Origin of the sequence: Runella sp. MFBS21 (assembly GCF_029433105.1) — a bacterium.
GTDB lineage: Bacteria > Bacteroidota > Bacteroidia > Cytophagales > Spirosomataceae > Runella.
Window position 1 is genome coordinate 1 of sequence record NZ_JARNTW010000019.1, and the last position, 57,671, is coordinate 57,671.

The 57,671-nt window shown below is 42.2% G+C and carries 48 protein-coding genes and 1 tRNA gene (1 of these 49 running past the window's edge); 18 read left to right on the plus strand and 31 right to left on the minus strand.

Features of this window, described 5'->3' with window-relative positions; genetic code table 11:
- Positions 1–125: 125 nt before the first annotated feature.
- From P1X15_RS25220 to P1X15_RS25230, 3 genes are read right to left on the minus strand one after another with little or no spacing between them, the layout of a single operon-like run.
- Positions 126–605 carry a hypothetical protein gene (locus P1X15_RS25220; protein ID WP_277340913.1) on the minus strand — a complete coding sequence of 160 codons (480 nt, stop codon included), beginning with the start codon at positions 603–605 and terminating at the stop codon, positions 126–128.
- Complete coding sequence (locus tag P1X15_RS25225) at positions 598–1,596, minus strand: hypothetical protein (RefSeq protein ID WP_277340914.1); 999 nt, start codon at positions 1,594–1,596, stop codon at positions 598–600. The genes P1X15_RS25220 and P1X15_RS25225 overlap by 8 nt, the downstream gene beginning before the upstream one ends.
- The gene (locus P1X15_RS25230; protein WP_277340915.1) at positions 1,593–2,666 is read right to left on the minus strand and encodes a DNA cytosine methyltransferase; all 1,074 of its coding nucleotides are present in this window, start codon (positions 2,664–2,666) and stop codon (positions 1,593–1,595) included. Before P1X15_RS25230 ends, P1X15_RS25225 begins: the two co-directional genes overlap by 4 nt.
- A 733-nt stretch (positions 2,667–3,399) precedes the next feature.
- On the opposite strand from P1X15_RS25230, the gene P1X15_RS25235 reads away from it, so the two are divergent.
- Both P1X15_RS25235 and P1X15_RS25240 read left to right on the plus strand, forming a co-directional pair.
- Entirely contained in the window at positions 3,400–3,969 is a 570-nt protein-coding gene (locus P1X15_RS25235) for a serine protease (RefSeq protein WP_277340916.1), read from the plus strand.
- A 34-nt stretch (positions 3,970–4,003) separates the two neighbouring features.
- Positions 4,004–5,527, plus strand: a complete 1,524-nt coding sequence (locus tag P1X15_RS25240; protein ID WP_277340917.1) for a flotillin family protein — start codon at positions 4,004–4,006, stop codon at positions 5,525–5,527.
- 35 nt (positions 5,528–5,562) lie between these two features.
- On the opposite strand, the gene P1X15_RS25245 is transcribed toward P1X15_RS25240, so the two are convergent.
- A complete protein-coding gene (locus P1X15_RS25245; RefSeq protein WP_277340918.1) occupies positions 5,563–6,417 on the minus strand; it encodes an SdiA-regulated domain-containing protein in 855 nt (284 codons plus the stop codon).
- A gap of 77 nt (positions 6,418–6,494) precedes the next feature.
- On the opposite strand from P1X15_RS25245, the gene P1X15_RS25250 reads away from it, so the two are divergent.
- Complete coding sequence (locus P1X15_RS25250; RefSeq protein WP_277340919.1) at positions 6,495–7,586, plus strand: AI-2E family transporter; 1,092 nt, start codon at positions 6,495–6,497, stop codon at positions 7,584–7,586.
- 3 nt (positions 7,587–7,589) lie between these two features.
- Here P1X15_RS25250 and P1X15_RS25255 read toward each other — a convergent pair whose 3' ends face one another.
- The 8 genes from P1X15_RS25255 to P1X15_RS25290 all read right to left on the minus strand — a co-directional run bounded on the left by P1X15_RS25255 (position 7,590) and on the right by P1X15_RS25290 (position 14,740).
- A complete protein-coding gene (locus P1X15_RS25255) occupies positions 7,590–8,480 on the minus strand; it encodes a caspase family protein (protein ID WP_277340920.1) in 891 nt (296 codons plus the stop codon).
- 11 nt (positions 8,481–8,491) lie between these two features.
- Positions 8,492–10,384, minus strand: coding sequence for a serine/threonine-protein kinase (locus P1X15_RS25260; protein ID WP_277340921.1), 1,893 nt, complete (start codon positions 10,382–10,384; stop codon positions 8,492–8,494).
- A gap of 48 nt (positions 10,385–10,432) precedes the next feature.
- A complete protein-coding gene (locus tag P1X15_RS25265) occupies positions 10,433–11,419 on the minus strand; it encodes a PP2C family serine/threonine-protein phosphatase (protein ID WP_277340922.1) in 987 nt (328 codons plus the stop codon).
- Between the two features lie 11 nt (positions 11,420–11,430).
- Positions 11,431–12,006 (minus strand): FHA domain-containing protein, encoded by a 576-nt coding sequence (locus P1X15_RS25270; protein ID WP_277340923.1) that lies wholly within the window; start codon positions 12,004–12,006, stop codon positions 11,431–11,433.
- Positions 12,007–12,028: 22 nt separating this feature from the next.
- The gene (locus P1X15_RS25275; protein WP_277340924.1) at positions 12,029–12,757 is read right to left on the minus strand and encodes a hypothetical protein; all 729 of its coding nucleotides are present in this window, start codon (positions 12,755–12,757) and stop codon (positions 12,029–12,031) included.
- A 102-nt stretch (positions 12,758–12,859) separates the two neighbouring features.
- Positions 12,860–13,426, minus strand: a complete 567-nt coding sequence (locus tag P1X15_RS25280; RefSeq protein WP_277340925.1) for an FHA domain-containing protein — start codon at positions 13,424–13,426, stop codon at positions 12,860–12,862.
- Positions 13,427–13,528: 102 nt separating this feature from the next.
- Positions 13,529–14,176, minus strand: coding sequence for an anti-sigma factor (locus P1X15_RS25285; protein WP_277340926.1), 648 nt, complete (start codon positions 14,174–14,176; stop codon positions 13,529–13,531).
- A gap of 6 nt (positions 14,177–14,182) precedes the next feature.
- Positions 14,183–14,740, minus strand: a complete 558-nt coding sequence (locus tag P1X15_RS25290; RefSeq protein ID WP_277340927.1) for an RNA polymerase sigma factor — start codon at positions 14,738–14,740, stop codon at positions 14,183–14,185.
- A gap of 149 nt (positions 14,741–14,889) precedes the next feature.
- Here P1X15_RS25290 and P1X15_RS25295 point away from each other — a divergent pair, with 149 nt between their 5' ends.
- Positions 14,890–17,337 carry a penicillin acylase family protein gene (locus P1X15_RS25295; protein WP_277340928.1) on the plus strand — a complete coding sequence of 816 codons (2,448 nt, stop codon included), beginning with the start codon at positions 14,890–14,892 and terminating at the stop codon, positions 17,335–17,337.
- Between the two features lie 34 nt (positions 17,338–17,371).
- Positions 17,372–17,704, plus strand: coding sequence for a hypothetical protein (locus P1X15_RS25300; protein ID WP_277340929.1), 333 nt, complete (start codon positions 17,372–17,374; stop codon positions 17,702–17,704).
- 162 nt (positions 17,705–17,866) lie between these two features.
- Here the strand turns inward: P1X15_RS25300 and P1X15_RS25305 are convergent, their stop codons facing one another.
- A complete protein-coding gene (locus tag P1X15_RS25305) occupies positions 17,867–18,694 on the minus strand; it encodes an alpha/beta hydrolase (protein ID WP_277340930.1) in 828 nt (275 codons plus the stop codon).
- A gap of 59 nt (positions 18,695–18,753) precedes the next feature.
- Positions 18,754–19,398 carry a thioredoxin family protein gene (locus P1X15_RS25310; RefSeq protein WP_277340931.1) on the minus strand — a complete coding sequence of 215 codons (645 nt, stop codon included), beginning with the start codon at positions 19,396–19,398 and terminating at the stop codon, positions 18,754–18,756.
- A 151-nt stretch (positions 19,399–19,549) separates the two neighbouring features.
- Here P1X15_RS25310 and P1X15_RS25315 point away from each other — a divergent pair, with 151 nt between their 5' ends.
- The 3 genes from P1X15_RS25315 to P1X15_RS25325 all read left to right on the plus strand — a co-directional run bounded on the left by P1X15_RS25315 (position 19,550) and on the right by P1X15_RS25325 (position 23,981).
- On the plus strand, positions 19,550–22,312 hold the full coding sequence (locus P1X15_RS25315) for a DUF1553 domain-containing protein (protein WP_277340932.1): 2,763 nt from the start codon (positions 19,550–19,552) through the stop codon (positions 22,310–22,312).
- A gap of 132 nt (positions 22,313–22,444) precedes the next feature.
- Positions 22,445–23,842, plus strand: a complete 1,398-nt coding sequence (locus P1X15_RS25320) for an MBL fold metallo-hydrolase RNA specificity domain-containing protein (RefSeq protein WP_277340933.1) — start codon at positions 22,445–22,447, stop codon at positions 23,840–23,842.
- A 55-nt stretch (positions 23,843–23,897) separates the two neighbouring features.
- Positions 23,898–23,981, plus strand: a tRNA-Leu gene (locus P1X15_RS25325).
- Positions 23,982–24,346: 365 nt separating this feature from the next.
- Here the strand turns inward: P1X15_RS25325 and P1X15_RS25330 are convergent.
- The 7 genes from P1X15_RS25330 to P1X15_RS25360 all read right to left on the minus strand — a co-directional run bounded on the left by P1X15_RS25330 (position 24,347) and on the right by P1X15_RS25360 (position 30,516).
- A complete protein-coding gene (locus P1X15_RS25330; RefSeq protein WP_277340934.1) occupies positions 24,347–25,567 on the minus strand; it encodes a nucleotidyltransferase family protein in 1,221 nt (406 codons plus the stop codon).
- 3 nt (positions 25,568–25,570) lie between these two features.
- Positions 25,571–26,455, minus strand: coding sequence for a serine kinase (locus tag P1X15_RS25335; protein ID WP_277340935.1), 885 nt, complete (start codon positions 26,453–26,455; stop codon positions 25,571–25,573).
- Positions 26,456–26,525: 70 nt separating this feature from the next.
- Positions 26,526–26,960, minus strand: a complete 435-nt coding sequence (locus P1X15_RS25340; protein WP_277340936.1) for a lasso peptide biosynthesis B2 protein — start codon at positions 26,958–26,960, stop codon at positions 26,526–26,528.
- Positions 26,935–27,216: a PqqD family protein gene (locus P1X15_RS25345; protein ID WP_277340937.1), complete on the minus strand. Its 282-nt coding sequence runs from the start codon at positions 27,214–27,216 to the stop codon at positions 26,935–26,937. Before P1X15_RS25345 ends, P1X15_RS25340 begins: the two co-directional genes overlap by 26 nt.
- 16 nt (positions 27,217–27,232) lie before the next feature.
- Positions 27,233–28,297 carry a hypothetical protein gene (locus P1X15_RS25350; RefSeq protein ID WP_277340938.1) on the minus strand — a complete coding sequence of 355 codons (1,065 nt, stop codon included), beginning with the start codon at positions 28,295–28,297 and terminating at the stop codon, positions 27,233–27,235.
- Positions 28,298–28,309: 12 nt separating this feature from the next.
- Positions 28,310–28,459 carry a hypothetical protein gene (locus P1X15_RS25355; protein WP_277340939.1) on the minus strand — a complete coding sequence of 50 codons (150 nt, stop codon included), beginning with the start codon at positions 28,457–28,459 and terminating at the stop codon, positions 28,310–28,312.
- Between the two features lie 92 nt (positions 28,460–28,551).
- Positions 28,552–30,516 (minus strand): asparagine synthase-related protein, encoded by a 1,965-nt coding sequence (locus tag P1X15_RS25360; protein WP_277340940.1) that lies wholly within the window; start codon positions 30,514–30,516, stop codon positions 28,552–28,554.
- A 188-nt stretch (positions 30,517–30,704) separates the two neighbouring features.
- On the opposite strand from P1X15_RS25360, the gene P1X15_RS25365 reads away from it, so the two are divergent.
- From P1X15_RS25365 to P1X15_RS25390, 6 genes are all read left to right on the plus strand, one after another.
- Positions 30,705–31,817, plus strand: coding sequence for a lactonase family protein (locus P1X15_RS25365; protein WP_277340941.1), 1,113 nt, complete (start codon positions 30,705–30,707; stop codon positions 31,815–31,817).
- A gap of 3 nt (positions 31,818–31,820) precedes the next feature.
- Positions 31,821–33,080, plus strand: coding sequence for a DUF2264 domain-containing protein (locus tag P1X15_RS25370; RefSeq protein ID WP_277340942.1), 1,260 nt, complete (start codon positions 31,821–31,823; stop codon positions 33,078–33,080).
- A 35-nt stretch (positions 33,081–33,115) separates the two neighbouring features.
- Positions 33,116–33,748, plus strand: coding sequence for a carbohydrate-binding family 9-like protein (locus tag P1X15_RS25375; RefSeq protein ID WP_277340943.1), 633 nt, complete (start codon positions 33,116–33,118; stop codon positions 33,746–33,748).
- 114 nt (positions 33,749–33,862) lie between these two features.
- Positions 33,863–36,205 carry a glycosyl hydrolase family 28 protein gene (locus tag P1X15_RS25380; RefSeq protein WP_277340944.1) on the plus strand — a complete coding sequence of 781 codons (2,343 nt, stop codon included), beginning with the start codon at positions 33,863–33,865 and terminating at the stop codon, positions 36,203–36,205.
- A gap of 709 nt (positions 36,206–36,914) precedes the next feature.
- Entirely contained in the window at positions 36,915–37,796 is an 882-nt protein-coding gene (locus tag P1X15_RS25385; protein ID WP_277340945.1) for a hypothetical protein, read from the plus strand.
- A 31-nt stretch (positions 37,797–37,827) separates the two neighbouring features.
- Positions 37,828–38,535 (plus strand): outer membrane beta-barrel protein, encoded by a 708-nt coding sequence (locus tag P1X15_RS25390; RefSeq protein ID WP_277340946.1) that lies wholly within the window; start codon positions 37,828–37,830, stop codon positions 38,533–38,535.
- 21 nt (positions 38,536–38,556) lie between these two features.
- Here P1X15_RS25390 and P1X15_RS25395 read toward each other — a convergent pair whose 3' ends face one another.
- The 5 genes from P1X15_RS25395 to rnr all read right to left on the minus strand — a co-directional run bounded on the left by P1X15_RS25395 (position 38,557) and on the right by rnr (position 47,478).
- Entirely contained in the window at positions 38,557–39,297 is a 741-nt protein-coding gene (locus P1X15_RS25395) for an SGNH/GDSL hydrolase family protein (RefSeq protein WP_277340947.1), read from the minus strand.
- Between the two features lie 18 nt (positions 39,298–39,315).
- Entirely contained in the window at positions 39,316–41,781 is a 2,466-nt protein-coding gene (locus P1X15_RS25400; RefSeq protein ID WP_277340948.1) for a TonB-dependent receptor domain-containing protein, read from the minus strand.
- Positions 41,782–41,874: 93 nt separating this feature from the next.
- Positions 41,875–44,328 (minus strand): TonB-dependent receptor domain-containing protein, encoded by a 2,454-nt coding sequence (locus P1X15_RS25405; protein WP_277340949.1) that lies wholly within the window; start codon positions 44,326–44,328, stop codon positions 41,875–41,877.
- Between the two features lie 63 nt (positions 44,329–44,391).
- The gene (locus tag P1X15_RS25410; RefSeq protein ID WP_277340950.1) at positions 44,392–44,883 is read right to left on the minus strand and encodes a heme-binding domain-containing protein; all 492 of its coding nucleotides are present in this window, start codon (positions 44,881–44,883) and stop codon (positions 44,392–44,394) included.
- 231 nt (positions 44,884–45,114) lie between these two features.
- Positions 45,115–47,478, minus strand: coding sequence for a ribonuclease R (rnr, locus tag P1X15_RS25415; RefSeq protein ID WP_277340951.1), 2,364 nt, complete (start codon positions 47,476–47,478; stop codon positions 45,115–45,117).
- A 275-nt stretch (positions 47,479–47,753) separates the two neighbouring features.
- On the opposite strand from rnr, the gene P1X15_RS25420 reads away from it, so the two are divergent.
- The 3 genes from P1X15_RS25420 to P1X15_RS25430 all read left to right on the plus strand — a co-directional run bounded on the left by P1X15_RS25420 (position 47,754) and on the right by P1X15_RS25430 (position 50,575).
- Complete coding sequence (locus P1X15_RS25420) at positions 47,754–48,089, plus strand: arsenosugar biosynthesis-associated peroxidase-like protein (RefSeq protein ID WP_277340952.1); 336 nt, start codon at positions 47,754–47,756, stop codon at positions 48,087–48,089.
- A gap of 44 nt (positions 48,090–48,133) precedes the next feature.
- Positions 48,134–49,195 carry an arsenosugar biosynthesis radical SAM (seleno)protein ArsS gene (gene arsS / locus P1X15_RS25425; RefSeq protein ID WP_277340953.1) on the plus strand — a complete coding sequence of 354 codons (1,062 nt, stop codon included), beginning with the start codon at positions 48,134–48,136 and terminating at the stop codon, positions 49,193–49,195.
- 93 nt (positions 49,196–49,288) lie between these two features.
- Positions 49,289–50,575: a sterol desaturase family protein gene (locus P1X15_RS25430; protein ID WP_277340954.1), complete on the plus strand. Its 1,287-nt coding sequence runs from the start codon at positions 49,289–49,291 to the stop codon at positions 50,573–50,575.
- A 4-nt stretch (positions 50,576–50,579) separates the two neighbouring features.
- Here the strand turns inward: P1X15_RS25430 and P1X15_RS25435 are convergent, their stop codons facing one another.
- The gene (locus tag P1X15_RS25435) at positions 50,580–51,533 is read right to left on the minus strand and encodes an aldo/keto reductase (protein ID WP_277340955.1); all 954 of its coding nucleotides are present in this window, start codon (positions 51,531–51,533) and stop codon (positions 50,580–50,582) included.
- A 72-nt stretch (positions 51,534–51,605) separates the two neighbouring features.
- Here P1X15_RS25435 and P1X15_RS25440 point away from each other — a divergent pair, with 72 nt between their 5' ends.
- The gene (locus tag P1X15_RS25440; RefSeq protein WP_277340956.1) at positions 51,606–52,313 is read left to right on the plus strand and encodes an SDR family NAD(P)-dependent oxidoreductase; all 708 of its coding nucleotides are present in this window, start codon (positions 51,606–51,608) and stop codon (positions 52,311–52,313) included.
- A gap of 41 nt (positions 52,314–52,354) precedes the next feature.
- Here P1X15_RS25440 and P1X15_RS25445 read toward each other — a convergent pair whose 3' ends face one another.
- The 4 genes from P1X15_RS25445 to P1X15_RS25460 all read right to left on the minus strand — a co-directional run.
- The gene (locus P1X15_RS25445) at positions 52,355–52,990 is read right to left on the minus strand and encodes an outer membrane lipoprotein carrier protein LolA (RefSeq protein ID WP_277340957.1); all 636 of its coding nucleotides are present in this window, start codon (positions 52,988–52,990) and stop codon (positions 52,355–52,357) included.
- Between the two features lie 175 nt (positions 52,991–53,165).
- Positions 53,166–55,706: a DNA translocase FtsK gene (locus P1X15_RS25450; protein WP_277340958.1), complete on the minus strand. Its 2,541-nt coding sequence runs from the start codon at positions 55,704–55,706 to the stop codon at positions 53,166–53,168.
- Between the two features lie 162 nt (positions 55,707–55,868).
- The gene (locus tag P1X15_RS25455; RefSeq protein ID WP_277340959.1) at positions 55,869–56,912 is read right to left on the minus strand and encodes a quinone-dependent dihydroorotate dehydrogenase; all 1,044 of its coding nucleotides are present in this window, start codon (positions 56,910–56,912) and stop codon (positions 55,869–55,871) included.
- A 29-nt stretch (positions 56,913–56,941) separates the two neighbouring features.
- Positions 56,942–57,671, minus strand: partial view of a hypothetical protein gene (locus P1X15_RS25460; protein WP_277340960.1) — the 3' portion only. It continues 971 nt past the right edge of the window; only the last 730 of its 1,701 coding nucleotides appear in the window; the start codon falls outside the window, past its right edge; the stop codon is at positions 56,942–56,944.

The window sequence follows — 57,671 nt, forward strand, 5'->3', positions numbered from 1 at the left end:
GCTTCTTCCTTGAAGCGCTCGAAATTAAAGGATTCGTCAGTTTTCATTGTGTCTATAAGTTAAAACTAAGTTACTTATTTTCCCCCTTTGATTCAATTTGGGGTGACACAGTTTAGTTTACAATCTCAAATAGACTCTAAAAAAGATTTATTAGGATAAAGGCTTTCTCCTGTTAAATATTCAAAATCACTCTTTAAATGTTCATTATATCCCAAAAAAGCTTCTTCAATTTCTCTTATTTCATGTAAATTTGTAACAAGCTCTTTCACAATATATAATGTCAGGTAGTGCTCGCTCACCAAGTAGGCTTTAAAGTCATTGAGCAACTCATATTCTTGTTTATAAATCAGTGGAGTCTTACAAGGGATATGTATACCAATATTGCGAAAATCAAATTTTTTACTTTCTTTTTGGGCTTTTAAATATTCGATTTTTGCTGAATAATACAATAAAGTCATGGTTTTCCCTGTTCCTCTTTCTCCTGTCAAAAAAATATTCCGAGGAGAAACGATGAAGCGAGAGAAGTTATGATCTTCTATATAATAATCTAATATATCAACACTAGATAGATTATTTGCTGCGTCATATGCGAAAGGGTTACGCATTTTCCAAAGATCGTTGTTCTGAATTTATTTTTGCAATTATTTGGTCAATATCATAATCCCTGAACAGTTCTTGTAATGGTTTATGCGAATCGCCTGGGATTACTAAATCAGTTAAAGTACAATTATCAATTGTTAATTCTCCTTCTCCATGTTCAATATTTATTACCACTTTCGTTTCTTTAAAGACATCACATATAGTGCTATAATGTCTTGCAAATTTTCTTTCCTGATCAAGTTTATGAATACGCTCGTATGTAAACTCTAAAAGTTCTCTCAAGCTATTATTGTCTTTAAAATCAATATTATAAGTTAACTTTATGCTATTGCTTCCTCTATCAATATGCACATGCGTAATACTTGCATATTGATGATATATTTTACTTTCTTCATCATACAATCCGTTATTCAATTTATAAAGGGATGTTCTATGTGGACCCTCTGACAACTCATCAGCAAATCTCAGTAAAACAGCCATTTCTCTCACTTTTACATCATTACCATCTATCCCATCATTTACTGGCAATGGTTGCATAGTGTCTGCATCACGACCTTCTTTTCCACTGCTACTATGTGCAGAGGCTGCGCGCAGAACAAGTCTTCGTTCTTGTTTATATCTTGCTCTGTCTTCAGTTTGCATAGAATCGTAAATATGCTTAATTCTTGATCGAACATGATGTTCTTTACGACCTTTAATAATTCCACTATCATGGAACAGCACAATTAAACCTAAAAAATATAAGTCCATTCCTGTCAAATAACCATATTTATCACCGATCACTCTATGTATACTATTCATAACATCAGCTATATGACTGGGGTCATGCCTCGATAAATTAGGAGCAGCAGCAGCATTCTCAGGATAAATATCTTTAATAAGCTTGTTACGAACTTCCTTATACCTTACGTAATATTCGTCTCCTTTTATTTCATCAAATTGAGTATAAAGCTTCTCTTTGATTTTTTTTTCAAAGTCATTTTCAATCCAACTCATTTTATATATTCTGTAATTTTTGAAAAAACTGCTTTTGCTAAAAGTGGTGGTACAGCATTGCCTACCTGCTGTTGTTGAAATCCGATACTGCCTTTAAACTCGAACCAATCAGGGAAAGATTGTAACCGAGCGGCTTCCCTTACTGATAACCCTCTATCCTGTGTTGGATGAATTAACATATTTTTTCGATAATTACCAATAACAATAGAGGGTGTATCTTCACGCAAACGATGATAAATACCTGTATGACAACGAGTAAAGTCTTTGTAGTTATTCATTAGTTCGGCAGGAATGTTTTGCCAATTACCTCCCTGTGGGATATACTTATACCTTTTTACTACTAATTCTGAATTTCTGGTAACTTGATGATTAGCAGACTTTTCAAGATTACCTCTTAATTGATTAGCATAAGGCGAAGAGGGGTCTTTTCGATAGTTTTGCCAATTTTCACTTGCACCTACTTTCAAAATTGGTAAATCATCTAAGGCATCTTTAACTGTGTTAATGGTTAAATGTGTCGGTGTTGGAAACTCAAATTCGATTCCATCAATGCTTCCTACTATAAAAAAGCGTGTCCGTTTTTGAGGTACTCCAAAATCAACTGCATTTAATTTGGCACATGATACTTTATATCCAAGACTTTCTAAGTCGGCGACTACTTTTTCTAAAAAAAGACCACTCTCCGTTTCGGAAAAGCCTTTAACATTTTCAAAGACCACCCATTTTGGGGCAGGCTTTAAAAGTCTAACAATTCTTATAAACTGCTCAAAGAGCCAGTTATTATCATTTTTTAAGTTTCGAGTCTTTTGATTAGAGGTAGAGAATCCTTGGCAAGGAGGGCCGCCAAATAATACAATGTCTGATTTTGAAGAGATTTTAAGAGGAACCGTATTCAAAGCACGTATATCTTTATCGAATACGATTGTCTGGGATAAATTATGACGATAAGTAGTACAAGCGTGTATATCATTTTCAACTGCTAATTTCACGTCAACACCTGCTTCAAGCGCCCCTAACGACATACCTCCTGCCCCAGAAAACAAGTCAATACCTATAATTTTATTAGCCATCAAAGAAAATTTACAACATCATTTCAATGTGCTAATTTGGCAAAATCTACTAACAACAAGAATATATTGTTTAAATATTTTCCAAAATACTAAAAATCAAGCATTTACCACAAAATATCTTATAATCACCTCTCACAGTTTCCTGCTCCAACCCAACTCATACCTACCATAACCTCCCCTACACGCTACTGGGCAAAACATCTTACCTATCAAAACAAAACCCTGATATACAATCAGTTACAAAAACCAACTAAAAATAGCTATCGCCTCCTCAATCTCCCCTACTTCTTAGCCGCTTGATTAGAGGATTATTTGAAGTGGTTTTTGGAGAAAGAACGTATTTGAATCTAGCCCCAAAGAAGCATTTTATCAAACCTTAGCTAAGATTAAACAACCCACTTAGCTCACAACCATGAAAATTGTAAATTTGACTTTCAATTTTCATGGTTGGATAGGTTAGAACGCCAATTAACGCTTCGGCTCATCGGAGATTTTAGGAAAACCAACTCACCTTATCCTTCTAACCACTTCACAATCTTTTGATAGTTAGCTTGAGGAAGAGATTTTAGGAATCATTACCTCACCACTCATCACACTTCTACAAGGCGCCGTCACGAAATTACAAGGCACTACCTTAAAATCACTACTTTCCTTGGGATTAGCCGTCTTAACTTTGTATTGTTAATTTTGATCTTATCCTCTAACCTTTAACTACTGCATTAGCAGCTTATTCATGGATTTTATAGAAAACGCCGAACCTTTCGTAAAGGGGCTTTGGTACATTACTTTGCCCGCTACGCTCATTTTCTTGATTCAAACCATCATGACATTTGTAGGTAGCGACGCTTCCGATGGCTTGGATGCGGACTTTGACGGCGACTTGTCGCATACAAGCGGACCTTTTCAGCTTTTTACCTTCCGCAATCTCATCCATTTTCTATTGGGATTTGGGTGGACGGGGCTGGGCTTTTATGAACTTATTCCCAATAAACCTCTTTTGGTGGTGGTCTCTTGCGGAGTGGGCATAGGCTTAGTGATACTGTTCTTTTTTATCATCAAACAAATCCGACGTCTCAACCAAGACAATACGATGCGTCTTGATAATGCCATCGGCAAAACAGCACAAGTATATCTTACCATTCCTGCCCAACAAAAGAGTCATGGCAAAGTGCATATTAGCATCCAAAACACCCTTCGCGAACTGGATGCCGTTACATTGCAAGACTTTGCTATCCCTACGGGTGCGTCGGTAAAAATCATCGGAACTACTGCGGCTGGAACACTGCTGGTCGAAAAAATTTAAAATTATCTATAAACCCTAAAACTAAGTATTCCTTATGAGTCCTTTGATTACAATTGCCGTGATTGCGGTGGTGATTTTTGCCACTATCGCTGCGCTTTTGGCACGCTATAAGCGTTGCCCTTCTGACAAAATATTGGTCATCTATGGCCGCACTGGTACTGACAAAGACGGTTCGACTTCTTCGGCGCGCTGTATCCACGGGGGTGGAGCTTTTGTATGGCCTGTGATTCAAGATTATGCTTTTTTGGATTTAAAGCCTATTTCTATCGAAGCCAATTTGACCAATGCCCTCAGCCGCCAAAATATCCGTATCGACGTGCCTTGTCGGTTTACGGTGGCGATTTCGACCGAGGCCGACAGCATGAACAATGCCGCCGAGCGCCTCTTAGGTCTCTCGATGCAAGACATCCAAGAACTCGCCAAAGATATTTTGTTTGGTCAGCTACGTTTGGTGATTGCGACCATGACTATCGAAGAAATCAACTCTGACCGTGATAAGTTTTTGACCAATATCACCCAAAACGTAGAAGCCGAATTGAAAAAAATAGGCTTAAAACTAATCAACGTCAACGTCACTGACCTTCGCGACGAATCGGGCTACATCGAAGCTTTGGGAAAAGAGGCAGCGGCCAAAGCCATCAACGAAGCCAAAATCAGCGTAGCAGAGCAAGAAAAAATTGGGGAAATCGGAAAAGCCTCCGCCGACCGTGACCGTGATACGCGCATTGCCGAAACCCAACGTGAACGCGATATTCAAATCGCCCAAACAAAAAAAGACCGCGAAATCGTAATCGCTGCTACCTTGCGAGACGAGGCTATCGGGAAAGCAGAGGCCGAAAAAGATACGCGTATCAAAATTTCGGAAGCCAACTCATTGGCCGTTCAGGGTGAAAACGAAGCCAAAATCACCATCGCAAACTCCGAAGCACTCCGCCGCGAGCGCGAAGCCGAAGCCAACAAACGTGCCAATGCCGCCGAAAAAGTACAGCAAGCGAGGGCACTTGAAGAATCATATTTGGCCGAACAAAAAGCCGAAGCCGCCCGTGCCGAAAGAGAACGCTCGTCGCAATTGGCCAATACCATTGTACCAGCCGAAGTAGCCAAGCAACGCGCCATCATCGAAGCACAAGCCGAAGCCGAACGAATCCGCGAAAGAGCCAAAGGGGAAGCCGATGCTATCTATGCCAAAATGGAAGCCGAAGCGAAAGGTTTATACGAAATCCTGACCAAACAAGCCGAAGGTTACAAAGACGTAGTACAAGCGGCGGGTGGTGACCCTTCTAAAGCTTTCCAATTGTTGTTGATTGAGAAACTTCCTGAGCTTGTGAAGATTCAGGTAGAAGCCGTGAAAAATATCAAGATTGACAAAGTGACCGTTTGGGACAATGCCGGTGGAGGCGCAGATGGCTCTACCACGGCCAATTTTATCTCAGGGATGATGAAGTCGGTTCCTCCTCTCAACGACCTTTTCAACATGGCGGGCCTTAACTTACCTGAGTACCTCAAAGGCAATGACCCGAACCAGACCCTTTCGCTGCCCCCTGAAAAAAAATCATAACGTCTAAGGTCTAACGCGCCAAGACTGTTGGCGCGTTAGTTTTTCTTTTTCTTCACCAAGTATACTTTCCCTTTGCCTTCGTTTGTAATCACAAAATCAGTAGCATTCACAAAAGCCAGAGCCTCGGTTTGGCCTTTCGCCACTTTAATACATAAAAGTGGTTTTTGGAAATTAACTCCTTCACTTATATCAAACAGTAACACTTTACCATACGTAAGTAAGGCCAACGTTTTTCCATCAGGACTTATATCCGCCGCTGTCACCATCGCTTTGCTGTAAACGCTATCTCTGGGAGCTATTTCATAGTTTCCTGCTGTGTCAGAAACTGCATAAAGTTTTACAAAACGATTGGTTTTACTACGGTTTTTAGAAAACAAGTAAAGGCTACCTTGATGCCAAGTCACGGCTTCACAATCAAAATTACGATCATTGGGCACTGGTGGATAGGTCTTTTGGTCGGCATACTTCAATCGAATCGTTTCGGTCAATTGAGCGTCTTGCTGATTCACTTTATAAATCTGTAAATCTTGACGTCGATTTTGATTGTTTCCTATATCGGCGATATAAAAATTACCTCGGTCGTCTTTGGCCAAATCTTCCCAATCGGTGTTTTTGAGATGAGGCAATTTTAAAGTCGAAATCACTTCTCCTTTTTGAGTAACTTCATATAGTTCAGGTGGATTACCGCTATCATTATGAGTCCAGAAGGTGTTCGGTGTTTTTCCCAAAACCAATCCTGAAGTTTCTCGAATATGCTCAGGAAGCTGGCCGAGTTGAGATACTTTATACAAACTTTTTCCTCTTTTAAATCCTTCATTAGCTCTTTCATTATGACAATCGCACAAGGCAATTCGGAGCGTAAAAGCCCACCACAAAAGTTGTTGCATCATTTATTTTGATTGTTGTGTTTTTTACCGTTAGTTTTATTTCTAAATTTTCGTGCTATTTGTGAGTTTTCCCTAAATCAATGCAAAAGTCCTATTCTTTTTCTGTACGATTAGCCGCTTGGCTACTTTCTGCGATTCTTATCGTCTACATTCTGTACATGCTCCGCGAAACATTGGTTCCCTTGACTTTCTCGGTCTTGTTTGCGGTGTTGCTGTATCCTATTTGTGCATTTTTAGAGAGTTGGCGTTTTCCGAGGATTTTGGCAATTACGATTGCTCAGGTGCTTTTCTTTGCGGTATTGATGGGACTTATTTATGTCGCTTCTATCCAAATTATCAGTTTTGGCGAAGAACTTCCTCGGTTAGAGAAAAAAGCGAATTACTGGATAGACCAGGGACAAGATTTTTTGTCGGACAATTTTGGAATGAGCCGCCGCAAACAGCTCACCGAAGGTCGTAAATATCTGACCGAAGCTCTCAAAAATAGCGCCTCTATCCTCACAGGTGCCGTCGCTACTACGACTGGTACCTTGGCGTCTGCGGCGTTGGTGCCTTTGTTTGTATTTTTCTTTTTACTTTATCGAGATTTCTTTCGACAGTTTTTTTACAAAGTCTTCGATAGTCGTCACAAAAGGCGGGTCGACCAAGCCATCAAACGGATTTACGCCGTTGTACAAGGATATTTGGTAGGATTAGTATCGGTGATTTTGATTGTGGGTGTACTCAACTCAGCAGGGTTGTTGCTACTTGGGGTTCCTCATGCCATATTTTTTGGTTTTTTTGCCTCCTGTTTACTCTTGATTCCCTACATAGGATTGTTGATTGGTTCTTTGCTTCCTGCGCTGATGGCACTCGTAGCGCTTGACTCTCCGATGTATTCGCTGGGCGTATTGGCTGTGTTTGGGGTTATTCAGGTTTTGGAAGGCAATTTCATTACCCCTTATATCGTAGGATCTAAAGTGAGTGTTAACCCCCTTGCTTCTATGATTGTTTTGATTTTGGGGGGTCAACTATGGGGAGTATCTGGATTGATTTTAGCCCTTCCTGCCACGGCTATTGTAAAAGTAATTTTTGATTCTATCGAGCCACTCAAACCTTTTGGGTATTTGCTTGGAGAAGCGGAAGATGGCAAACCTATCAAAATCAAAATTCCAAATCTGACAGAAGAATAAAAACTATTGAGTAGCTACACTGTAAGAAAATGGCAAGCTATCCGAAAACTTCCCGAAGATAACGGGGGTTTGATAGTCTTTTTCCATTTTTTGCGTCATTTTTGCGCCCGTTATGTTCATCACATTGGCTCTCACAAAACTATACAATTCTTTGATGGTCACAACCCCGTTTTTGTCGCTGTCGGCCTCACCTCGCGCACCCTTGTCCAAATAATAAGTAAAATACCCATGACCAATCCGTTGGTTTTCGCGCGAGCTTTGATTGGCTTTAGAGGCCATAAAAGCTACTATGTTTTTGTCGGTTGGTGAGGTATTGGCAGGACTACCATGCGTATCGCTGTGGACTTTCATACTCCCTGTATTACAAGCATCTGCTATAAAAAACCTGTCCTTAGCACGACATTCCCGAAACGCTCTTGCAATAGCATTGTATTCCAGAAGACTCGAAGCATCTGAATCCATATCGTGCGGACATAAAACTTGATAAGTACCATGACCTGTAAAATAAAAAATAACACGGTCGTTGGGGGTAGACTTGCTAAACAAGCTTCGCATCTGAGCTATTATATTGGCTTTAGTAGCTTGGCTATCTAGCAGTTTGGCGATATTTTCGGGGGGGACGCTTCCTCCTTGTGGGCTCCTCAAAAAATCATAGAATAGATTGGCGTCGTCGTCGCAATATTCCAAATCATAAGTATTGGGATCGGTGGGTAATACTACCGATGGTCTTGAGTTAAAATATTGGTAATCAGATACCCCTACAATTACTGCGTAGGTTTGACCCTCCCCTTTATAAGTTGTATCGCTAGCGATAGCCGATTTGAGCCCTTTATAGCCTAAGTAAATTCCGCTGGCTACTATTACAAAAATGAAAATGCTTTTCAAGGTGTTCATGGATTTTGGATTTAACGTTTTCTCAATAAAGAATTAATAGTATTCCAGCCATCCAAGGCCGCAAACGGTTGTTTTTGAGCGGAGGTTTTGGGTTTATTATAAGAACTATAAGAAGGAGAAGAAGTAGGTCGGACTCGGGCTAAGGCAGTTCGGGCGTCTGAGATGCCTTGTTTGGCTGCTAATTCATAATAATAAGCCGCTTGGCTAGGGCTTGCCGTAACGCCATATCCATGTTCATAGATATAGCCTAAATTATAGTGTCCCCATTTTTCATTTTTACTAGAAGCCGTTTCAAAGTACTTTTTAGCAAGTTTAAAATCTTTGTGATTACCTTCAAGGTATATCAGACCAAGGAAATTATTGGCAATAACGACCCCATTGTTGGCAGCTAACTCAAAATACTTCTTAGCTTTTTCAGAATCTGGCATTTTGTTGCCAAGTCCTTTAAAAAAAATACACCCAATTCTATAATTAGCATCTGGATAGGAGTCATCTACCTTCTCATAAAAATCAATCGCTTTATCGATATTAGCGATAGCCCCGCCTCTTCCTTCTTCATAGTATAGCCCTAAGGCATAGTTGGTGGTATCGTCCATAAGCCATGTATTGGCGTACTTGTCCATCCGCAAAAACATTTCTTTATATACCCTGGCTGTGTCTTCGTATCGGATGGTTGAATAAAAAGTTGCTTTTACCCATTTCATGTCTTCTTTGCCAGTGGTGTACCAATTCCAATAATAGAACCCAATCAGAATGAAGCCTATCACTGCTGTTACAGCCCTATATCGTTTGAAATTATTTTTTTTAAAAGGGAGAGCAGGAGCCAACAGTTCCGCCCGGCACTTCTCTAGCTTTCTCTTGGCTTCGGTATGTTGGGCATCTATTTTCAGGACTTCTTCGTAGTATTTGACGGCTTCTTTCAAGGATTGCTCTTTCAAAAAACCAACCATACTCAAGGAGGCTTCAAAATGAGTATTCCCTTTTTCCAACATTTCTTTTATACTCAAATCGTGCTCTACACGCTTTGTTTGCTCGTCCTCTACTTTCTCTATTTTTGTCTCTTCATCTAGCAACTTGAGCAGTTCTTCTGCCTTTTGAGGCCGTTTTGCGTTGTCAACGGTCAAACATTTTTTGATAAGCGTACGATAAGGTTCGGGTACAGTGTTGATTTTAGCGGGAATCTGCCCACTTACAATCAATTTACTGATTTCGATATTCCAGCTTTCTTGACTTATGGTACGAGAAGCATCAAAGGGCAATTCGCCGACTAACAAATGATAGGCACATACCCCCACTGCCCACAAATCTACGTTGGGACGAATGTCGCGGGCTTGTATTTGCTCAGGTGCCGCATAGGCAATCGAAAGCCCAATGGCAGAGTTTTCGATGGAATGAGTATCGGTACCAGAAAGTTTACTCAACCCAAAGTCGGTTAGTTTAGGAATCCATCCTTTAGCTTGGCGCTCCATCAGAATATTTTGGGGTTTTAGATCCCGATGGATAATATGGTGCCGATGAAGATGCGCCACTCCTTCCAAAATTCCCTTAATAATCTGGTGTTTTTGGGGAAGCGTCAAATTATATTTTTTCAAAACATCGTTGAGATTGCCATCTTCATAATATTTCAAGATAGCAAAATCATAACGAAGAGGCATGAACTGAAATCGATAACAGTTGCCATAACGAACAATGTTTTCGTGCGAATCAAGCTCATCTACAAGTTGTTTTTCGTGTTGTAAATTAAATTTCTCGTGTTTTACCTCAGCTACTTTAATAGCCACATGACGCTTCTGAACCGTATCATACGCTTTATAAACCGAGGCAAATCCACCTGTTCCCAATAAGGCACGTTTGTCTTGGGTGTCAAATTCGTAGCGTTTTAAAAATGTATCGTAAGTCATCATGATTTTGTAGGTTTTATTTGACTCTTTATCGTTTTCACTCCCCTTAGGTCACTCTATTTTTTTGATTTTTTCCTTTATTTTAGGCGGCAGAGGGTTTTCAATCGCTGCAGGGGAAGACGTAATCTTAACCTTGTGTGGAGAATTGTTTTTAGACCACAGTAACCAAGCCACAGTCCCCAAAAGCACCAAAGCTGTTATTCCCAAGGCCATTATCCATTGTCTGACAAGAGGCTGAGGAGAAGGACGTGGTGGAGGTACTGAAGACAAAAGCTGCACCGCCAAATGCTCAACCGAACGGATAGGGATAAGATAGGCCGTAAAATTGTCGCGACTATGAACCTGGCATTTTGCTCTAATATGGGCGATTTTTTGAGAGTCGGATTGAGAACTGCCAACAATATCCAAGAGTTCTGCTTCTGAGAAGGATTCCAAAACTCCGTCTGTACACAACAAAAAATAATCTCCCGCATCAATCTCTTCGATTTGATGTATATCGGGCAACACACTGCTTTGGCTTCCTTGTAAGGCGCGTGTGATGATATTGCGTTTGGGGTGGTTCTGGGCTTCCCCAGAAGTGATGATACCCAATTTGACAAGCTCGTTGACATAACTATGATCTTGGGTCTGCCACAATATCACCCCGTTTCGGATATGATACACTCGGCTATCTCCGATGTGAGCTATGGTAGCTCCAAAATCGGTCAAAAACAATAACGCCAAAGTAGTAGCCATACCTTGGGTGGAGGGTTCTATTTGTTGGTGAGTTTGAAGCTGGGCTTCTGCATGAGCTACTGCTTCGTATATGATTTGGGGTAAAGGCGTTAGGGCCTTGTTATTTAAGATATATTTACTTATTGCCTGAGTGACAATAGCACTCGCGATTTCTCCTTGGTCGATGCCGCCAACTCCATCACACACCAAAAAGAGGGTGTCCGAATTCGAAACTTTATCCAACAAAGGGTAAAGATTATCTTCATTGTTGGCGCGTTGGCCTTGTTCATGCAACCCAAATGGAGGAGCTAATAAAATCTTCATATCCAAAAAAATTAGAATAGAACGGTTTGTAGATAATCAGAATGAGCTACTTCCTCCGTTGCTTTACGGGCATTTTGAGCGGTACTTAAGGTTTTGAGGACTACTTTGGTTTTACCCAATTGAAGGGTAGCACCGTCAATAATCTCAAGGGTTGTACTTTTTTGGAGGGGGTGGGTATTTATAAAAGTAGGATTGGTACAGCTGGGGTGTTCAGAAAGCCAATACTTATAGCTTCCCTCTTTGGTTTTTACAACTTCTATCGTCAGATGTTGACGGCTCATATAACGGTCTTGGGTCTGAATCATGACCTCGCATGGCTTAGAAACCGACGCTCGACCAATGGTCTGAAGCCCTAATGTTAAAGGCAATGTCTGGACTTCGGTATATTCATCATGTACTATAATCCACCCGACTTCGGTAGGGTGGTGAATCAAGGTCTGCTCCTCAAAATCGGGAGCAGAGCCTGACGGGAGAACGATTGGAATTAATTCCTGACAACGAACGCACTGAATGGAAGGGTTGTCGGATGATAACGCCTTTTCATTAAAACGCAGTCTCGCATTACACGAAGGGCAAGTGACTATCATGGATATAAATGCTTCGGAGTTGCTAGGCCAAATCTTCAGGATTCATAAAATCCTCAATACCGTCATAGTCGTTGTCATATTCATCTTCCGCTATTTCTTCGGTATTGTAGACATACTCTTCTGGGGCAGAAGAAGGGACATAACTAGAATCAGGGCTTGACATATCGGTAGGAAGTTCATCGGTTGGGGATTGAGATATATTCATCACCACAAACTGTCCTTCCGCATCAGGAACAATACCGTTGGGATTGAGGGGTGAATATTCGGCAATCCACAACGCTTGGTGAAGCTGTTTTACATCAGAAGATAAAGCAGCATATTCGTCGGCATGATAAGTATGATATAGATTTCCTCGCCATTCAAACAAGGCCCCTGCCCCAAAATCTTGACGCGCTAATTGGAAGGCTTCTCCAAAACTCAAGTGGTCGGGTGCATTGGCCACCGTAATATGGTCTGGGATGAGCGTGACAAGGGTACTTACAGGAGGAGAAGAGGAGGGTGTGGTAGTGGTGGTACTGTCTGAAGGCGTAGATACTGACTCTTCTACTACAGCGGAGGTATCGGTAGATGTAAGAGGTGTATCATTTTGAGTTTCTTCCACAGTAGAAGATTCTTCGGCATAGGCGTCAATAGCGACGGCCCCCAAGCCAGTGGCGATAGCTCCGCCTATGACGGTGGCGGTAGGTTTGGTAGGTTTTGAAGAGGCCGTGTTGATGGCTACGCTGTCTAGGATGTGTGTTTGCTCTGACATGGTTGTAAGGTTTTTAAATTGTTTGGATAAATCACTTTCTGACACTTCTACCTCTTTATCGTATGCTCCTACCGAAGGTCACCCAATTTTTTTTATTTTTTTTCAAAACCATTTAGCCTTACACCGAGGACAGTTTTTGAGACGTTCGCAGTCATCCCACGACAACCAATCATAATCCCTCAATGGCTGTTGACATTTGGGGCAAACCCATTTACGAAATATATTCTTCAACTTTTCGCGATAGAGATTGACCTCAAATTGATTTTCAAAGGCTACTACAATCAGCCTCCCCACATAAGGTAAAGCTTGTACCAAATCAGCATTTTTCTGTTTTTGAGCAATCGTCTTTTTGGTTTGTTCAATTTCTTCCCACACTGGCTTGAGTGCCTCAAACTCAGTCCTAAAATCATCGGCATCTTTATGAAATCGAAAGAGTCTGGCAACGTCGAAGTGGACTTTTCCGATGATGATTGCGGACTTGAGATTTATCATCGCTTTTCGGACGCGCAAATCATCTATAAAAGTCCCATTAGTCGAATGATTATCTTCTAAGAGCCATTGTCCAGAGGGTTGTAATGTAGCTACAGCATGATACCCACTCACGCTAGGGTCATCAATTACAATATCATTGTCGGGCTTACGGCCAATCCGAAGCGTTTGAGTTTTCATAAACTATTGGAACGAATGGCAAATATTTTGCCCTGACATACTATCAGCGAAGGTATTGATTATCAGAAAGTAGGGCAATAGTTACCACTAACTATATTGCTATCATAAAGGTAAGATACTGTCTGTTTTTTGGATAAAATAAGGGCGTTTGTCTATCCACAGCTTATAGCGACGAGTGTCGTTGTCATATTCCAAACTAATTTGGGGACGTGGTTTAGGAAGAGGGTTCCAGTACAATTCTAAGGTATTCGTAAATCGATAATGAAAGCGGTGCGTGAGGTCGTTGATGATAACAGTATTTATTTTTGTTTCTTGTTTTTTGATGCGTTTATCATTTTTGGTTTCCCATACCAGCATCGTAATAGCAAACACCTCAGTTTGGTTACCAGTTCTTATTTCGGTTTTGTCAGAAGGTAAGTTGTTTTCTTTTACTATCAGCCAAGTACTCACAATCGCCAATCCAATAGAAGCAGCTACTGCCCAATAAGTCCAATCTATTTTTTTGGTTTGCTTCAACTCCTCTCTTTGAGACTGGTTTATTGATTGATGAAAGTCTTCCATAAGGCGTCGTAATTCAGCCTTTTCACCTTGCTTATTCAAGTAAGCTCTTATCGCTTTTTGGGCTTCTACTTCGCGGCGCAACTCTTGCTTTTCATTGATAAGTTTTTCAAAAGTTGCCTTTTCAGCAGGCATCATTTCCTCATCTAAATACCGATCAATCTGCTCTGTTCTATTTTCATCATTTATCATGGCATTTTAGCGATTAAATGTTCTCAAGATTTCTTTAGCCAACTCGCGAGCTTTGTCCATACATTTGTTTTTCTGGCTTTTGGCCGAATTATCATCTTTAAATCCCAACCGCCACGCAATCTGACTCATCGGTAATTTTTCGTAATAAAAAGCGTGTAATAATTCTTGACACTTCTGGCCAACTTGACTCATTACTACTTCCAAGGCTCGTTCGTAAGGTTCTTCTTCTAATATCACTACCGCTTCTTCCAACTCCCATGTCAGGTCAGCTACCTTGTTTTGTTGGCGTAGTTTATCTATCCATTTATGATGACATACTGCATACAAATAAGTAGAAAGTTTGCTCGTTAGGACATCCAGTTTACCAGCCCTTACTTGGGTGATTACTTCTATCATTCCTTCCTGATAGATATCTTTGGCATCTTCGTTAGTACCATTGTTTTTCAATACTAAATGGGCTATTTTTCCAAAATTTTCACGATAAAACACCCCCAAAGCTTTTTCATCTCCTGCTTTTAGAGCTTGAATTAGGTTTTTGTCGGAAAATTTTGATCCTGTATTCATTTTTGAATCGAAGAAATAATAAAATGTCACTTCCAATTTAAATAATTTTTTGGGTTCAGAATAAAACCCCTTTTAGTTTTATTCTAAATTGCACGCTTTAAAGCCTATTTTTTCGTAATAAAATACTAAAATCCTTTCCTAACTTTTTGATGAAATACTTACGTGCTTTATTGAGTTTGGCGGTAGTAGCTGGATTACTTTTTGTACTAAATCGCCCCCTAGGTCCTGCACCGGCTTTAGGTCCGTTTTTCAATCCCTTTTCGGGTTTTTGGCAAAATGCTGAAAGTCACAACAAAAGCGCACCTTCTCAACTCACCCTCACTGGGTTGAAAAATGAGGTTATTGTCAAATATGATGACAATGGGGTGCCGCATATTTTTGCCCAAAATGATGAAGATTTATACTTTGCCCAAGGATATGTATTGGCCCAAGATCGACTCTGGCAAATGGATTTTTACAGCCGAGTGGCAGCCGGACGATTGAGCGAAGTAATGGGGCCTTTGGCCTTGGATTTTGACAAATATAATCGCCGACTACAACTCCCCGAAGGCGCCGAAAAAATTGCAGAAGCCCTCATGCATGACCCCACCTCCAAGATGATTGCTGAATCGTATGCAGCTGGGGTAAACGCCTACATCGACCAACTTACTTATAAAGACTATGCCATCGAATACAAGATACTGGGCTATAAGCCCGAGGCATGGTCTCCCCTGAAAACGGCTCTTGTGGAGATGGTGATGCGTAAGGATATGAATGCACGCTCTGACGATTATATGATGTCAAATGCACTTTCGAAATACGGCAAAGCCACTATTGATGATGTATTTCCGGACTATCCCGTAGAAGAGTCGCCTGTGGTTCCGGTGGGAACTAAATGGGATTTTGTGCCAGTAGCCGTTCCCAAAGTCCCCGAAATGCTCCAAGCTTCAGTAAACACACGGCTTTCTATTGAAGCCGAAAACCCCGGCATAGGCTCCAACAACTGGGCGGTTCATGGTTCACGAACCGCTACGGGACTGCCTCTTCTCGCCAACGACCCTCATTTGGGGCTGTCGCTGCCTTCTATTTGGTATCAGATGCAGCTGGTTTCTCCTAGTGTCAATGTATATGGGGTATGCGTACCGGGTTGGCCGGGTATTGGGATTGGTTTCAACAAAGATATTGCTTGGGGAATGACCAACGTAGGTTCGGATGTCTTTGATTTTTACCAAATTAAATTCAAAGATGCTTCCCGCAAAGAATATCAATACGACGGAGGATGGCGCCCCGTTACCGCCAAAATCAATGAATTCAAAGTAAAAGGCTCGGCCAGTATTCTTCACGATACAGTACATTATACGCATCATGGGCCTATCATGTATGATGAAGGCCAAAAGCCCTTTTTTAATGATACACCCGTAGGTCATGCGCTTACGTGGGTAGGGCCAGTGGCTCAGGGCAATTCTTTAAAAGCTCTTTATCTCATCAATCGTGGCAAAAATTACGAAGATTATCGAGCGATTTTGCCATTTTTGGCTTCGCCTGCTTTTAACGTGGTTTTTGCAAGCAACCAAAACGACATAGCGATTACTTCGGCGGGACATTTGCCATTGAAATGGAAAGAGCAAGGCAAATTCATTTTGGATGGTTCTAATCCCCTGCACGATTGGCGGGCGTGGATTCCCGTAGAACAAACGCCTTATGTACGTAATCCACAGCGAGGCTTTGTCAGTTCGGCCAATCAGTTTCCTGCCGACCTCACGTATCCTTATTATTTGGGGTGGAAATTTGCACCTGCCGAGCGTGGTATTCGCATCAACGAAATGCTGGCTTCCATGCAAAAAGCCACCGTCGATAGTCTCCGCTTGATGCAAAACGATAACTTCAACGTTGAGGCACGGCGTATTTTGCCAGATTTGTTGAAGATATTGGCTACCGACCCTTCCCTGAAATCCAATAAGGGTTATGAGATACTGGCGAAATGGAACCTCAAAAATGACCCTGACCAAATAGGTGCTACGATTTTTGAGCGTTGGGTACGTGAATTGAGACTCGCCATCTGGGAAGATGATTTTCCTTCACAAGATCCCAAAAAGCCGATGTTGCTCCCCACACGGGACCGTACTTGGGCTATGCTCCAAAAACAACCTACCGCCAAATGGTTTGACGATAATCGTACGCCTAATAAAGTAGAAACTGCGAACGAAATTGTGATTACGTCTTTCAAAGCAACGCTTGATTCGTTGGCAGCAAAACACGGCCCTATCAATCCTGCGACTTGGAATTGGGGCATTGCTAAAAATACTACCATCAAGCATTTAGTGCCTTTGTTTTCGGCATTTTCTCGAACAGGCGTGTACAATGGCGGTGGTGGCAATATTGTCAATGCTACCAAAGAGGGGCATGGGCCGTCGTGGAGAATGGTGGTGGAACTTGATAAATCATGGCCTAAAGCATATGGACTTTATCCAGGAGGCCAATCGGGCAATCCCGGCAGTATTTTCTACGACAATATGATTGACAAGTGGGCTAAGGGAGAGCTGAATGAGCTGGTATTTTTGAAATCAAAAGATGAAAAACATCCCAAAATCGTTGCCGAAACTTTATTGAAGAAATAAATTACAGTGTCTTAATCCAACCTTGAACAATCCCATGTTATATATTCTCATTATCGTATTAAGCGCTATTGCTCAGTTTTTTGGGCCTTGGTGGTTGATGGCAATCGTTTGTTTTGCGCTCTGCTTTTGGAAGTCTTCCAAACCAGTGAGTGCATTCGGAGTAGCTTTTCTCGCTATCACTACCTTATGGATAGGTTTTGCTACCTTTCAAAACATCTCCAATGAGGGCATCATTAGTCAAAAAATCGCTGATATTTTCAAACTTCCTAATGCCTTTTTGCTGATTACTGTCACAGGGCTGATTGGGGGAATTGTCGGAGGGTTTTCGGGCTTAGCAGGTTATTATTGCCGAAAAGCTTTGGCTTAATAGTGAGCCATTCTTAATAATGCCTAATAAAGTCAGAGACTTTATGCCGATTGCGTCCCGACAAGATGTCGGGACGAGCTGTGTGCTTGTCCCAAACTATCATTTGGGGCAACAATGGCACTGCGTCTCTGACGCAAAACATATAAACAAGTACGCTCTTTTTTATACACTAGCCTCCATCCAGCCTAAAGTGTAGTTAAAGACTGCCAGTTGCTGAGGCTCATTGTGTATTTCATGATACATCCCTTCCCATTTTTTGTAGGTGACTTTACCTTTTAGTCGGTGTGCCAATGCCTCACTAGCAGGCTGAGAAGTAATCAAGTCATCTTCACCATGCATGATAAGTAAGGGCACGGGCACTTCACCTTCGTAAGTATTCAAAAAAGAAGCTGCTTCCAATAAGCCCAAACTCGCCGCCGCCGAAATATTTCCATGTACAAGAGTGTCTTGTTTATAAGCTTCTACTACTTTAGGGTCTTTGGAAATGTGTTCTTGCTGAAGACCACTGTTTTGGGTAAAAGTAGGCACAATCGAGCGCATCAACTTACCAATAGTGACCAAAATCGGCTTAGGTTCAAAAGCCAATTGTATCCAAGGCCCCGTCACAATCACACCTTTGACGGCAGGCTTACGACGAAAGAGATAGTTGAGAACCAAATTTCCCCCCATCGAATGCCCATAGAGATAGATTTCCGTGTTTTTGTTTTGGGTATGAACATAGTCCAAAAATACCTCAATGTCGTCCAGATACGCCTCATATTTGGGAGTATGCCCACGTTTACCTTCACTTTTGCCATGTCCCCGATTATCAAGTGCATAGACCGAATAGCCGTTTTTATTAAAAAAATCAGCAAGGTGAGCATAGCGGCCACTGTGTTCACCAAATCCATGAACCAACACAATAGCGGCTTTTGGATTTTCTATTTTCCATGCCCTAGTAAAAAGCGGAAGTTTGTCTTTTGCGGTAAGGGTTTGATTAATTTCGGTCATAGGAGTTATGAATTATCAATCACCAAAGTACCTAAAAATCAATAAAAAACCTCCTTTGATTATTTTATTATTGTATCTACTACCTCGGGAATATTTGCATGGATGAGGGTTTCAAATTCGGCCTGAATTGACTGCGTTTTGTCGGCATTATACCAACGCTGAATTTGCTCCGCTACTTCGGCAGAAGAAACTCCTTGGGCTTTTAAATCAATCATCAACGCTTGTACTTCTTGAGGGCGAGGTCCCCACGTAAACAATTCTTCCAAAGTATCGGCTTTTAAACAAATCAACTTCGGAATAGAACGGCCTCCATTGGTCAGGTACGCATCCATGACATCCAGATTTTTGTCTCTCAACAAAACCTTCAATTCGATATGAGGCTGATATTCGGCCATTTTGACCAAAACTGGAATACTTTGGGCGGCATCTCCACACCATGACTCTGTCAGTACAAGCCATACGTATTTTTCTTGAATTTTATCAAGCGTTGTTTTTAGGGTATCTGTCAACTGTATCGTTTTTTCCAAACGCTTGCTACGTTGCAGATTCATTTTAGTATAGTTGAGATATGCTTCTGTATTGAGTTTAGGGGAGTCGGCAGTAGTTCGTCCTTCCGAAAAGAGAGTTTCAGACAGTGCCTTGTAGGTCTCGTATGTGTACGCTTCTTTGATGTGCTGTGGGGTAATCGTATGTTGGGTATTCATGCTAAAATAAAAGAATTGTGTTGTCTAAAATACCAACAAGAATTACCAACAAGCCGTTCGTTTAGTTTCTTAAAGAAAAGGGTAAGAAAACCGTACCTTCTGTCTTTATAATAAGTTGAATCACATTAAAGAATTATTTAGATAAATGGGAATGAAATCAAAATGGATGCTAACGGGAGCAGCAGCGATTGTGCTACTGAGTTCATTTTCGTTTTTAGGTATCTTTGAGCATAAAGTTGACTTCAATACCGAAGTGAAGCCCATTCTCAACAAGCATTGCATGGCTTGTCATGGAGGAGTAAAAAAGGCGGGAGGCGTTAGTTTTTTGTTTGAGAAAGATATGTATCAGCCTGCCAAATCGGGCAAACCTCCCGTAGTAGCAGGAGATGCCGACGAAAGCGAAATGATGCGACGTATCTTACTTCCCGAAGGGCACGAAGAAAAAATGCCTAAAGAAGCTCCCCCGCTTAGTGAAGAAGAAGTACAAACTCTCACCCAATGGATAGATCAAGGCGCTACTTGGGGGAATCATTGGGCTTACAATAAGGTCGAGCGCCCTGAGGTTCCTGCAATTGGTAGTTTTTGGGCGAGGCTAGGATTGGTAAAGGATGAAGAAACAAGCTGGGTAAAAAACGAAATTGACCATTTTGTGTTGGAAAAACTTCGTGAACAAAAACTCACACCTGCACCCGAAGCCGACCGCGCCACGCTGATTAGGCGCTTGAGTTTAGACCTTACGGGCTTGCCTCCTACCGATGAGCAAGTCAAACAATTTCTGGCAGATTCTTCCCCCAAAGCTTACGAAAATCTGGTTGATTCGCTTTTGGCTTCTCCTGCTTATGGCGAACGTTGGGCGGGTACTTGGCTCGACCTCGCCCGCTACGCTGATACCAAAGGCTACGAACGCGACCCTGGCCGCAATATCTGGCGATACCGAGATTGGCTCATCAAGGCGTTTAATGAAGATAAGCCGTATGATAAATTTGTGGTAGAACAACTAGCCGGTGACTTACTTCCCAACGCTACCGACGATAATCTAATCGCGACGGGTTTTCACCGCAATACCATGACCAACGACGAAGGAGGAACCCAAGACGAAGAGTTTAGGGTAGCGGCGGTCATCGACCGGGTCAATACGACTTGGGATGTGTTTCAGGGTACGACTTTTAGCTGTATTCAATGCCATAGTCATCCTTATGACCCCTTTACCCACGAAGAATACTATAAATATTTAGCCTTTTTCAACAATACCCGTGATGAAGATGTCACAAGCGAGACGCCTACTTTGCGGTTTTACAAAACCGAAGATTCGCTGCGTATTGTCAAAGTAGAAAATTGGATTAAAAACCACTCTGCTTCTTCGTCCAAGGCCATGAGCTTAGAGGACTTTAGGCTTTTTGTGAGAATCGTAGAACCCAAAGTCAATTCGCACGATTTTGACCAACATGTCAATGCTTCTCTACTGGATGCCAAGTACTTTGGAATGCAAGACAATGGTTCGGCACGCTGGCCTAATGTCACCTTGACCGATAAGAACCGTCTCTTGATAGCCATTGGAACCAATGCCGAAAACGCCGTTGTGGAGCTACATCAAGATAGCCTTCATGGTAAGGTTTTGGCAAAATTGGACGTACCCCAAACAGGCGGCGCAGGTCGTGATACAGTGGTGATTTTGCCGGTAAGTCCCGACGCAGGCAAACATCACCTTTACTGGACTCTCAAAAGCCCTAAAACTCCTAAAGATTGGGTACAAATCAAGTGGGCTGCTTTTCAGCAAGCCTTACCGGGAAGTAATCAACCGGGTTTTGTAGAAATCGAAAAACTCTACGCCCAAATCTTAACGGGCAACGTAGAAGGAACTCCTATCATGTACGACGGTCACGGTGATTTGAGTCGCGCTACCCATGTATTTGTAAGAGGGAATTGGACTGTAAAAGGTACAAAAGTGGCGCCTAGCGTTCCTCATATTTTCAAAGCCAAAACTTCTTTCAAAAATCGTCTTGATTTGGCGCATTGGATGACCTCCCGAGAGCATCCGCTCACGGCACGGGTGGCCGTCAATCGCTTGTGGGAGCAATTGTTTGGTATAGGGATTGTCGAAACGGTCGAAGATTTTGGTTCTCAGGGCATCGCACCTACGCACCAAGCATTGCTTGATTGGCTATCAGTGGAGCTAATGGAAAATCATCAATGGAGCCTTAAAAAATTGCTTAAGCAAATGGTTTTATCGGCTACTTACCGACAAAACTCTGCCACTACACCCGAAAAATTAGCCAAAGACCCTTATAATAAATGGCTGTCGCGAGGAGCACGAGTGAGGCTTTCTGCCGAACAAGTTCGCGACCAAATGTTGGCAGTCAGTGGTTTATTATCTTCCAAAATGTATGGTCCAAGTGTAATGCCTCTGCAACCCGATAATATTTGGCTATCACCTTATGATGGAGCTAAATGGCGACTTAGCGGTGGCGAAGACCGCTATCGCCGCGCACTTTATATTTATTGGAAACGAACGGCTCCTTATCCTTCGATGGTCACCTTCGATGTGCCAAGTCGGGAATTTTGTCAGGTGAGACGTATCCGTACCAACACTCCCTTGCAAGCTTTGGTAACACTCAATGACCCAGCTTATTTAGAGGCGGCACATTGCCTTTCCGAAAATATAGCCTCCCAATTCAAAACCCCACAACAACAAATCAGCGAAGCTTATCGACGATTGACTTATCGTTCAATCTCTCCCAAAAAGCTACAAGTGTTGTTGAAACTATATCACAATTCACTGATTGAATATCGCAAAGACCCAACAGCTACTCAAAAACTACTGGCCCATGATGGCAACGCTACTCCCGAACTTGCTGCGCTTACCACTACTGCCAACGCCATGCTCAACCTAGATGAGGTGGTTACGAAAGAATAACAAACCTTGGCAACGTTTGGAATGTTGCCAAGGTTGAGCGAATTAACGCCGCCAACATTTAAAACGTTGGCAGCGTTAATTTTTTAGTTCAGAAATTTTAGTATAATTGGGTCATAAACGATTCCAAACCAGATGAAAATACAATTCTTCGGAGCGGCTCGCCGCGTGACCGGCACCAAGCACCTCATTACGACCGAAAAAGGCACCAAGATATTGCTAGATTGTGGGATGTTTCAGGGTATCAATACCCAAGACCTCAACCAAAATTTAGGCTTTTCAGCCAAAGATATTGATTTTGTGATTCTGTCTCATGCCCACATCGACCATTCGGGATTACTGCCACGATTGGTTCGAAAGGGCTTTAGAGGGCCTATTTACTGCACACCTCCCACTGCTGATTTGTGTGGTATTATGCTTTTGGACAGTGCTTTTATCCAACAAAAAGACCTAGAACGCATCAACGAACGTCGGCGCCGAAGAGGCGATGAAGAATTAGAATTACTTTACAATGAAGATGATGTTCGTCAAACCTTAGATTTGATGGTGCCAGTAGACTATCATCAAGATTTCTGGCTCAATCGTGATGAAGTCAAAGTGCGATTTACTGATACGGGTCATATCTTAGGAAGTGCGGCGATTCATCTCACTATCAAAGACCAAGGTATCGAAAAGCAGGTTACTTTTAGCGGGGACGTGGGTCGCCCCGACGACAAAATACTGCGAAGCCCCGAGCCGTTTCCGCAAGCGCAAATCATCATTTGTGAATCTACCTACGGCGACCGCAAGCATGAGCCTGAGCCAGACGTGAAAACTCATTTGCTGCGTATTGTACGTGATACCTGCGTTACGCGGGGGGGCAAGCTTATCATTCCTGCTTTTGCCATCGACCGTACCCAAGAGCTTATTTATGCCCTCGATCAGCTTGCCAATGAGGGTTCATTGCCACGTCTAAAGGTGTTTATTGATAGTCCGTTGGCGATTAAAGCTACTTCCATCATGCGTAAACATGACGAATATTTCAATCCTGACATTTTGGAATACATCGAAAAAGACGGGGATGCTTTCAACTTTCCTAATTTGTATTATGTATCGGATGTCAATCAGTCCAAAGCGATCAACGACCTCAAAGAGCCATGTATCATTATCTCAGCTTCGGGTATGGCCGAGGCGGGTCGTATCAAACATCACATCAAAAACAATATTCTCGATACCAACAATACTATCTTGATGGTGGGCTACTGCTCTCCCGATAGTCTAGGAGGCGCTCTCAAACGCGGCGATGCAGAAGTCAAAATCTTTGGAGAAACCTACCCTGTAAGGGCACGCGTGGAAGTAATGGACTCCTTTTCAGGTCATGCCGACTATACCGAACTCATTCAGTTTTTGAAATGCCAAGACCCCACCCAAGTAAAGACGTTGTTTTTGGTACATGGGGACTACGAAAGCCAAATTGCCTTCAAAGAAAAACTCCAAGCGGAAGGATTCCGTAATATCGAAATCCCAGTTCAAAATGAGGGGTATTTTATGTAGAGAATAAAACACATCATTGTAGAACTCACCAAATACGGTTTGCTTTGAGAGCCTTGCCGAAGTGGTGGAATTGGTAGACACGCTACTTTGAGAAATTAGCGAGCTTTATCCTGTAAGAGTTCGAGTCTCTTCTTCGTCAAAATAATCTCGAAGACCGGAAAGCCTAGCACTTAGATGTCCGATAGAACGAAGAAACTCAAAATTTATAGTCAAAAAGGTTTAAGTTTGACTTCTCCGAAGTCCTGAGTCTGAATACGAAAACCTCGTACTACAAAGATTAAGCTTCTCCGAAGCTATTCTTTCACAACAGTATTCTGCCTCGGAGAGGCGTAAGGTTTGTAGCTAACAGGCCCACCAACAAAAACAAACGACTTCGGAGAAGTCAAATATAAAATTGCTTGAAGAAAGAATTAAAGAACAGTTTAAAAAGGATAGCTACCACAAATTAGAAGTTTTTTAGGAATCATCTAAATTCTCAATGACTCATATTTGCTTTGCCATTTATTACCTCTTCAGCACCTTCCTCCAAAAAAACGTGAGGACTTTGCTCAAAAAATTCAGATAGGGCATATGATCGGGAAAAGTGAAGAGGCGTGGCTCTTCTAGCAAGTTGGGTGTAGCATAAAAGCGGAGGTAATTTTTAAAGTATTTCAACTTACTAAAGCCTGCGTCTTGCTGGCTCAATATAAGTCGAGTATGCCGCCATTTGGGTCCTAATTGACTCCAAAACACTTCACTTTTTTCCCAATAAAGAACCACTTCTTCAGCGCGATAGCTGCTTTTATCGTGGGACCAATGATTTGAGAATACCGCTGGAACAGGATACCCTAGGAAATGCTCTACTAGCCATGTTCCCCCCAACAATATTCGTTTCATCTTGGCTTTTTCGGCAGTCTGCAATAATTGTTGCCAATCCATGTAATTTTGATGAGTTTTAAAAAACATCAACAAATCACAAAGACTTTTCAGTTGTAACCATGCCTCTCTGCCTCCATGATGTACAAGCATCATTAAAAATATATTTTCGTCGGAGGGAATATCAACTTCTGTCTGATGAATTTTTAGGGTTTGGGTATGCTGAAAAAGGGTGTTGTCCTTGATTGTATACCAATAAAAAGCCTCAGACAATCGCCAATGAAAATCTATGTAAAAAGTAATCCCTTGTTGACTTTGTTTTTTCAAAGCTACCTCGTGCCATCCATAAATTGACAATACGTCTTTGATGAGCTGTGGCGTAGAGATGTTTGGGGGCAGTGTCCCTTTAAATTCAAACTCATAGCCATCTTCCAACAAAACCTCTAAACCTGCTTGTGCTTCTTCTCTAGGCAAATACAAATCAATGTCGCCCACCTCTCGTAAGCCATTGTTTTGGTAGATTTTATGACTCAACAGGCTTCCTTTATAGGGTAAAACACGTACTTGTTTTTTTTTCAGTAAATTTAAAAGCCGTGCCGTTTCTTGATCCATGAGCAGATTGTGCATGGAATGTTGCAAAGCGCGATGCTGATATTGCTCTAGATAAGAAACTGGAATTTTGTGAGGGGAGCATTTTTTGAAGGCAGCGTAAACAATAGGTCTAACCTTATGGTAAGCTGCCATTTGAGTGAGCCGCTTCCAATGGACGGACGGATGGCTTACCAACTCCTCCAAAACATCAGGTTTGACATCTAATAAGCTTATTTTACAGGCTTCAATCAGTATTTGAAGTTCGGTAGATAAACGCATCGGCTAACAGGTGAAGTCAAGAATCCACTTTTGAAGAGCTTTAAAAGTTTTGGGGCGGGCTACTTTTTCTATCGCTACTTTGCTAGCAATAGAGAGAGAATTTTGGAAATGTTTTTTTAGCCAATCGCCTTTTAACAAATGACTTGGCAAAGGAAAATGCTGTGTAAACTCCAGTGGACTTTCGGTGAATTTCACCGTCCCTGTTTTGCTTGAATACGGTCTTTGAAGAATAATCACTTTTTTTAACGGAACAGGCTCTGTAGGAAAAAGCGAGAGGGGCTGCTGATACAAGAATTTGTTGTGTCCTTCAAAAGCTGGTTGGAGAGATTTTTTGTCAAACCCTAGATTGTCAACGCTATTTTCCCAAATCTTAACTTGTGGAAACCCCGGTAACACACAAGGTTGACCTGTAGCATTAAACGCAATAGCCGTCAAATCGTCACTCAAAATAGGGTGATTATGTTGGGCAAATGCCGCCAAGGTGGTTGATTTGCCCGCCCCAGGACGTCCCAAAAACACCAGGGCTTGCTCCTTTACTTTTACGGCACTTCCGTGTAATAAAAAAAGTCCTTTTTGAAGGAGCAGTAACCCAATGGCTTCACTCAACACAAAAAGTCGAAATACATCGTCATCATCCCCGAGCCTTTTATAGCCTAAATGATTGGGGGATAGTACCTGAAAGGTCGCGATGTCTTCCCAGTGCAATACAGGCAATGAATAGTCATGACCTACTTGTGCTTGCACCCCCTTGCGATACACATTGGCGTAGGTTAATTTGGGTACTGACAAGGGTGTAGATGATATATAAAAATCAGGTATACCCTGAACTTCAGGGAGCTGCAAGTCGAAATCTGACTCAATGATGTAGCTATAAGCACGAAAAAGCATTAACAATCATTTATCTATGAGCCTATGGAAGAAGCTAAATATCTGGTGTGAGTTCAATAAAACACCACCACTATTCCCAAATCCAAATAGGAACATATGCAGTTAGAGGAGTATCTCCTATAATAATTTGCTGTTGTTTTTCTACCCAAGCATGAGCTCTAAAACTTTGATTTTCAGTATTGACTCCAATGGTTAATTTATACATGAAATCTCCACGTAGTAAATATTTAGTAGCCAATGCTTGGGGAAGGCATAATATTGAAAAAGGGAGGTTGTAGCTTACGGCTTTTACGGCCCATACTACTTTCTCAACATACGCATCAGAATAAGTTTTTGGTGAAACACCTATAAAAAGTTGATTGAACCAATGCCTAAATTTATGAAAAGGCAAGAAGACTAATCCTAATTTAATAAGACAGATATAAAAAAAAATTCTAATGATTAGATATTTATCTGACCACGTTAGAATACGAAATTTTTTATACCTTTTCCACCAATTTTTCATCTAAAAGCCTTTTTAGAAGAAGTGAAATGTCGTGGGTGCAAGTAGGCTCATCAATCTCAAAAACCTGCATTATGGCATCGGTTAATTCTACAACAGTCATAGGTTTTTGCTGAAGCTCTTCCCATACTAAAGTCCCTACTTCATCAAGCCCATAATAAACTCCCGCATTGGAATTTAGAATGATAGTTTCATTGTCAAGACTTGATGATACAGAATGATTAGAAATTTTAAAGTATTGTGTTAATTCAAAGTCCATGAGAAATTATTTTCTTTTAAATCGCAATTAGAACATCTGCTTGAAGCAATGGTTTTAGATATTGAATTTCAAACTCTAGCCCTAGCGGTTTAATATTCTGGCATATTGACTCAGTGGATTTGGTACCATCAAATTTTTTAAGAATTCGTACTACCATTTCATCGACAATAAAATTTACTTTATCTGTTGATACGTGATAGTCGCCATTTTCCAGAGGTTTAAGAACAAAATTGGAATTGAATTTCAAATATTCAGGAAAACTAGGATGTGTAAACGTATATTGAGTAGCTAATACTCGTTTTTTTAAGATTGCTTGGTTGACCCCTGTAATATTCTCAAATTGTTCAGCCGTTAGAGCATTGACGATACGGTAAGTCTCCTTATAAAATTCGATTTCTCGCCCGTACCACTCTCCCCACATTTGTTTATAATTGTTTTCTATCACTTCTCCTACTGCATTTTCAAATCTCAGTGATTCGGCCGTAGGTGTTTCTAGGGGGATTTGACTCGCATCCCATCCCATTTGAAGCATCGCATACTTAGAAAGTGAATACTCTACATACTTAAGATAATCGTCGAATGCTGTCCAAAAGTTATTACCTTCTTGCCCTCCTACAGATACACAAAAATGAGTGACACAGCAGTGTTCTCGGTATTTCCACACCGAACAGTGGCCTTTATCATAATAAGGGCATCTAAGAGAAGACACCTCATTGGCACTCCACAAATCTGTGGGGCGTTGGGCAGAATCCCTAATTCTTTTGTCGAGCAACTCATAATTGAGTGGATTAAGCACCCCAAAAGGCGTAACCCCTCGTTTGCTAGCAATAATAGCTTCCACACGCTTTTGGCCTTCCAAAAGCGTGTGGTCATTGTCACTTAGAAGTCCACCGATTAGATAATTGGTCAAGAAGGGATAATACGTACAGCATTTAGTACCGACAAAAGTACTATCTCTAGGCTGACACAATACACAATCATGACAAGTCGCTAAGGTTTCCTGAGGGATAGGCTTAGCGACTAAATCAACGAATAAATGATGGTAAACAGGAGGAAGTTTGTCTTGAATAGAAATGAGCATAGATATTTAGACTTACATCATTGCCATCCCCATCAAGCCATTCACATCCGCGGTATCGCTTCCTGCGTCTAGTGTTAGATTTTTTACTTGCCCAAATACCTTTACTTCAGGTTGTGAGTACGTTTTTTTGGCGTTTTGAGGAGTAGTAGTCAAGTTTTTCATAAAAGTAAGGAGATATTTATTTTATTACTTACACAAAAGTAGAAAAAAATAAAATAAAAAAAATAGAGTCGGTTTCTTTTTAGTTAAAAATCTTAATTTTTGTTTAACCAATCATTTAAGTAAATTACCCTCAATACCCCTAAAGCTTCTTGGGACGCAACTTCATTTTGTATTTTACTTAAAAAGTGAAAATATTTTTGCTGATTAATCCAGTCTATAAGTACGTCTTTTTGGGGATGCTTGGTATAGGGAGAGAGAGAACGAATAAGTGCTACCTGATGCCCTGAAAAACTTATTTTAGTTTTTCTACTTACAATTTCAGGGGGTAAATAATCTTTTAACCCTTGCCGGATAGTTCCTCTAAGGGCTCCATTGTCGAAGTTGATTTCAGTAGGAATAACTGCACAAAGCTCAATCAGACGCTTATCTAAAAAAGGGTGAGTATATATAAAACCCTTTCGAGTGCTCACGTTATTAAAGCTTTCGTTTTGTTCGATGATACTTCCTGCATAGACTTCTTTGATGGCCGGATGCATATCGGTTGGCCATTGAAATTGTTGTAAAAATAAATCTGATTGATAGAGAGAATTAGCTTTTTCTTTACTCAGGCAAGAATGTAGAGGTAGTGAAGCTTGAGGGGTTTCTGTAAAAAATAATCGTTTTATGCCCTTGTTTAATTCCTCTAATGAAGGAATATAATTTAAATTTTGGTAAGCACTTATTATCAAGCTAAATAAGGCTCGGTTTTTTTTTTGATGGAGATATTCTTTAAGTAGATATCCTACGTATTCGTGAGTATATTGCTTATAAAATAACTCTCTTTCAGGGCCTTTTTTATCAAAAATATCCACTACGCTGCTCACCGCTATTTTAAATGCTTGCCATTGTCTCTGCCTCAGCACTTCCATAATCCAACTTTTGCCATGCCCTACTATGGTATCACCTTCGTGGCCTGTAAGGGCTACTCTACTTCCATTGTTTGCTATAGCATCGGCTATAGCAAGGTGATTCATCGCGGGTACCACGCTGCTATCGGGCGTATCGTTGGCTTGCATTAACCACCGAGAACTTTCTTCAAAAGAATTCTTGGCCGTGACCCATTCATGGGAAATCCCCCCCCCGTTTACCACGCTTTGAGCGTATGCTTTCTCATCGGCTTCTGGATGTTGTACATCCATATATACAGTATGTAAAGTTTGGTTCCGTTTTTTTAAAATATCTCTTGCTACGACACTCACCGACGAAGAGTCAAGCCCACCGCTCAAATGAGAGCTTATTCCAAAGGGGGTACGAATACGGCATCTAACAGCCTCGATAAAAGTTTCTTTAAAAGCTTCTAAAAAATCATTTTCTGTGGTGAGATGAGCGTATTTTTGGGGATTAAAATGCCATATAAACTTTTTGTGAAGATGATTTTGAGTGATTAGAAGCCGATGCGCCGGCTCTAAGGAATAAATATGATTGTAGTAGGTTTCATTAGAATACATTCGAAAGTCAGACAACCAACATAAATACAGAGCTATTTTGGGTTCGTTAAGTTCATTTGGAACAAACGATAATCGTAGGAGTGCACCTACCTCTGACGCAAATGCCAAACAATGCCCTTGCTTATAATAATAGAACAAAGGACGAACGCCCATGTGGTCGCGCAATAAAAAGAGCTTCTGGTCTTGAGGATTCCATATCACAATAGCAAAATCTCCTATCAAATACTCACCGCAAGATTCTCCCCAATATTCATAAGCTGCTAAAATCAACTCCGAATCAGTGATACCTTCATTTTGAGGGGATTTTAGATTGAGTGTGGTAATCAGCTCTGCGCGATTATCAATGCGGGCATCAGCTATACATATACACCCTGAACGTCCTACAATAGGTTGTTTTTCATAGAATGATTCGTAGGTAATATGCCGCATCAAATGCGCCAATCCTACATGAGCTTCTTTAAAAATTCCTACTCCATCGCTACCGCGATGTGCTAGGGCTCCTATCATAATATCTATTTCATTTTCTACTGGTTTTTTATCAAAATAAATGATACCGCAAATGCCGCTCATAACGAAGTTCCCGTTGAATGTGGGTCGCAAATTTAATTTGTATCCCTCATAAGTTTAAATGATGCTCAAAATATAGTTCAAATCTTTCCAAACTCCTTTTGATTCTAGGGTAAATGCGTCTTTTTCATTACTTTAAAAAGTAGGTTTTATGCCAAACCACTTCTATTTTCACTAAAACAATCTTTCATATGAAAAGAGCCTGCCTGCTCCTGATTGGCTTTTTATCCCTGATGAGCACTACAACATACGGTCAAAGCAACGACCTCTACTTATTTGTGGGTACTTATACCACCAAAACTAGTGAAGGAATTTATGTCTATAAATTTAATACTAACACGGGCGATTTTACCCCAATCAGTGTGGCCACGGGCATCAAAAACCCGTCGTTTTTGGCATTATCACCTGATAAGCGCTATTTGTATTCGGTAGCCGAAATGAGCGGAGGCGCCGTCAGTTCTTTTTCGTTCGACCAAAAATCAGGTTATTTGACTATGCTCAATACCCAATCGGCGGGAGGAGATGGGCCTTGTCATGTGGCAGTTGATAAAACGGGCAAATGGGTCATTGTGGGGAATTATCGCGGGGGAAGTTTGAGTATTTTGCCCGTACAAGTCGATGGGTCGTTGGGCAAAGCCACCCAAACGATTCAGCATGAAGGGAGTAGTGTCAACAAAGAGCGACAAGAAAAAGCACACGTTCACTCTATCAATATTGCGCCTAACAATGAAGATATCTTTGTGCCAGATTTGGGAACCGACAAAATCATGACCTATCAGCTCAACACTCAAACAGGGCAGCTTACGCCCGGCACGCCCGCTTTTACGGCGGCTACTCCAGGAGCAGGGCCTCGGCATTTTACGTTTCATCCCAATGGTAAGTTTGCTTATGTCATTCAAGAATTAGACGGTACCGTTACTGGTTTTAATTATAAAAAAGGGCAACTAGCTCCTTTTCAGACGATTTCGACCGTGCCAGACGACTACAAAGGACGTAAGTGGTGCGCCGATATTCATATCTCGCCCGACGGCAAATTTTTGTATGGTTCCAATCGCGCCCACGAGAGCTTGGTGATTTATAGCATCAATCAAAAAAATGGACAACTGACGTATGTAGGACATCAAGATGTTTTAGGAAAAACTCCCCGTAATTTTATGATTGACCCCACTGGTAAATGGGTACTCGTGGCCAATCAAGATACCGACAATATCGTGATTTTTGGTCGTGACAAAAAAACGGGAAAACTTACCCCTACTGGCAAAGAAATCAAGGTGTCGATGCCAGTATGTTTGATAACACTGTAAACAATGAATCGTCGTCATTTTATTCAAAAAAACGCTTTTTGGGGCTTTGGTACGTTGAGCCTATCGCTACCGACTTCTCAGCTCAAAGCTGATACTCCTCGACTTTATTGGGCCAAGTTACTGTATAAAATCGCTTGGCCAGTTTTGAAAAATTTAGGAGATGAGACTTTAGTCAAAAATTGGAAAGTAGAATACAGCCCCAATTGGGATAATCGCAACCCTCAAGTGGCTTATTTGGAAGCTTATGGACGTACTATGGTAGGAGTAGCACCTTGGCTGGGTTTGCCCGATGAAGCTACAGAAGAAGGACAACTCCGCAAGCAACTCCGCGAAGCCGCACTCAAAAGCATCAAAAACAGCGTCAATCCCTCCTCTCCTGACTATATGCTTTGGCGCAAAGAAGGCCAAACGCTGGTAGATGCAGCCTTTTTGGCACAAGCCTTTCTGAAAGCACCTCATGCCTTATGGGAACCTCTCGACGATATTACCAAAAAACGGGTGATTGAGGAGTTTACTTTGCTCAGAAGGGTAGTGCCACCCAACAACAATTGGGTGCTCTTTGCAGCTATTGTAGAAGCATTTTTACTGTTGATTGGCGAAAATGCCGACCGCTACCGTATCGAATTTGGAGTACGCAAAATAGAGGAATGGTACGTAGGTGATGGTTGGTTTAAAGACGGTGAGGTATTTCATACCGACTATTATAACTCATTTGTGATTCAGCCTATGCTCGTAGATGTGTTGAAAACATGGCTAGATGTCAGCAAACGACAATCCCCTAATGGCTCTCATCGAGCATTACAAGAACGCTATGAGCGGGCCGTGAAACGAATGCAGCGTCATGCTGATTTTCTCGAACGGCTCATTTCTCCTGAAGGCACATTCCCAGCTTTTGGGCGAAGTGTAACTTATCGGTTGGCTGCTTTTCAATCACTCACTCACGCCGCACTTATTCATCAGCTACCCGAGGGCGTAAGTCCTGCGCAAGTACGCTGCGCCCTCACAACAGTAATGAAAAGGATGTTTGCCCAAGCAGGAATTTTTGACAAAGAAGGCTGGCTCACGCTTGGATTTGCTGGACATCAGCCTAATATTGCAGATTATTATTCCAATGCTGGAAGTATGTATTTGACCACACTCGGTTTTTTGCCACTTGGTCTGCCCGCCAATGACCCTTTCTGGACGGAGGCAGATGCCGAATGGACGCAACAAAAAGCGTGGTCGGGCAAACCTTTCAAAAAAGACGGTGCCGTCAATTATTAGATTTTATGCCATTCCTTCCTCTATTATTTTTAATCATGTCACATAACCTTCCTGAGATTGTTTTGCCCCAAAACCAATGGATTACTCTTCCAAATAAACACTTCAGTTTTGCTACCAATGGCAAAGAAGCTTCTCAAAATACAATTGTAAAACTCAAAGCGGATGACGAGTATTTGGAGGTAGAATTTGAGTGTCAACAGAATCCTTATTGGAAACAAAACACTTATCAACAACACAATACTGAAATGTGGAATCAGGAGGTGTTTGAAGTGTTTATTGCCGAAGGTTCAGAAACCCCCGTTCGCTATCTTGAACTAGAAATCAATCCAAACAACGCCCTTTTCGTAGGTTGGATTGACAATCCTACCAAAGAAGCCCCTCAAAATCTAACTTTTGTTCCTTACGAAAAAGCGGGTATCAAACACGAAGTAAAAGCTTCTGGCGAAACATGGACCGGCAAGATGCTCATTCCGTGGGCTTTGATTGGGGGCAAGAAAGAGGTATATCGTCTCAATTTTTTCCGCATTGTTTCTCTTCAATCCCAAGCTGACCCCGACTGGAAATGCACCCCTTCCAACTGCGACTTTACGTGTTGGAGTGCTACGATGAGCGGCGCTACCCCTCGCTTTCACCGCCCCGATGCTTTTGGAGTATTGAGATTAAAATAAGTTTTTGGCAACGTTGCCGACAACGATTGCATAAAAAAATCCAATAAATGAGTTGTTTTGTTATACTTTAAGGGCTAATCTCGTACAGATTTGTCGTATCCATAACCCAAACTCATGAAATCACTCCTACGGATTTTGTTTTTGGTGGCAATGACGGCTTTCCGTCCTGCCACCAATCAACTCACCATTTTTTTATGTGGCGACTCTACCCTTGCTGATAAACTTCCTGCCAATTTTCCCGAAAAAGGCTGGGGGATGGTTTTCCCAAGCTATTTCAACGAAGCCGTTCAGGTTCAAAATCATGCAGTCAATGGACGTAGTACCAAAAGCTTTATTACGGAAGGCCGTTGGCAAAAGGTAATTTCACAAGTTAAAAAAGGAGACTGGGTTTTGATTCAGTTTGGCCACAATGACCAAAAAGTAGCTGATACTACCCGCTCTGCTCCTGCGCAAACGCTTTATCGCCAAAACCTCATCAAATTTGTCAACGAAACGCGCGCCAAAGGTGGCAACCCCCTTTTGATTACGCCCGTGATGCGCCGTAAATTTGATGAGAATGGGGTTTTTGTAGACCAACATGGTGATTATCCTCAAGTAGTCAAAGAAGTGGCCAAAGAGCTGAAAGTCCCCATAATTGACCTACACACCAAAAGCCAAAAAGCCATTGAAAAGCATGGAGTAGAGGGTTCAAAGCTATTGTTTTTACATTATCCCAAAGGAGTTTTTCCAAGATCTCCCGAAGGGATTGAAGACAATACTCATTTCTCAGGCTATGGTGCGGCGGTAATGGCAAGTTTAGTTTTGGAAGGTATTATGGAACTACCGATTGATTTGAAGAGCTTTGTAAAAAAATCCATTTTTACTAACAAATACGAGTACGAATTACCCAAATATGCCACCCCGTATTTTCGTAAAGATACCTTCAATATCGCTCGCTATGGTGCCAAAGCCGACGGCATTACTGTCAATACCAAAGCTATCCAGCAAACGATAGATGTGTGTCATGCCGCTGGAGGTGGCACGGTAATGATTCCAACGGGTCTGTGGCTTACGGGGCCTATTGTCCTCAAAAACAATGTCAATCTGCATATTGCCAAAAACGCACTTTTGCAATTTAGCCGCAACCACGACGACTACCCTATCGTAATCACTACTTGGGAAGGGCAAGAATCTTACCGTTGTCAAGCACCTATTTGGGGAGTAGATTTGACCAATATTGCGATAACCGGAGAGGGTGTACTAGACGGTGGTGGAGAAGTGTGGCGTGCCATCAAACGCGACAAACAAACCAATGCTCAATGGGCCGCGCTCGTCAAATCGGGCGGAGTAGTAAGCGAAAAAGGCGATATGTGGTATCCGTCTGAGCAATCCAAAAAAGGTAATAACACACCCAATGCAGGACGTATTTTGAATGGAGTACATCCAAGTCAGGAAGAACTTGCCTCTTACAAAGATTTTCTCCGTCCCAATATGGTCAGTCTGACTCGTTGTAAAAACGTCCTCATTGAGGGTGTTACGTTTCAAAACTCACCCGCTTGGACCCTTCATCCGCTACTCTGCGAGCACTTAAGCGTCCGAAATGTAAATGTCAAAAATCATTGGTATGCCCAAAACAGCGACGCCATTGACCTCGAATCATGCCGTAATGGTATATTGGAAGGCTGTACTTTTGATACAGGCGACGACGGCATCACTATCAAGTCGGGGCGTGACGAACAAGGCCGTAAGCGAGGCATACCTACCGAAAACTTCATCATTCGTGACTGTAAAGTCTATCATGCACACGGAGGTTTTGTGATTGGTTCAGAAATGTCGGGAGGAGTTCGTAATTTGTTTGTGTCCAATTGTACTTTCATGGGCTCGGACGTCGGGCTTCGGTTCAAAACCGCCCGTGGTCGTGGGGGAGTCGTGGAAAATATCTACGTAACAGATGTGAACATGACCGAAATCCCCGGCGAAGCAGTACTTTTTGATATGTATTATGCTGCCAAAGATCCCGTACCTCTTGAAGGAGAATTCAACGAACTTCCTACCATAAAAGCCGAGCCACTCGGTGAAGGTACGCCACAATTCAAGGATTTTTACATCAAAAATATCGTATGTAAAGGGGCTGAAACGGCGATTTTGGTACGTGGTCTGCCCGAGATGAGCATCAAAAATATCAATATCGAGAATGCAATGATTGAAGCCAACAAAGGGCTTGTATGTGTAGAAGGGGAAAATATTAACCTCAAAAATGTAACGCTACTTACCAAAGATAAAACCGTAATGCAAGTCCAAAACAGCAAAAATGTCACTCTCGATGGTATCAAATATGGTACTGAAAAAGATGTTTTGCTTAAAGTAATGGGCAATCGTTCCGAAAATGTGCGCTTGCTTCATACAGATGCTACGCAAGCAAAAAAAGAGATCGAGCTGGGAGTAGGGGTAAAAAACAAAACTGTAAGTAAGAAGTAATGCTCTGTGGTGTACACATCTTGAAAAAATGGCGGGTCATTTGGTGAAATTACCCGTATGGAGATGTGTACACTTTACTCGTTTATCAATCAGTTTTTGACCATTCAAAAATAGTAGCGGCACTCTCCCCGTCAACCAACACCGAACCTTTAACTCCTTTCAACTTAAAAACAACTTCCAAAGCCCAAGCCAGCGACTTGGCTGTTTTTTGCTATTTTGGACATAGATTTTTAATCATAAAAAACTGAGCGTCGTGGGAAATCACAGTCCAATTATACCCTTTACACGCCTCTGATTGAGGAAGTTGCACAGGGTTGAGTTATCTGAGAAGCACTGACACACTTTCTTCCAGATACCCCCGCTTCATACATCGCCAATACCGCCTACCCAAATGCCTCTGGTGCTACAGGAGGCATAAAGCCCGAAATCATGCGGGTAAGTTTCAAATTCTCTTCGACTCACTTTTACCTCTTCGCTATAATTATCTACGCTTCTGAAGTAGCTCACTATAGTATTTCTTCTAATAATCTATAAGGGTCTCAAAACACAAATTTTGAGAAAAATACGGTCATCAAAAGGGGATTTTTCACATTGGCTGTGGGGAAGGCTTTATCTTAAGTTTGCATGGTGCAATTGCCCACTTTTAAGCAGATAGAATACAGTGCCTTACGATAATCAACTCATTTTTTACTTAAAGAATACCATTATCATGAAAATTTTACCAATCCGTTTGTTTAAGTATGCCCTTTTAGGGGGATTGTTCTTATACTCTACAATCTCCTGTAACAAAGGTGGCGATACTCCTCCTTTAATAGACCCTTCAGATGCTGTCAATGTAGGCAAAGCCCTTATTTTGCCTGACGGTACCGAAACCAAAGAAGGTACACCTCCTGCGCCCAGTACCAATACTCAAGCTCCTAAAGTAACTCCCGTAGTAACCGAACAACCTACCAACAACGGAAGCACAGAGACAGTACCTATTCGGTATTCTAATCTTAACAACGGTATTGGAGGCGTATATGCCCAAGTAGAAGGTGCTACCAATTATTATAACATTCCGCTTTCGGGAGGAGGCAATAGCACTTCAGGTACTATCAATGTCCCTATTGGTATCCCCGAAAATTTTGGAAGTGGCACTTTTGTACTTGTTTACTGTATCTATGACAGAAGCGGACGAGTTAGCAATATACTTCGTATTAGATTTACTATTACCCGGACCGAACCTCTCAAAAGCGGAGAAGGTCGTGCTACAGTAAATGGCCGAACAGTAAAAGCAACTGCCGTATGTGACCTCGACTTTGGCCCTTATGGACGCGGATACGGAATCCAAATCAATGACAATCAAATCATTATATTTTATAATATGCGCCAAGGAAATGTTCAATTAGGAGACTTAGAAGCCTTGATTGACAACAGTATAACTGGCGATATCACCGCACCTTTTGCATGGTATTTTGATGGTTCTTCTATATACTGGTCTGTTTCGGGCTCAGCTACTGTAAGCGGAAAGAAGATTTCGAGTTCGGCTACTTTCAGAGAAGCTTTTGGGTCACGAACTATTTCCATTACTGCTTCAGGAAATTGTCAATAGTCTGGTAGTTTACCTCTCAATCACCATGACTATGAAAAACTTTGGTTTCATTTTAGGCCTTTGGTCTTTACTGCCCCTTAGTATATGGGGGCAGGGCTTTACCACTAAGCTCTCGACTTCCGATACAAAAGAATACCTGAAAATAGACGCTTACGATTCGGATGAAAATAGAGGAAAAGTTTATTTTGGGGGATTTCTTGGCTACAATTATAGCACCATTTCGGTACCATCAGGTAGCGAAAAGCCCGATTGGTTTAGCAATGCCAATCTCGGGCTTACTTTTGGTTACGCCAAAAGAATCAATATTCAATTGGACGCCTTTCTAGTAACTACTGGTTTTAAGACCACCGACTACACCAATATCATCGCAAATGGAGGAGTAGTAAAAACCCAAACCTACGTCAATCGAATACTGGCACCCTTACAATTAGGGATTCATATTGGCCAAAGTAAGTCTTGGTATGTACAAGGTGGAGGGTTTGGGTCGTATTTATTAAATGGTCGGCAAACCGTTGAAAAAGGGAATATTACTCGAAAACAAGATCTTGATTTTTCGGGTAGCGAAGGGAGAATAGAATATGGGGCTGTGGGCGGGTTAGGATTTGTGAGCTATGGCGATAAGCGCAACAGGAAGTTTATAGAAGCAAGGTGGTATCATGGATTAGGAAATGATACTGGTCTGAGTTCGAGTAGCGGTTTCTTGCGCATGATAGCCTTCCATGTAGGTACTACTTTTTAAAGATAGTTCCCACTCATTTAGCTAATATTTCTTCAAAAACCGTAACCGTTTTCTTACTTGCTTTAGCCATTCGCGAGCCATCAGTTCGTGGGCAAAAACGGTAGGATGAATCCCGTCCCAAATCCAATACTCGGCGGGAGTTTGATGCATTGCTTTGTCTAATACAGCAGGATAATCCACCACTACTGCATCAAACTCCCCCGCTAACTTTCGCACTACTTCTTGGCGTGCTTGGGTAAGGTCACGCCATTGTTCCCAATTTTCGGCGCGCTTGCCTACTCCATACACAAACGGAATACCCAATACAAACAAAATCTCAGGATTAGCACGGCGGCAATCCTCAAGCAAAGTACGATAAATACCCTGAAATGTTTCTAAGGATGTAGCTTCAGGGGCATTATTGATAATCGCATTGACATCATTGATACCAATCAACACACTCAACACATCAGGCTTTAAGGCGAGGGTATCACTTTCCCAACGTTTCTGCAAATCTGTGATTTTGTTACCGCTGATACCCCTATTATAAAACGTAAAACCTCTGTCTGGAAAATCAGCTCCTATCCTACTCGCCACCGAATACGCATATCCGTGTCCCATGATGTGGTTAGGGTCAAGGTTTCGACCGCGATTTCCGTCGGTGATCGAATCCCCCTGAAATAAAAATACCAGTGATTTTGGGGATAATAAGGCTTGAGATTCATTGACTAAACTCAGGCCCGTAGCCCCTCCTAGCGATTGGATAAACTTACGTCGCTGCATCTATTTTTAGAAATAAAATTACATTTCTCCGTCATCGTCACCATCTTTTTTCTTGCCTGATAGTTTTGTCTGACGAAGTCGATAGCTGAGAGTCAAATTGATTTGGCGTAAACGTCCTTGAAAATTCCCTTCCGTGTAGAAATTAGCGCCTGAGGTGGTAGAACGAAACTTCCTCGAATTGAATACATCGGTCACATTGAGCGTAATGGTACCGTTGTTTTTAAAAATATCACGACTAATCGCCAAATCTAAAGTAGCAATCTCTCGGCGTGTTCCTTGGGTAGTTTGTTGAGGAGCTTCATAGTTTCCTCTTACTTGCACATCCGTTGATTTCAAAATAGTGATTCGAGAAGTCAAACGTGCAAACCACGTATAGGTATCACTTTTATAGCGGGCGTCGAGATTGCTACCATCTGTGATGGCCCGATAAAAGTTAAAATTGCCATCGATTTTCCACCAATCAAAAGGGTTATAAGAACTTGTCAACTCTAAACCGTAAGCATTTTCGGTAGCAAGGTTTTCGGGGCGAGTGATAGAATTGCCCTGCGCATCTACGCGTCGGATACGCTCCACTTCGCCCGTGGTATAGCGATAATACAACGACGATGTAAACGAGCCCTTCTCTACGTATTTGATATGCCCAATCTCAAAGGCATCCGTAAATTCGGGATTGAGGTCGGGATTGCCGCTGTAAAAATTTCGGCTATCGCTAAAAGTCATAAAAGGGCTCAGGTCATTGTAACGAGGCCGACGCGTACGGCGACTATAGCTCACTTGCAAGGCATTTTGCTTAGGCAGCTCATAAGTAAAGTGGGCACTAGGAAAAAGATTAAAATAATTTCGGGGATTGACTTCGTTGGTTTGTTTGAGGGTGGTTTTCACGTCTGTCAATTCTCCTCTCAGCCCAAACTGGTAAGAAAACTTATTGACTTTATTGCCCAAAATACCATAAAGGGCGTGGATGTTTTCTTCATATACGAAGTTGTTGGTCAACCCTGGTAAAGGCACATATACGCCTTGCTCGTTTTGTTCTCGTACCCAATAGTCGTTGGTCATAGTCCGCAAACTGCTTCGCAGACCCACTTCAAACTTGCCGTCTTTTCGGAAAGGATGTACATAATCTATCTGAAAGAGCCACTGTTTTTCGGTTTCATCGTTGACCGACCGCTGCAAGATATTCCGCGAGATACGCGTAATTTCATCAGGCAAGAAAGTATTTTGGGTAAAGATTTGGTCGGAGTTTTCCCAGTTGTTCAAAAACCGAACGTCAGCGGTAAGTTCGTGGCCTTCGCGGGCAAATGTCTTTTTATAATTGAGCGAATACTCCGAGTTAGGTTCCGTCTCAGTTTCGTCTTGGGTCCGCTTCGTGATGCTTTGTTGATTGTTGAGATTGGATACATAGTCCCGATAATTGATAGTAGTATAGCGTTTGCCTTTACTTGTACGCCAAGTGTAAGAAGCCGTCAGAATATTTTTAGGGTTGAAGAAATAATCAAATCCAGCCCGGGCACTGTTGTTCATTCCTTGGATTTTATTATCAGAATTTTGTCGAGTCAAAAAAGTAGAATCATTTCGATATACTTCTTGGTACTGAGAGCCGCGCCCCGGAGTATCGCGGTAGGAAAGCGTATAATTAACGAAGAAATTAAGGTTTTTTCGACGATAATTCACATTAGCAGCTACGCCATAATTGGTAGGATGCCCTAAAATCACATCAAAAGACCCATTAAATCCTTGTTGACGGTCTTTTTTGAGAATAATATTAATGATACCCCCCATGCCTTCTGCTTCGTATCTTGCCGAGGGATTGGTAATGACCTCAATGCGCTCAATCATACTACCCTGCAATTGTTGCAAGCCAGCCCCGCCTTTAAAACTCACCAAACCCGACGGCCTTCCATCAATCAGAATACGCACGCTGCCGCTTCCTCGCAAGCTTACATTGCCTTCTACGTCTACTGCCACAGATGGGACATTGGTCAGGATGTCAATGGCTGTTCCACCCGAATTAGCCAAATCTTTCCCTACATTGAAGACCTTTTTGTCGAGGGTAAGTTCCATAGAGCTTTTTTCGGCTCTGATTTCTACTTCATCAAGCACATTGGCCGATGGCGTCATCTTTATCACACCCAGGTCGAGAGGAGAATTGTCTTTGGCAAGTTGGATATGGGTTATTTTGTAAGACTTGTAGCCCATAAATTCCAATACCCCCGAATATACCCCCGCCGCCGCATCTACGCTAAACATACCTGCTTCGTCGGTAATAGCGCCTGTTACAAAAGCACTGTCTGTTTTGGTAAACAGCCGAATACTTGCATAACTCAAAGGTGCAGTGGTTTGAGCATCAATTGCCTTGCCAGTAATTTTTAATTTGCCCGTATTTTGAGCCAATCCCTTTCCCAAAAAACTTACTCCTATAATGATAACACTGAGGAAAATTTTTGAAGAAAATGGTTTACAAAAGGTGTAGATAGAAATATTCATTAGATGTAGAAAATAGGATAACACAACCCGTCTATTAGAAAACCTTATTTTAAAAAGGCAGGGGCGCTTACTATTTACTAAAAAAAATGAGCGTTATCCTTCTTCACCGCTAATCAAACTCTTTTGTTTTTTAGCGCCAGAAGCTTGGTTGAGGCGATACATTACGGTCAGGTTGATTTGGCGAGCGCGCATACCCATCGTGGCATCGGTATAAAAATTAAGTCCTTCCGTAACTGTCCTCATATAACGTGAGTTGAATAAATCTATCACGTTGAAAGTAAGGGTTCCTTTGCCCTTCAAAATTTCTTTACTAAAAGCCAAATCCACAAAGGTACGCGACTTGCGGCGGCCCTGTGGAAGCTGCTGAGGTGCTTCGTAATTGGCGCGAATTTGTAAGTCTGTACCTTGGGCAAGATTAAAACGCGACGTTTGACGGGCAAACCAGCTATAAGTATCGGCTTTAAAAGTAGCATCAAGATTTTGACCATCGGTAATAGCTCGGAAAAAGTTGAAGTTAAAATCAAGCTTCCACCACTTAAAGGGCGTATAAGTACTTGTAAACTCTGCTCCAAAGGCATCTTCGGTAGCCAAGTTTTCGGGGCGAGTATTAGAAAACCCTTCTGCGTCTACTCGCCTAATACGTAGTACTTTACCGTTGGTATGACGATAATATAACGAGGAAGTAAACGAGCCTTTCTCAAAATATTTGATGTGCCCTAAATCAAACGAATTTGTAAATTCTGGGTTAAGGTCGGGATTGCCAGAGAAGAAATTTCTCTGATCCGAAAAAGTTACATAAGGGCTCAAATCATTGTAAGTAGGCCGCCGCACCCGACGACTATAGCTCAACTGAAAAGCATTTTCTTGGTTGATATTATACGTAAAATGCGCGCTTGGGAAAAGATTAGCGTACTGGCGCGGATTGGATTGGTTTGTCTCTTGGAGGATGGTTTTGACGTCCGTCATTTCGGCTCTCAAACCAGCTTGGTAGCTAAACTTCTTGGTTTTGTTGCCGATGATGCCATACACTCCGTGGATATTTTCTTTGTAAATAAAATAATTGTCCAAGCCAGGCAAGGGCTCAAAAACCCCTTGTTCGTTGCGTTGGGTCACGATATAGTCATTGACCATATCCCTAAAGCTACTTCTTAGCCCTGTTTCAAACTTACCATCCTTCCCAATCGGCTGTACATAATCCAACTGTGCAATCAACTGATTTTCGTATTCATCGTTCAGTGATTTTTGAAGCAAATCCCCTTTTTTATTCGGGCTTCCATTGGCAAAAACACTACTTTGGGTAAAGGTTTGATCAGAGCGCTCCCAATAAGTCAAGTAGCGTACATCAGCAATGAGTTCCTGTCCCTTTTTATTGTAAGTCTTTTTATAAGTGATAGCATACTCCGAATAAGGCTCTGCTTCTGTTTCGCGTTGTTGGCGGTCAGTAATCGTGTTTAAGTTTGAGAGTGTATTGATATAGTCTTTGTATTGATTGTTGGTAATACGAAGTACATCTGTGCGACGAAATTGATAAGAAGCTGTCAGGATATTTTTGTCGTTAAAGAAATAATCCAACCCCCCACGGATGGTATTGGCTACGGTTCTTACTTCACCATTGTTGGTTTGTTGCAAAATCGCCGTTGTATCTTTTCCGTATACTTCCTGATATATCCTCCCTGCACTGATAGGTATCCGATACGCAATACCATAATTGAGGAAAAAATTGAGCTTGTTTTTGCGATAATTCACATTGGCTGCCACCCCAAAATTGGGTCGAAAGCCCGTTACTACTTCAAAAGAGCCATTAAAACCCTGCTTTCTTTCTTTTTTTAGTACAATATTGATAATCCCCGACATCCCCTCCGCTTCGTAGCGAGCCGAAGGATTGGTGATGATTTCGACGCGTTCGATTTGATTTCCCTGTAATTGCTGCAAACCTGCACCTCCTTTGAAACTCACCAAACCCGACGGCTTTCCGTCAATCAAAATGCGCACACCATCGCTGCCTCTTAGCTTTACATTACCTTCGGTATCGACCGACACCGAAGGGACATTGCTCAAAATATCGATGGCAGTTCCTCCAGCATTTGCCAAATCTTTCCCCACATTGAAGATTCTTTTATCAAGAGACAGCTCCATAGAGCTTTTTTCGGCCTGCACTACTACCTCATCCAAAGTACGCGACGATGTCTCAATCTTGAGTACTCCCAAATCATGCGCAGCTTGTTCTTTAGACAATTCAAAGGCCGCACTTTTCAAAGATTTATAACCAATAAACTCCACCACTGTATAATATTGACCATAAGGCACTTCTACCAAAAATTGACCTTTATCATCAGAAATAGCCCCCGACACCAATGAGCTATCGGTGGTTTTGTGTACCCGAATCGTCGCATAGCCCAGCGGTGCGCTGGTTTGAGTATCTACTATTTTACCTTTAATGGTGGCTTTTTTGGCATTTTGAGCTTCTAGTTGAAGACTACCAACCAAAAGAAGAGTCAAAAATCCGAGCGATTGGAGAATTGAAAAGAGCGGTGTAATGGTTTTCATAATTTCTATAAAGAAACAGATAAGCGAGATGTACTCACCCAATCAAGGAAAAATGAGTAGTCGCTACTTTCGACGCATCACCAAGCTATCGGCAGGATATTGAGCCTTCAGCGAATCCATGTTGGCTTGCGCCCAATTGAGAAGACTTTGCTTTTGTAGTTCAGTAAGATTAGCCCCCGCATGAAGACCCAAATAGGTATAAGAAGCCAGAGGCATTTCTCCTTCTTTGACCATTTCGATGGTTTCTTCAAACTTATGGTTTTGATAGGCTACTGAACGCGAAGTAAAGTTGGAAAAATTGAGGTGACGCTTGCCGTCAGTTACGTGATGGTCCAAAAACCACGCTACAGGTTGTATGTTGGCATACCAAGGATACTCCGTTTTGTTGCTGTGGCAGTCGTTGCAGGCCACGGCTAAAATCTGCTTGACATCTTCAGGAACGGCATACTTGGTTGAGACATCATACGTGCGGTCGTCGGAAAGATTTCTTTCGGGACGAATCAATTGTATTGCTACCAATACAACGCCTAAGCCTATTAAGATTTTTTTCAACATGATTTTGGAAGAAATTTAGGTATAAAAAAAAAATTTTCTTCAACAAAGATACTGTTCTTGAATACCCCAAAAAATGATTTTTATCCATAATCGGCGGAGGTCGCTTTTTCACCGACAGCCTCCTAAAAAAGACTGATGGTCAACCATTTTACACTAAAATAAAAGCACCTGACCTAGCCTTTTTGATAGACTTTGTCAGGTGCTTTGCGAAGGCCAACAACCTCCTAAAAACTATTTTCGCTTACGTTCAGTGCTGCGTTTACTAGCGGTTTTTCGTTGAAAAGTACGTTCTTTTTTACCCGATGAAGCCGAACGAACAGGCGTAGCATCAGCCAAAATCAAATCCATACTTCGGCGCGAGATATTGGTTTCTTTGACTTTAACTTTCACGGCATCCCCAAAAGTATAGAATCGCTTCGAGCGTTGCCCCACAAGTCGATAATTCTCTTTGTCTAATTCGTAATAATCGTCGGTGAGATCGTTCATCCGAATGAGTCCTTCGGAGGCCGTTTCGGTGATTTCTACAAAAATCCCAAATTCCGTAACCCCCGTAATGATACCATCCCAGATGCGGTTGGGTTCCATAGAAGCCATAAACTCCACTTGTTTGTATTTGATACTGGCTCGCTCGGCGTTGGCGGCGAGCTGCTCACGGGCCGACGAATGCTTGCAAGCAGGCTCATATTCTGCCCGTTCGGGCGAGGGCTTTTGATCTAAATAATGCTGCAAAAGGCGATGCGCTATCATATCGGGATACCGCCGAATGGGCGACGTAAAATGCGAATATCGCCGAAACGCCAACCCAAAATGCCCCACGTCTTCGGTGCTATATCGCGCTTTGGCCATGGTTCGAATCGCCAATTGCTCCAAAGCGTTTTGTTCGGGTTTGCCTTCCAAATCAGCCATGAGTTGGTTGAGCGATTGAGCGGCAAGTTTTTCGTTTTCTACCTTCAACTTGTACCCCAATCTCCCCGCAAAAGCCGCAAACACCCGAAGTTTTTCCATATCAGGTTCTTCGTGAATACGATAAATCATGGTGTTGGGCGCGGCTTTGTCTTTCGATTGACGATAGATAAACTCTGGCACCCGCTTATTGGCCAGCAACATAAACTCTTCGATGAGCTTGTGAGCATCTTTTCTTACTTTGGTATAAATCCCCAAAGGTTTGCCGTTTTCATCCAATTTGAATTTAACCTCGGTTGTTTCAAAATTGATAGCGCCTTTGGCAAAACGAGCATCGCGAAGTTTATGAGCCAAGGCATTGAGCATGGTCAAAGCAGGCATATATCCCAACGCTTCTTCGCTCGGCTCTGTAAGCGGCGGGGCTGTATCGGCTGCTTCACCTTCAGGGCGAGTCGCCCATTCGAGTACTTCTTGTGCTTCTTCGTACGTAAATCGCTTGTCGGAGTGAATCACTGTACGGCCAAACCACTCGTTTACGATTTTTGCCTCGGCATTCATTTCTAGCACTACCGAAAACGTAAGCTTATCTTCGTGAGGACGGAGTGAGCATAAATTGTTAGAAAGCTTTTCGGGCAGCATCGGAATCGTTCTATCTACCAAATACACTGACGTAGCCCGTGCATAAGCTTCACGTTCTAAGGCAGTATCAGGACGCACATAGTGTGTCACATCGGCAATGTGAACGCCGATTTCATAGTTGCCATTTTCGAGAAGTTGCACCGAAAGGGCATCATCAAAATCTTTGGCATCAGCGGGGTCTATGGTAAAAGTAAGGACTTTGCGCATGTCTCTCCGACGGGCGATTTCGTCGGCAGTGATGGCTTCCGAAATCGCTTCCGACTCCGCATTGACTTCTTCCGGAAAATGGTAAGGTAGCCCAAACTCCGCCAAAATGGCGTGCATTTCGGTTTCGTGGGTACCTGCTTTTCCGAGGACCTCTAGTACTTCGCCTTCCATTCGGCGCGAACGCGTGGGATATTGCGTAATCCGCAGCAAAACCTTATCACCGTCTTGGGCATTTTTAAGTTTTGCTTCTGGAATGTACACATCTTCATAGATACGGCGATTGTCGATAGTTACGATGCCGTATTTGGGCCAAAGCTCCACTTCTCCCACAAACTCCGTACGACCACGCTCGATGATTTCTTCTACACGCCCTTCTCTGCGGCGGCCACTCCGATAATCGCTAAATAGCGTAATACGCACTGTATCGCCATCGATAGCACCACGTAAGTCGTCGGTATCTACCCATACATCCGTATTTTCGGACAAGGGTGTTTTTTCGGAAGGTGACGTATCTAAGACGACAAAAGCGTAATTTTTGTTGACATGCTCTACTTTTCCAATCAACACATTGGCGCTTACATTGGTAGCATACAGCCCCTCTTCGGTACGTTTTACACGGCCTTCTTCAATAAGTTCTTCCAACAATCCATTGAAAATCAGACGCAATTTATGGTCATCAGCGTCAAAATGAGTGTGAAGTTGATGAAGTTCGAAGGGTTGTTCGTTATTGATTTCAAAAAAAGTAGCAATTTCTGATTTGAATTCATCCAAAAAAGAAACAATCTGTTTTTGGGGGCGGGTCTTTTTCGTTTTTTTAGGCCCGCGCGTATTTTGTTTTTTCTTCATAAATGCTGGCGACCCAAAGCCGCCACTACGGTTAATCACTAATGTATTTACTAAAGAGCGCTTCTAAGGCGTTCCTTAGTAATATACGAATTTATTTCTTAAATAAACCAATTTTTTCAAAAAATCATTACAACTGAGGGATTTTTGAGTCTGTGCATTTCCCATCAAGATAGACTAAATGCAAAAATTATAGTAAGCTTTTTCCGAACAATATCCTGATTTCTGTCGTATATATGCAATAGATTTTATTCATTCACTTTTACACCCCTCACTTTATGCAATCCTACTATAATTCCGAAGACCTCAAAAAATTTGGAAGCATTGGCTCGTTTGGAGCTAAAGATTTGGCCAATGATTTTTTTAAGTATTACGGCGACGTATTTGCCGAAGGTGCTCTTACTTCGCGCGAGAAATCGCTGATTGCGCTCGCAGTAGCTCATGTGCTCAAATGTCCTTACTGTATCGACGCCTATACCACCGATACCCTCGAAAAAGGCTGCTCCGAAGATGAAATGATGGAAGCCGTACACGTGGGAGCCGTCATGGCCGCTGGTATCACCCTGGTACATAGTACTCAAATGATTAATAAAGCCAAAGAGCTTACCATGTAAAGGCGCTTGGTTGTTTGATTTTTCTCGCTCATCAACATTCTGTCATGAATCCTGTCAAATCGCTCAAAGCTCAAAAACATCAACTTGGAGATACGGCATTTCAGCTTCGCGTCTTAAACGACGACGAAAAACTGGGGCAACATTTGCCTCTTTTTCACGAACAATTAAAACCCATTGGGCTTTTTCCGCTTACTCCTACTCAGCTTGATATTTTTCAAATCAATGTGGGTAAAATGTGCAATCAAGTATGCAAGCACTGTCATGTAGATGCTGGGCCTGACCGCAAAGAAATCATGGCCCAAGAAACGCTTCAACTGTGTTTGGATATTTTACAAAAACACTCCTTCAAAACCATTGATTTGACAGGCGGTGCTCCCGAAATGAACCCTCATTTCCGGTGGTTTATTGAGCAAATCAGAGCCGTAAGCCCAAGTATTAACATCATTGTTAGATGTAATTTGACCATTATTTTGGCCAATAAAAAATACCACGACTTACCTGATTTTTTCAAAAAACACCGTATTGAAGTAGTTTCTTCTTTGCCTTTTTACACGGCTTCTCGCACCGACTCTCAGCGGGGCGATGGCGTATTTGAGGATTCTATCAAAGCCCTTCAAATGCTCAATGCCGTAGGCTATGGCCAAGAAGGCTCTGGCTTAGTACTCAACTTAGTGTATAATCCGGCAGGAGCGTTTTTGCCAAGCGGACAAGCAGGGCTTGAAAAAGAGTTTAAACGGGTTCTCAAAGCCAAATACAGTATCGCTTTCAATCATCTTTTTTGTATTACTAACATTCCCATTAGTCGCTTTTTAGATTATCTGTTGGTGAGCGGAAATTATAGCTCTTACATGGAGAAGTTGGTCAATTCTTTCAACCCTGTAGCTGCTGCCAATGTCATGTGTCGCAATACCCTCTCGGTGGGGTGGGAGGGGTATTTGTATGATTGTGATTTCAATCAAATGCTTGATTTGAAAGTAAATGGCTCCGCCAAACATTTACGAGATTTTAACCTTCAAGTCCTCACCAATCGCCCTATCGTCCTCAATCAGCATTGTTATGGATGCACTGCCGGCGCGGGTAGCTCATGCGGTGGCGAAGTAGCCTAACGAAAGAAAAATTGCCTTTTTCTTTCGCTAGGATTGATGTTGTTTTTTCTTACTTTTGTACAAAAGTATGCAAGCATAATACTGTTTGTACAAATGGAAACTTACGGCAAAATTCTCCTAATCGCCATGCCCATTTTTTTGGGCTTGGTGCTCCTCGAAAAATGGTACGGATGGGCAGTAAAAAAACACCCCTTTCGTACGATGGATACGCTCTCAAGCATGAGCTCAGGCTATACCAACATCATCAAAGATGTACTAGGGATAAGCATTTCAATCCTAACCTACGGCTGGATGGTAGAACACTTGGCCATTTACAAAATTGAGTCGAGCGTGTGGGCGTATGTAGTAGCTTTTATCGCCCTCGATTTTTCTGGCTATTGGGTACACCGCTTGAGTCACGAAATCAATTTCTTTTGGAACAAACACGCCATCCACCACAGCAGCGAAGAATTTGATTTGGCCTGTGCCTTACGTCAAAGCATTTCTTCGTTTGTGAATTTGTTCACTATTTTTCTATTACCAGCGGCTTTGCTCGGAGTTGACCCTCAAGTTATAGCAGTAGTAGCACCTCTTCATTTGTTTGCCCAATTTTGGTATCATACCATTTATATTGGCAAAATGGGCATCTTGGAGCATATTATCGTTACGCCTTCGCATCACCGCGTTCATCATGCGCTCAACCCCGAATATCTCGACAAAAACCACTCTCAGATTTTTATCATTTGGGACAAGCTATTTGGTACTTTTCAAGAAGAATTGCCCGATGTGCCTCCCGTGTATGGTATCACTCGTCCAGCCAATACTTGGAATCCCATCAAAATCAATTTTCAGCACTTGTGGCTGCTTATTCAAGATGCTTATCGCACCCAAAGCTGGCGCGACAAACTCAGGATTTGGTGGATGCCTACGGGTTGGCGCCCTGCTGATGTGATGGAGAAGTATCCCGTCGCTAAAATCGAAGACCCTTATCACTTTCAAAAATATGCCCCTCCTGCTTCCAAAAAACTGCTGGTGTGGACTTGGTTTCAGTTCTTATTCACTTTTGCCCTTATCAATTATTTTTTCCTCAATATCGCCCAAATCGGCTCCCCGTTGATTTTTGTGTATGGTGGGTTTATTTTTTTGAGTGTATTTGCCTATACAGAGCTTATGGATCGTAATCCTTATGCCTGGATGTGGGAGGGTGCCAAGAATGCCATTGGGCTTTGGCTCATTTACCAAACAGATTGGTTTGGTATGAGTACCAGCCTACCTTGGGTTACTTTTGTCTTGGCAGGGTATTTTTTGGCTTCTACGCTTATTGTATGGATGTTGAGCAAGCCAGAAATAGAGAAAGAAACAGACACTCACTATCAAGAAGAGTCTGTTCTTTCTCACTGATTTTTTACTCATCCCAAAGGTTTTGGAGGGTATAATCACTACCCTCTAAGCACCAAAAATTGCCTTTGATATATCGATATTGCAGGTCTAGTTGTTTGATTTTAGCCATTTCCACGTCGGTCAAGTCTATGTCAGCCGCTGCCAGATTTTCCTGAAGACGGTGAGGGTTAACGGACTTAGGAATGACAGAAGTCTGCCGATTTACGGCCCACGCCAGCATCAATTGCGCCGTAGTACAGCCTTTGGCAAGGGCTAATTGTTGCAAGGTTTGATTTTCAAACAACTTTGGCTCTCCTTCCAAAATGCGATTTGCAGGCCTATCAGCCGAGCCTAACGGGCAATAGCCTGTCAAGTGAATCCCTTTGGTTTTACAAAACTCCACCAAGGGCCATTGTTGCAAAAAGGGGTGTAATTCTACTTGGTTTACTTCCGGGTACTGTCCAGTAGCACTCGCAATTTCTTCTATTTTTTTGATGCTAAAATTAGAAACACCAATGTGCTTGGCAAGCCCTTTTTCTTTCAACTCTATCATTCCTTGCCATGTTTCTGACAAAGGCACATCCTCCAAACTCACCATATCGGCACCCACTTGCGGAAAAGATACTTCATGTTTTAGAGCCACAGGCCAATGAATTAAATATAAGTCTAAATAATCGAGCTGTAAGTCGTGGAGCGTGGTCTGAATAGCGGACAAAATGTACTTTTGCTCGTGGCTATTGTTCCAAAGTTTGGAAGTAATCCACAAATCTTCTCTTTTCACTACCCCCTCTCCGATAGAATCGTGGAGTGCCTCCCCGATTTCTTTTTCGTTGCCATAAAGCATAGCACAATCAAAGTGCCGATAGCCTAGCTCTATGGCCGTTTTTACAGCTTTATACACTTCTCCTTTGGACGATTTCCAAGTGCCTAAGCCCAACAAAGGCATCTTATCACCATTTTGGTATTCAAAATATTTCATATGAGTTAGTGGATTAATTTCTCAAACCTTTTGCCATTATAAAAAGTTAAAAAAGACAAAAGTATATTTCTAATGTCGTTTCAAGGAAAAAACATTTTAATCATTGGTGCAAGTTCAGGCATCGGCCATGCCCTCGCCCAGACACTTCAAGCAGAAGAAGCTCATTTATTCACGGCTTCGCGCCGTCCTGTAGAAGGGATTTTAAGTCAGCATTTTACATGGGATGTATCACAGCCTCTTCCTGACGGGCTATTTGATACGCTTCCTCAACCCCTTCATGGGTTAGTGTATTGTCCTGGCACGATTCAGTTAAAGCCTTTTCAACGGTTTTCGAATGAAGATTTCAAGAACGATTTTCAAATCAATGTGTTGGGAGCTATCAATGCGATTCAGGCTACTCTTGGGCGACTAAGAAAAGCAAACGGCGCCTCAATCGTGCTTTTTAGTACCGTAGCCGTGCAGACTGGAATGGGATTTCATGCTTCTATTGCTGCTTCTAAAGGAGCCATAGAGGGGCTAACACGCTCCCTAGCAGCAGAGTTGGCACCTGCCAAAATTAGATGCAATGCGCTTGCACCCTCACTCACAGATACACCCTTAGCGGCGTCTTTGCTATCTAATGAAGAAAAAAGAGAAGCTTCGGCCAAGCGTCACCCTTTGGGAAGAGTAGGAACACCCCAAGAACTAGCAAGTGCTGCCAAATGGCTTTTGTCAGAAGAAGGGAGTTGGATTACAGGGCAGATTATTGGAATAGACGGCGGCATTGGAAAGTTGAAATAACTTCCAATACCGCCGTCTGCTTTAGGAAATATCCTGTTCTGCTAGCGTAAGTCGATTACCTCTACGCCCTTGTACTGTGAGGCATCAAAGGCAAAGAATTTATCTTCTACGCTGACATTAGGAGTAAATTTATCTACTCTAAATACCACGCGCTGTCCATTGCGCTGAGTAATTTTCCAGCTTTTTACGGACTTGTCTTTTTTGTCAACTTTGATTTGGACTTTTGCCACCTTGCTTTCTTTCTTCTCGGGCGAAAGCTCCACTACTTCATACACTCTTCCGCTCTCGGTTACTTCTTCGATAAAAACATACTTATACCCTTTTTTGTAAATGGTATATACTTTGGTGGGGTCGATATCTCCTACTTCTTTAGGGTCGTAGTTGTTGACAGTAGCTTCATTACTTTCCTTGATGTAAGTGGTCATGGTTTTACCATCATTGAAAATCTCCTGACCTGCCATTTTTAAGCGAAACTTAGTACCTTTTACCGTAGCGTCACCTTTCAAGGTTTCTTTGGGGCCGGTTCCTTCGCTAGTATAAGTAAATGCCACCTTAAAAGTTGTCATTGACTTGTACTTGTTACTCATAGCGTCCAAAATGGCCGCCGCTCGTTTATCAGTTTGAGCATGAAGGAGTTGACTTATACCCAATGCTATTACTACCAAAATTTTTCTCATTGTCGTTGGTTTAATTACTCATTATAGACAGCTTTTAAAAACAAAAGTTTAAAAACTGTACCATTATAAACGAAAAACAGCCCACAAAGTTAAGACAAGTGTAGAGTTGATGGCTTATAAATCGACGAAACCTTATTAATACTCTACCACTTCCAATACTATAAGGTTGATTTATTTACTTTAAATTTTTCAATAATGCGTCTAAAGACACCATATCACCTATAAGTACTTCGCGCGCTTTACTGCCTTCAAATGCCCCTACTACCCCAGCTGCTTCTAGCTGATCCATGATACGGCCGGCTCGATTGTAACCAAGTTTGAGTTTTCGTTGGATAAGCGATGTACTTCCTTGCTGACTAATCACTATCACCCGCGCGGCTTCATCAAACATGGGGTCGCGGTCGGCCAAATCTACGCTTTCACGCTCATTGTCATCTTCATCTCCACTAAACTCAGGCAAGTGATAAGCAGAAGGATAGCCACGTTGATTTCCAATAAAATCACAGACTTCGTCGATTTCGTCGGTATCGGCAAAAGCACATTGCAGACGAATCATATCCGACCCCATCGAAAGCAGCATATCTCCCATACCTACAAGCTGCTCCGCACCTCCCGTATCTAGGATAGTACGCGAGTCGATTTTGGATGTAACCCTGAATGACAATCGCGCCGGAAAGTTTGCTTTAATCAAACCGGTGATGACATTGACCGAAGGGCGCTGCGTAGCCACCACTAAGTGAATCCCAATCGCTCGTGCCAACTGCGCCAAACGCGCAATAGGCTGCTCTACTTCCTTACCAGCAGTCATCATCAAATCGGCCAACTCATCTATTACCAACACAATATAAGGCAAAAAGCGGTGTCCGCGTTCAGGATTCAACTGTCGCTGAATAAACTTAGCGTTGTATTCTTTGATATTTCTTACGCCTCCGTCTTTGAGCAAATCGTAGCGATTGTCCATCTCAATACAAAGTGAATTGAGGGTGTAAACCACTTTTTTGGTATCGGTAATAATCGCCTCTTCACTGTTGGGAAGCTTGGCCAAGAAGTGTCGTTCTATTTTGTTGAACAAAGTCAACTCCACCTTTTTGGGGTCTACCAACACAAATTTGAGCAGAGCGGGGTGTTTTTTATAAATCAAAGAAGCCAACAACACATTCAATCCCACCGACTTCCCTTGTCCTGTAGCTCCGGCCATAAGTAAGTGAGGCATCTTGGCTAAATCAGTAATAAACAATTCGTTGGAAATTGTTTTTCCTAAAGCAATCGGCAGCTCAAAGGTACTATCTTGGAATTTTTTACTTGCCAAAACCGACCGAATCGAAACCATCTCGCGGTTTTTGTTGGGTAGCTCTATTCCGATGGTTCCCTTACCCGGCATAGGCGCAATAATCCGAATACCCAAAGCGGCCAAATTAAGCGCAATATCATCTTCTAATCCCTTGATTTTGGAAATACGTACCCCTACATCTGGTACAATTTCATACAACGTAACCGTGGGGCCAATCGTAGCTTTGATACTTGCAATCCCGATTCCGAAATGCCCCAAAGTTTCGACGATTCTATCTTTGTTGGATTCCAGCTCTTCGGCGGTTACTTTAGAATTACTTTCGCCTCGATTGTGCAACAAATCAATAGTAGGATATTGATAATTGCCCAACTCAAGGGTAGGGTCATAAGGCCCATGAAGCGCCAATAGCTCGTTGGCAGCTTGCTCGGCATCCACAAACGGAACTACCGGGATTTTGGTCGTTGTTCCTGAAATAGGGGGAATATTTATTTCTTCTTCGGCAGAGGCTTTTATTTCTTCGGCATTTTCTACAATCAGCGTCAAATTGGGTGCTTGCGGCTTCGGAGCAGGCTTTACACTAGTATTGCTATTCAATTCCACCGTTTTGGCATTATTTTCTTCTGCCTCAAGTGCTTTTTCTTTTACCGAATTTTCAACGGATGTTTTTACTTTAGAAGAAGGTTCTTCGGTAGTTTCTTGTTTGTCTTCTTCCAATACCACCTCTATATCTGGTGGAGCCACTTTCCTTTTAATAGGATTATTGAAATACTGGCCCAATTCTTCTAAAGAATCAACCCCATGAACATACACCAAAATCACCGCTAGGAGTCCAATCACCACAAAAATCCCTCCCCAACCAATGTAATGGTCAAACATAAGATTGATTTCATAGCCGATTCCCCCGCACAAATAGCTGAGGGAACGAGCCAAATCAGCTTGTACTACAAAAAAGCCAAAAAACATCCCCAGCCAAGCGATGTAAACTAGTGTGATTTGAGTAGTACGTTTTAGTGGCAATATTTCGTAATTGAGAGCAATCTTCCACCCAATCAGAAAAAGTAAAAAAGGAAATCCAAGGGCCGCAATGCCAAACCATCGAAAAATGAAATAATGGGAAAGCACTAATCCAAAAAAGCCCATGATGTTTTGGGTTTCGCGGACTGGGACTCTGAGTTTAGTAGTAAAAGCCGAATCTACTACGCTTTGGTCAGCAGCCCCCGTAAACAAATACCATATAAAAGCCCCCATCATATAAAGAGACAACATTACTAATACCCATCCCCACATTTTGCGATTACGCGGATCAGAGGAGAATCCACCGAGAGGATTTTTTTCCGGTCTGGAATCGGAGGTATTGCTAGTCGCATTGGTATTTTTACGCTCGCGCTTGGAAGAGGGCGTTGACGGAATAACATTTCTAGCCATCGTTTAATCGTTATCGGTTGTTAATAGGCTGAGGAAAAGGCATTTTACTCATGAGCGTTTCATGGATAAAACACATAAGATTACTTTCTTCTTTTTCACAAAAGAGAAAGATACTTAAATATAGGATGTGCGAATGCACTTTTATGGGGTAAAAATGAAGCGCTATACTAAAGTTTTGCAAATCCGCTTTGCCAATGCTGGGCCTTCATATATAAAACCTGTATATATCTGAACCAAACTAGCACCGGCTTCAAGTTTTTCGCGAGCTTCTTGGGGGGAAGAAATGCCACCCACCCCAATCACAGGAAAAGCTCGACCAGACTTTTTGCAAATATAACGAATAACTTCCGTTGAACGATGCGTAAGTGGAGCTCCACTTAATCCACCCGCCCCAATTTTTTTCACATAATCGCCGTCAGTCTGTAAGCCGTCGCGGCTAATTGTGGTATTTGTCGCAATTACGCCTGCGATTTGGGTGGTAGTCACAATCTCAATAATATCGTCTAATTGGCTATTGGTGAGGTCGGGGGCAATCTTCAATAAAATAGGCTTGGGAGTAGCCGCCCCCATTTTCGCGGCCCATGCTTCGGCTCGTAGTTTGAGTGCCGCCAAAATTTTCATTAGTGGCTCTTTTTCCTGCAAGTCGCGTAAGCCAGGCGTATTGGGCGAACTTACATTGACTACAAAATAATCTACCTCTTCATACAAAGCATCCAAGCTTTTGAGGTAATCGTCAAGGGCATTTTCGTTGGGAGTTAGTTTGTTTTTTCCAATATTCCCTCCAATCAAAATATTGGTTTTGCGTTTGCGTAGGCGTTCTGCTGCAGCGGCAGCGCCTTTATTATTAAAGCCCATGCGATTGATAATCGCTCGGTCGGGTTTGAGGCGAAACAAGCGAGGCTTTTCGTTTCCGTCTTGAGGCAGAGGAGTGACCGTTCCGATTTCCACAAATCCAAAACCCAAAGCCGCCAATTCATCCACCAACTCGGCATTTTTATCAAAACCCGCTGCTAAGCCTACCGGGTTTTTAAATTTTAAGCCAAACACTTCCCGTTCTAAAGAGGGATGTTCATAGTTAAAAAGTTGTTGAGCTAAAAACGAAACGCCAGGAATCCTGAACAAAAACTTGAGGGTTCCGCATATGAAATGATGCACCTGCTCGGCATCAAAACGGAACAAAATCGGGAGGATGAGCCACTTATACATGGCCACAAAAGTAACAATAAAATGCCCTCTTAAAAAATTTGTTGACGATATGGAATATTGAATCTTATGCCAAAAGTAGCAGAAGTGGTATTCATATTTAAAGGTTCATAAGTACTTTCTTGGCGACGCACAAAGAAACGACCGTCAATAAATAGGTTGTGTTTGAGCATATACGACATCCGTAAATCGGCAAAGGTAGTTTCGACAGGGGTACCTTGCCCGATAAAATTACCGGTATCTCGTGGGCGATTATCTTCATAACTTCTCCAAATATTAGCTCCCCAATTGCGCCCATCGACGTCAAGCCCTTTTTTAGCTTTCACCAATGTCCCATAGACCGTCAGGCGCCGAGTAGGCTGATAGCGCGCAATACCTACCACCTCCCAAAAGTTGGCCGCCAAAGGATGCGCCAAAGGAAGATCAAAATGTACATAGTTGTTGAAGCCTGACTTGTGAGAATAAGTATAAGGGCGTGCGAGGTTGAGTTCGGTTTGTAAGTCTAAGTTTTTGACACCAAAGGCATCCACGTATTTGAGTCCCGCCTGAAACCCAAATTTTTTACCCCACGACCCTTTTTTGCCAAAGTATTCGGAAGTTTTGAATTCATCCAACATAAATTGGCTATAAAACCCAAAGCGTTTGAGAAAATTCCAGCGGACATCAAAGCCTAGCATGGCATTGTCGGCACTGCCTAGATAGGTTTCGAGATAGCGGTAAAAAATAATAGGATTGAGATAGTTTAGGTCAAATCCACCATTT

Coding starts and splice junctions, on each gene's coding strand:
- P1X15_RS25305 (WP_277340930.1), bottom strand. CDS start 18,694: ATGACCGAAATTAATCAAACCCTTACCGCAAAAGACAAACTTCCGCTT.
- P1X15_RS25225 (WP_277340914.1), bottom strand. CDS start 1,596: ATGAGTTGGATTGAAAATGACTTTGAAAAAAAAATCAAAGAGAAGCTT.
- P1X15_RS25385 (WP_277340945.1), top strand. CDS start 36,915: ATGAAAATTTTACCAATCCGTTTGTTTAAGTATGCCCTTTTAGGGGGA.
- arsS (WP_277340953.1), top strand. CDS start 48,134: ATGAATCCTGTCAAATCGCTCAAAGCTCAAAAACATCAACTTGGAGAT.
- P1X15_RS25380 (WP_277340944.1), top strand. CDS start 33,863: ATGAAATCACTCCTACGGATTTTGTTTTTGGTGGCAATGACGGCTTTC.
- P1X15_RS25455 (WP_277340959.1), bottom strand. CDS start 56,912: ATGTATAAGTGGCTCATCCTCCCGATTTTGTTCCGTTTTGATGCCGAG.
- P1X15_RS25300 (WP_277340929.1), top strand. CDS start 17,372: ATGTTATATATTCTCATTATCGTATTAAGCGCTATTGCTCAGTTTTTT.
- P1X15_RS25365 (WP_277340941.1), top strand. CDS start 30,705: ATGAAAAGAGCCTGCCTGCTCCTGATTGGCTTTTTATCCCTGATGAGC.
- P1X15_RS25240 (WP_277340917.1), top strand. CDS start 4,004: ATGAGTCCTTTGATTACAATTGCCGTGATTGCGGTGGTGATTTTTGCC.
- P1X15_RS25330 (WP_277340934.1), bottom strand. CDS start 25,567: ATGCGTTTATCTACCGAACTTCAAATACTGATTGAAGCCTGTAAAATA.
- P1X15_RS25430 (WP_277340954.1), top strand. CDS start 49,289: ATGGAAACTTACGGCAAAATTCTCCTAATCGCCATGCCCATTTTTTTG.
- P1X15_RS25340 (WP_277340936.1), bottom strand. CDS start 26,960: ATGAAAAATTGGTGGAAAAGGTATAAAAAATTTCGTATTCTAACGTGG.
- P1X15_RS25310 (WP_277340931.1), bottom strand. CDS start 19,398: ATGAATACCCAACATACGATTACCCCACAGCACATCAAAGAAGCGTAC.
- P1X15_RS25420 (WP_277340952.1), top strand. CDS start 47,754: ATGCAATCCTACTATAATTCCGAAGACCTCAAAAAATTTGGAAGCATT.
- P1X15_RS25450 (WP_277340958.1), bottom strand. CDS start 55,706: ATGGCTAGAAATGTTATTCCGTCAACGCCCTCTTCCAAGCGCGAGCGT.
- P1X15_RS25440 (WP_277340956.1), top strand. CDS start 51,606: ATGTCGTTTCAAGGAAAAAACATTTTAATCATTGGTGCAAGTTCAGGC.
- P1X15_RS25345 (WP_277340937.1), bottom strand. CDS start 27,216: ATGGACTTTGAATTAACACAATACTTTAAAATTTCTAATCATTCTGTA.
- P1X15_RS25350 (WP_277340938.1), bottom strand. CDS start 28,297: ATGCTCATTTCTATTCAAGACAAACTTCCTCCTGTTTACCATCATTTA.
- P1X15_RS25445 (WP_277340957.1), bottom strand. CDS start 52,990: ATGAGAAAAATTTTGGTAGTAATAGCATTGGGTATAAGTCAACTCCTT.
- P1X15_RS25390 (WP_277340946.1), top strand. CDS start 37,828: ATGAAAAACTTTGGTTTCATTTTAGGCCTTTGGTCTTTACTGCCCCTT.
- P1X15_RS25295 (WP_277340928.1), top strand. CDS start 14,890: ATGAAATACTTACGTGCTTTATTGAGTTTGGCGGTAGTAGCTGGATTA.
- P1X15_RS25280 (WP_277340925.1), bottom strand. CDS start 13,426: ATGAAAACTCAAACGCTTCGGATTGGCCGTAAGCCCGACAATGATATT.
- P1X15_RS25245 (WP_277340918.1), bottom strand. CDS start 6,417: ATGATGCAACAACTTTTGTGGTGGGCTTTTACGCTCCGAATTGCCTTG.
- P1X15_RS25335 (WP_277340935.1), bottom strand. CDS start 26,455: ATGCTTTTTCGTGCTTATAGCTACATCATTGAGTCAGATTTCGACTTG.
- P1X15_RS25235 (WP_277340916.1), top strand. CDS start 3,400: ATGGATTTTATAGAAAACGCCGAACCTTTCGTAAAGGGGCTTTGGTAC.
- P1X15_RS25255 (WP_277340920.1), bottom strand. CDS start 8,480: ATGAACACCTTGAAAAGCATTTTCATTTTTGTAATAGTAGCCAGCGGA.
- P1X15_RS25435 (WP_277340955.1), bottom strand. CDS start 51,533: ATGAAATATTTTGAATACCAAAATGGTGATAAGATGCCTTTGTTGGGC.
- P1X15_RS25275 (WP_277340924.1), bottom strand. CDS start 12,757: ATGTCAGAGCAAACACACATCCTAGACAGCGTAGCCATCAACACGGCC.
- P1X15_RS25265 (WP_277340922.1), bottom strand. CDS start 11,419: ATGAAGATTTTATTAGCTCCTCCATTTGGGTTGCATGAACAAGGCCAA.
- P1X15_RS25355 (WP_277340939.1), bottom strand. CDS start 28,459: ATGAAAAACTTGACTACTACTCCTCAAAACGCCAAAAAAACGTACTCA.
- P1X15_RS25315 (WP_277340932.1), top strand. CDS start 19,550: ATGAAATCAAAATGGATGCTAACGGGAGCAGCAGCGATTGTGCTACTG.
- P1X15_RS25375 (WP_277340943.1), top strand. CDS start 33,116: ATGTCACATAACCTTCCTGAGATTGTTTTGCCCCAAAACCAATGGATT.
- P1X15_RS25410 (WP_277340950.1), bottom strand. CDS start 44,883: ATGTTGAAAAAAATCTTAATAGGCTTAGGCGTTGTATTGGTAGCAATA.
- P1X15_RS25290 (WP_277340927.1), bottom strand. CDS start 14,740: ATGAATACAGGATCAAAATTTTCCGACAAAAACCTAATTCAAGCTCTA.
- P1X15_RS25230 (WP_277340915.1), bottom strand. CDS start 2,666: ATGGCTAATAAAATTATAGGTATTGACTTGTTTTCTGGGGCAGGAGGT.
- P1X15_RS25250 (WP_277340919.1), top strand. CDS start 6,495: ATGCAAAAGTCCTATTCTTTTTCTGTACGATTAGCCGCTTGGCTACTT.
- P1X15_RS25320 (WP_277340933.1), top strand. CDS start 22,445: ATGAAAATACAATTCTTCGGAGCGGCTCGCCGCGTGACCGGCACCAAG.
- P1X15_RS25405 (WP_277340949.1), bottom strand. CDS start 44,328: ATGAAAACCATTACACCGCTCTTTTCAATTCTCCAATCGCTCGGATTT.
- P1X15_RS25220 (WP_277340913.1), bottom strand. CDS start 605: ATGCGTAACCCTTTCGCATATGACGCAGCAAATAATCTATCTAGTGTT.
- rnr (WP_277340951.1), bottom strand. CDS start 47,478: ATGAAGAAAAAACAAAATACGCGCGGGCCTAAAAAAACGAAAAAGACC.
- P1X15_RS25270 (WP_277340923.1), bottom strand. CDS start 12,006: ATGATAGTCACTTGCCCTTCGTGTAATGCGAGACTGCGTTTTAATGAA.
- P1X15_RS25360 (WP_277340940.1), bottom strand. CDS start 30,516: ATGAGCGGCATTTGCGGTATCATTTATTTTGATAAAAAACCAGTAGAA.
- P1X15_RS25395 (WP_277340947.1), bottom strand. CDS start 39,297: ATGCAGCGACGTAAGTTTATCCAATCGCTAGGAGGGGCTACGGGCCTG.
- P1X15_RS25370 (WP_277340942.1), top strand. CDS start 31,821: ATGAATCGTCGTCATTTTATTCAAAAAAACGCTTTTTGGGGCTTTGGT.
- P1X15_RS25285 (WP_277340926.1), bottom strand. CDS start 14,176: ATGATAAATGATGAAAATAGAACAGAGCAGATTGATCGGTATTTAGAT.
- P1X15_RS25260 (WP_277340921.1), bottom strand. CDS start 10,384: ATGATGACTTACGATACATTTTTAAAACGCTACGAATTTGACACCCAA.
- P1X15_RS25400 (WP_277340948.1), bottom strand. CDS start 41,781: ATGAATATTTCTATCTACACCTTTTGTAAACCATTTTCTTCAAAAATT.